This window comes from Halorhabdus tiamatea SARL4B, assembly GCF_000470655.1.
GTDB classification, from domain to species: Archaea; Halobacteriota; Halobacteria; order Halobacteriales; family Haloarculaceae; genus Halorhabdus; species Halorhabdus tiamatea.
Map to the genome: position 1 here is coordinate 2,135,368 of NC_021921.1, position 57,671 is coordinate 2,193,038.

Consider the following 57,671-nt stretch of genomic DNA (forward strand, 5'->3'; position numbering starts at 1 on the left):
CCTACGCCGGCGGCGGGACGGACGCGACGTTCTACATCTTCCGGATCCAGGGTGGCCACGACGGCGGCCGGATCGACCTGTCCGAGATCGTCGACTATCTCACCGCGGAACACGGTGTCGACGAGAGCCTCTGGCTCTCGGGTGTCGAACTCGGCAACGAGTACTGGGAGGGCAGTTCCGGCGAGACCACCTACAACACCTTCGACGTCACGATCAACGGGACGACCTACGAAAGCGGTAGCGGGACGGACACGCCGACGCCAACTCCGACCGAGACGCCGACGGAAACCGAGACGCCGACGGAAACCGAGACGCCGACGGAAACCGAGACGCCGACCGAGACAGAGACACCCACTGACACTGAGACCGAGACGCCGACAGAGACCGAGACGGAGACGGGCACGCCGTCGGGTGACGCCCTCGTCGTGAACGACTACGACGGTGATCCGGCGTGGTCATCGAATCAGAACGACCTCGGTCAGTGGTGTGGGGCCGGGTCCTTCGAGAACGAGGGCGGCGACGTGCAGGACGGCGCACTCGTTATGGAGTATGACAACGCCGGCTGGTTCGTCGAACAGATCGGCCAGGACGTCTCGGGGTATTCGGACCTCGTCTTCGTCGTGAGCGGGGCCAACGGCGGCGAAGAAGACGAGGTTCTGCTGGATTTCGGTGGCGCTCGCGGGCTCCTTTCGGCATTCACCGACGACGCCATCGGGACCTCGGCGTCGACGGTCACCGTCGACATGGATTCGGCAGGGATTGACCCGTCTTCCGGGGGGCTGTCGGTCCGACTGAACTTCTGGCAAGGCGGTGCCAGCACGCTCGAAATCGACGAGATACGCTTCGAATAGCATTGCTCACGAACGGTCCAGGTCGCCCTTTCGTGGCAAGGGGGGTCGACCGGGCTAAACACACGGCTGACAACAGATGACGATACACAATCACGACACCGACGCATCGACGTCCGACTCCGTCGCGACCGACGATTCTGTCGGCTCGATGGGGCGGCGAGACTATCTCCAGACCGTCGCGGCAGCGGCCGCAGCCGTCGGAATTGGGACTTCCGCAACGGGAAGTGGGGCCGCCGAGACGGCTGACACTTCCTTGAGTATCGACGAACGCATCGAAGAACACCGGACCGGCGATCTGGCGGTCGTCGTCGAGAACCCCGACGGTTCGACGGTCTCGGACGCCAAGGTCTCGATCGCCCAGCAGGAACACGCGTTCAGCTTCGGCACCGCCGTCAACGCCGACAGGCTCGTCAACGGGACCGACCCCGGCGACAACTACCGCGAGTACGTCCCGGCGCTGTTCAACACGGCGGTGCTCGGCAACCACCACAAGTGGCGGTTCTGGGAGAACAACCAACAGGTCGCCGACGAGGCGACCACCTGGCTGCTCGATCAGGGGTTGGACATGCGCGGGCACGTCTGCCTCTGGGGTCGGGAGGACGTCGCGGCGATCCCGGACGACATCCAGACTGCGATCGAGGAGCGCGACGCCGAGACGATCCGCGAGCGCTCGATGGCTCACATCGAGGAGATCATCACTCACTACGGCGAGGACATCACCGACTGGGACGTCGTCAACGAGGCGATGCACGTCTACCAGCTCCAGCTCGGCGTCTACGGTGACCGGATCGACACCGAGGAGCCCTGGAACGGTGAGGTCGTGCCCTGGACCTCCCCACTCCTGGCGGATTGGTACGAGCAGGCCGCGTCGGTCATCGAGGAGAACGACCTCGACGTCGGCATCGCGGTCAACGACTTCAACCAGTTCCCCTACGCCTACACAGACAACCGTTACGAGTCGGAGATCGAGCACATCAACACCGACGGAGCAGAGCTGGACACCCTCGGCCTCCAGGCACATATCGCCGCCCGGCAGGGCGAGTTCAACTCCAACGACGACCCGGACGGCCGGATCGACGCCGATCAGGTCGTCTCGGAGATCAACACGTGGGCCGACCACGGCGCACGCGTGAAGATCACGGAGTTCGACACCTACAACGGCGACGACTGGAACGGAGACGAGGAGCGCGCCGACGTGACGGAGAACTACCTCAAAGGTGCGTTCAGCCATCCGGGCGTCGACGCGTTCATCATGTGGGGCTTCTGGGATGGCGACCACTGGGAGGACGAGGCGCCGCTGTTCTACGAGGACTGGTCACAGAAACCTGCATACGACGTCTGGACCGGCCTGGTCTACGACGAGTGGTGGACCGACGACAGCGGGACGACCGATGGCAGTGGGACCTACGCCACGACGGCGTTCCTGGGCGACCACGAGATCACGGTCAGCACCGACAGCGCGGAGACGACTGAGACAGTGTCGGTCTCGGACGCCTCTGGGACGACGACGGTGACAGTCACCGTCGAGGGTGACGCCAGCGCTGCGGACGACACCCAGCCACCGTCGGTGCCGGCGAACCTGACCGCCACGGACGCGACGCCCTCCTCGATCACCGTCTCCTGGGACGGCGTCACCGACAACGGCACGTCCGGGCTGGACCAGTACGTCGTCTCCGTGGACGGCTCGCCGGACCAGACGGTCGGTGTCGGGATGACGACGGCGACGATCGAGGGGCTGTCGGCCGATAGCGCCTACGAGATCGCCGTCTCGGCGGTCGACGGTGCGGGCAACGAGTCCGAGGCCGCGACGGTATCGGCGACGACCGCGGCGAGTGATGATGGTACCGTCGGTGGTGATGGTGACGGTGGCGATGGCACCGACGACGAGGAGACGCCTGCCGGGGCGCTGGTCGTCGACGACTACGACGGCGATCCGGGCTGGTCGTCGAACCGGAACGACCTCGGCCAGTGGTGTGGCGCGGGCTCCTTCGAGAACGGGGGCGGTGAGGTCGAAGACGGCGCACTCGTCCTCGAATACGACAACGCGGGGTGGTTCGTCGAACAGATCGGCCAGGACGTCAGCGAGTACTCGGATCTGGTGATGGTCCTGGGCGGTGACGACGCGCACGCGGACGAGTTCCTGCTGGATATCGGGGGCGTTCGCGGACTCCTCTCGAGATTCACCGACGACACCATCGGGAGTTCGGCCTCGGCCGTCACCGTCGACATGGAATCGGCAGGCATCGACCCGTCGACCGGGGGACTCTCGGTTCGACTGAACTTCTGGCAGGGCGGCAGTGGCACGCTCGAAATCGAGGAGATCCGCTTCCAGTAGCGGATCGCCCTCGAAACGCAAACACCAACTCACGATGACGCACGACGATACACACGACAACGACGCATCGACGCACGAATCAGACGCCGTCGAAGACGGAAACGAGGTGAACGAACGCACGACTGGTCAAGCAGAGCCCGTCGCTTCGATGGGCCGGCGGGACTATCTCCGGGGCGTCGCAGCGGCGGCCGCGGCGGCCGGACTCGGCACGGCTGCCACGGGCAGTGGGGCCGCCGAGACCGCGGACACCTCCCTCGACGTCGACGAGCGCATCGCGGAACACCGCACGGGCGACCTCGAAGTCGTCGTCGAGAACCCCGATGGCTCGACAGTCTCCGGGGCCGACGTCTCGGTCGCTCAGCAGTCCCACGACTTCAACTGGGGGACGGCAGTCCACGCCGACACCCTGATCAACCAGAGCAGTGCCGGCGATAACTACCGGGAGTACATCCCGGAGCTGTTCAACACGGCCGTGATGGAGAACCAGCACAAGTGGGCGCTGTGGGAGGACAACCAGCAACTCGCCGACGACGCCACGAACTGGATCCTGGACCAGGGGCTGAACATGCGCGGCCACGTCTGCGTCTACGGGGTCGACTACGCGGTTCCGTCGGACGTCCAGACGGCGATCGACAACGGGGACACCCAGACCATCCGCGAGCGGTCGATGGCCCACATCGACGAGATAATGAACCATTACGGGAGCGACATCCACGAGTGGGAGGTCGTCAACGAGGTCCAGCACTCGACGACGATCTTCGATCCGTTCACTTCGAATCCGACCACTTCCGACATCGTAGCCGACTGGTACCAGCAGGCCCAGGACGTCCGCCCTGACGGCGTCTCGCTCGCGATCAACGACTACAACGCCCTCGCGGGCAACTACGGCGGCGAGATCAGCACCTATCAGTCCCACGCCCAGCACCTCCTCGACAACGGCATCGACCTCGGGACGATCGGGCTCCAGTGTCACTTCGGCCAGAACGAGACGCTCTCGACGAGCCAGATCCTCCAGACGCTGAACGACTACGGCCAGCTCACGGATTCGATCAAGATCACCGAGTACGACCAGTCTGGCTCGGGGTGGTCTGAGGCCGAGAAGGCCGACTGGTTCGAACGCTTCCTCCGCGTGACCTTCAGTCACCCGGGCGTCGAGTCCTTCCTCGTCTGGGGCTTCTGGGACGGTCGCCACTGGGAGGACGACGCGCCGTTCTTCTACGAAGACTGGTCCACCAAGCCGAGCTACGACGTCTGGACCGGCCTGGTCTACGACGAGTGGTGGACCGACGACAGCGGGACGACCGATGGCAGTGGAACCTACAGTACCGTGGCGTTCCTCGGCGAGCACGAGATCTCGGTCAGTACCGACAGCGACTCGGTAACGACTACGACCTCCGTGACCGATTCCGACGGCACGACGACAGTCACGGTTACCGTCGAGGGCGACGGCGGCGAGACCGGCGACACCCAGTCACCATCGACACCGACGAACCTGACCGCGACCGACGCGACGCCCTCCTCGATCACCGTCTCCTGGGACGGCGTCACCGACAACGGCACGTCGGGACTCGATCACTATCGCGTCTTCCTCGACGGCAGCGAGGACCAGCAGGTGGGTGCCGGGATGACGACCGCGACGACCGACGGTCTCGACGCGGCGACGACCTACGGGATCGGGGTTTCAGCCGTCGATGGCGCGGGCAACGAGTCCGCGACGGCGACCGTCGAAGCGACGACAGGCGAGGCTGACGACGGCGAGGGAGACGACGCGGACGACCTGATCGCCGAGATGAATCCGAGTACGACCAGTCCCGGTGTCGGCGAGCGGGTCACGTTCAGCGTGACGGACACGACCGACGCGGACAACTGGATCTCCTCGCTGTCGTGGGACTTCGGCGACGGCGCGACCGCGAGTGGTTGGTGGGCCGAACACACCTACGATTCCGCCGGGACGTACACCGTCTCGCTGACCGCGACCAACAACGACGACGAGTCCACCACTCACGAGGTCGAACTCGTCGTTGGCGACGGTCAGGGCGACGACCAGGACGGAGATGGCGGCGACGATGGCGATGGAGGGGACGGAAGCGACGACGGAGAAGGCGACGACGGCGATGGCACGACCGGCGATCTCGTCGCGGAGATCGACCCGAGTACGACAGAGGCCAGCGTCGGCGAGACGGTCCAGTTCTGGCTGAACGATACGAGTGGTGGTGGCAACTGGATCACGGGCATCGACTGGGACCTCGGCAACGGCGACACGGCGAGTGGCTGGTACGCCGAGACGACTTACGCGTCGGCCGGCACCTACACCGTCTCGCTGACCGCGACCAACAACGCCGACGAATCGACTACCGACGAGGTGACCATCACGGTCTCCTGATCGGACCGTTCCACTGTCCGCCGTCGGTCGGCCGGGAACACGCAGAGGGACGTCACGACCGGCCCACTGGCGGCGGAGGTGTGACACTGTCGATGCGAAGGCGAGGCGACCCAAAGGGGCAATCACACGGATTGACCGGCGGACACATGATCGACAACACGACACGAACGACGGGACCGGCGGACACCCAGCGAACGATCTCGGGGGGTACGTCAGGACGCCAAGCGCTGGGTCACCTCGCTGTCGTGGGACTTCGACGACGGTACGACCGTGCATGGCTGGTGGGTATAACACATCCACGAGTCGGCTGGCACAGACGCAATCGCGCTGACAGCGACCGACAACCAGGGGGGAGAGTACCACACACGACTAGCGGTTACAGTCTCCTGAGCAGTCGCCCGATCCTCGCCGGATCGACGGCAGTCGGCGCAAGCGGCTCGGTCGGCAGCGACGGACCGACGCAGACCGAACAGTCCGGCCCATGATCGGCGACGGACGGACACACCACACAATGACACCAGACAGACCGACACCGCGAACCGAGACGGACGAATCGACGACTGAACGAGACGAAGTCACGCACGAGGACGCCGAGACGTATCGCGCGCCAGGGACGTCCAGACGGTCGTTTCTGCAGACGACCGCGGCTGCGGGACTGGCCGGCCTGGGCGTCGGGAGCGGTGTCGTCGGCTCAGCGGCTGCAGCCGGTATTCCAACGCCGTGGCTCGAGGTCAATGGCAACCTCCTGCGGGACCCGGAGGGTAACAAGGTGATCCTGCGGGGTGTGAACGTGATCGACCCCGCGCGGGCGGCCGAGGAGTGGCGCAAGAACATCGAGCCGCTGATCGAGTTGGCGACCGATCCGGGCGAGGGCTGGCACGCCCACGTCGTCCGGCTCCCGATGCAGCCCCAGGACATCGGGGGGCATGGCCCCGGGACGGCGGCCCCGACGCCCGGGTTCAGCCAGAGCGACTTACAGACCTACCTCGAGGCGTACGTCGATCCGGCGGTTGCGGCCGCCGCGGACGTCGGCGCGTACATCATGCTGGACTATCATCGCCACTATCCGGAGGGGCCAGACTGGGACTCGCCGGAACTCGACGAGGAAATCCGGCTGTTCTGGAACGAAGTTGCGCCCCGCTACAGCGACCGTTCGCACGTCATCTACGAACTCTACAACGAACCCAATACGCCCTATCCAGGGGCCGGCGATCCGACCGACGACGTCGGGATCACGGACCCCCGCGCCGAGGAGAACTATCTCTACTGGCGCGAGACGGCCCAGCCGTGGGTCGATCTCATCCGCGAGCACGCTTTACGGAACCTGATCGTCATCGGGTCGCCGCGCTGGAGTCAGTTCACCTACTGGGCGGGCAAACACGAGTTCGAGGGCGACAACCTCGCCTACGCGGGGCACGTCTACGCCCACGAGAACCTCCGGCCGCTGTCGACGTACTTCGGCGACCCCTCCGAGGAAGTCCCGGTGTTCATGAGCGAATTTGGGTACGGCACCGAGGGCTCGCCCTACCTCGTCGGGACCAACGAGGTCGAGGGCCAGCAGTTTCTCGAGCTCTTCGACGCCCACGACATCCACTGGCAGGCCTGGTGTTTCGACCACACGTGGTCGCCCGGCATGTTGAATCGCGACTACGAGGTCGACAGCCCACACGGCCGGCTGTTCAAGGAGCGACTTCGCGAGAAGCGCAACGACGACCTGCCAGCGAGCGCCGGCGGCGGTGACGAGACACCGCCTTCGACCCCGTCGAACCTCGCCGTGACCGAAACCAGCACCAACAGCGTCGCGCTGGCGTGGGACGCCACCACTGATTCCGGCGGATCCGGCCTCGAAAACTACGCCGTTTACGTCGACAGCGCGCTCGACCATCGGGTCAGCGCCGGACCGACCACGACAGCGGTCGGTGGCCTGCTGCCGGAGACGACCTACGAGTTCGCCGTGAGCGCAATCGACGGTGCTGGCAACGAGTCTACTCCGGCGACGGTGACGGTCGCGACGACCGACGGCGACGACGAGCAAGCGCCCACGATGCCGGAGAACCTCTCGGTGACTGGCTCGACTTCGGAATCCATCTCCGTGTCCTGGGACGCCGCGACCGACGAGGGTGGGTCCGGGCTGGATCACTACCTCGTCTACTTCGACGGGAGTCAGGACCAGCAGGTCGCGGCCGGCACGACCGAGGCCACCGTCAGCGGTCTCGACGCGGCGACGACCTACGAGATTGCGGTTTCGGCCGTCGACGCGGCGGGCAACGAGTCCGCCACGGCGACTGTACAGGCCACGACCGCGACGACCGAGGACGGCGGGGAAGACCCGCCCGAAGACGCCTTGGTCGACGACTACGACGGTGACCCGGCGTGGTCGAACCACCGGAACGATCTGGGCAACTGGTGTGGGGCCGGCTCCTTCGAGAACGGGGGCGGCGAGGTCAAGGACGGCGCACTCGTTCTCGAATACGACAACGCGGGATGGTTCGTCGAGCAGATCCTGGAAGACATTTCCGCGTACTCGGAGATCGTCTTCTCGATCGCCGGTGCGAGCGGCGGCGAGGGTGAACACTTCGTCGTCAGTGTCGGCGGCGCTCGAGGGCCCTTCAGCGACCTCGCGAGTAGCTCGATCGGAACGAGTCCCAGCGAGGTCGCCATCGACCTAGATTCAGCCGGCGTCGACGCCGAAAACCCCGGTGAACTCCGCCTGAACTTCTGGCAGGCTGGCTCCGGAAGTGGGACGCTCCGGATCGAGGACATCAGACTGGAGTGACCACGATGGCACGCCAAACAGGCGATAGCGACGTGGCCAGGAACTCGAATCTGACGCGCCGGCGGGTGCTGCAGGCGGGGGCCAGCGGACTCCTCGCCGCGACCGTCGGGACAGGGGCACTTACCGCGACGGCTGGCGCAGTCACCACCGCGCAGATTTCTCCGACTGACGGGTTCGCGGATGTCGGGACATGGCTCGAAGACGAAGATACGGACGTCTATCGGATTCAGGAGCCGACACGCTCGGCCGTCGAAGAGGCGTTCCACGCCTCTGGGCCGCGCGTCGTGATCTTCGAGACAAGCGGGACGATCGACCTCGGCGGTGAGGCACTCGCGATCACCGAAGACAAGTGCTGGGTCGCAGGTCAGACGGCACCGTCACCGGGGATCACGTTCGTCAAGGGGATGGTCCAGGTCGACGCCGACGACTGCGTCGTCCAGCACATCCGATTCCGGCACGGCCCCGGTTCGGACGGGGAGATCCAGAGCAACGACTCGCTCAACACGGCCGACGGGACGGAGAACAACGTCATCGATCACGTCACGGCCTCCTGGGGCACCGACGAGTGTCTCTCGGTCGGCTACGACACCACCGACACGACGGTCACGAACTGCCTGGTCTACGAGGGACTGTACGATCCCTACGGCGACGGCTCGGATCACAACTACGCGACGCTGGTCGGCGACGGTGCCGAGAACGTCACGCTGGCGGGCAACGTCTGGGCGAAGTGTCGCGGTCGAGTCCCGCGATTGAAGAGCGAGACCCGGAGCGTCGTCGCGAACAACGTGATGTACTTCTTCAACGAGGCGACCAACATGGACGGCGACACGGCGGCCGCCATCGTCGGGAACGTCTACATTCCCCAGGACGTCGAGGACACGCCGATCGAGGACGGCAACGCCTCTCTCTCGGACAACGTCACGGAGCCGAGTTCGACGCCGCTAACGGGTGGGACGGAGGCGTTGTCGGGTCGGCCGCTCTGGCCCGCTGAGTTCGACGCCTTGGACGCGAGTGCGGTCGAGTCACACAATCTCTCGAACGCCGGGGCGCGACCGGCCGACCGGACCGACAACGACGACCGAATCGTCTCCGAGATCCGGGATCGCGCCGGCGATGACTCCCTCGACTCGCCGTACGACTACTGGATCCCGCATCCAGATGCCGTCGGGGGATACCCTGACCTGCCTGTCAACACCCACTCGCTTTCGGTTCCTGACGCCGGCCTGCGTGAGTGGCTCGCCGAATGGGCCGCCGTCGTCGAGGACGGCAGCGGCGACCCCGATACCGGCGGGGGCGAAAGTGACAGGAATGACGACAGTTCGGGAAGCGGCGATGGTAGCCGCGATGCTACCAGTAGCGACGACAGCAGCGAGCGAGACGACGACACGAGTAGCGATGATCTGATCGCCGAACTCGATCCGGGGACGACGGATGCTGCAGTGGGTGAGTGGGTCCCGTTCGCGATCGTCGACACCACCGACAGCGATCACTGGATCACGGGACTGTCCTGGTCTTTCGGCGACGGGACGACGGCGACTGGGTGGTGGAACGCCCACACGTACGAGTCGGCGGGGACCTACACCGTCGCGCTGACCGCGACGAACGACGCTGGCGAGTCGACCACCCACGAGGTGATAGTCACGGTTTCGTGATGGACTGAAACGGCCACATCAACGGCTTCCGGCCGATACAGTGGCCGTCTTCCCTGCCGGAACGGCTCGTTCCCGGGTACCGGGGGGTGCTGGCCTGCTTGACTGCATCGGGGGATGACTGCACGCGAAGACATGACAACAGATGACAGACGACACGACTGAACCGACTCACGCATCGACGACTGATCACACTGACGAGACGGCTGGGAACCGGAAGGATCCCGGCCTCACGCCGTCACGCCGGACGTTCCTCGGAGCGATGGCGAGTGCTGGGACGATCGGTGCCGGGCTTTCGGTGAGCGTCGGGACCGGCGCCGCCGGCGTGCCAACACCACGCCTGCACACCGAAGGGCGATGGATCCGGGATCCGGCGGGCAACGACGTGACGCTCCGGGGCATGGCACCTGCTGACCCCGGCTTCTACCGGCAGTACCATCCAAAGAGCTTCGAGGAAGTCCTCGAGTCGGCGACTGACACGGATCGGGGCTGGTATCCCAACACGGTCCGGCTACCCTGTACGCAGGACTCGATCGACGCGCTGGGGCTGGAAACGTACGTCACCGAGGTCCTCCGACCGGCGGTCGACCTGCTGGCCGCGCGTGACGTCTACGCGCTGGTTGATTTCCACCTCATCAGGCCCTACACACAGGACGCGACCGAGACCTACAACGAGGAAAACGACGAGGAACTCGCGCCGATCAACGACGTAATGACGACCTTCTGGGACCGGGTCGCCCCGGAGTTCGCCGAGGACGAACACGTCCTCTACGAGCTGTTCAACGAGCCGACCCAGCCGGCGATGTACGGCGACGACGCCGGAGCGTTCCAGGCCTGGCGGGACGCGGCCCAGCCCTGGGTCGACCTCGTCCGCGAACACGCACCGGAGACGCCCATCATCATCGGCTCGCCGCGGTGGACGTCGGTGACCCACATGGCCCCGGAGTATCCTTTCGAGGGGGAGAACCTGATCTACGCTGCCCACATCTACCCGGACAACGGCGCACCCGCTGACTTCGACCAGTGGTATGGTGAACCCGCCGCGGATGTCCCGGTCGTCGTCACGGAGTTCGGCTGGGATCCGGCCGGCGGGAGCGTCGATCAGGGCACTACGTCGGGGTGGGGCGAGCCGTTCCGCGAGTGGGTCGAGGGCTACGAGAACGTGGGGTGGATCTCGTGGTGTTTCGACGACTCCTGGGAGCCGGCCTTCTTCGAATCGCCGGATTCGGGCGCGAACGAGCCCTGGACGCTCAAGGACGACGCCGATCAGATGGGCGGATACATCAAGACCTGGCTCGAGGCAACCAAAGATCGGGGCATCCCTGAAAGTACGATCGACGACGCCATCGCGCCGCCGGTTCCTTCTGGGTTCGAGGTAACTCGCTTGACCGAGATCGGCGTCGAGATCGCCTGGAACGCCGTCACCGACGAGGGCGAGGCCGGCCTTTCGCACTACAACGTCTACGTCGACGGCGAGCGCCGCGGGCAGGTGATCGACGGGACGGCGACGACGGTCGACGGTCTTCAGGCGAGTTCGACCTACGAGATCGGGGTTTCTGCCGTCGACGAGGCCGGAAACGAGTCCAATCAGACGACGACGGTCGCCGAGACGGTCGCCACCGACGCCGGGCAGTCGGCGTTCGTCGAGCACGAGCTGCCCGGTCGGATCCAGGCCGAGGACTTCGACGAGGGTGGCCAGGGGATCGCCTATCACGACACGGGATCCGCCAACGAGGCCGGGGCCGACTACCGCGAGACGAGCGTCGACGTCGGGACGGCCGTCGAGTCGGGGTACAACGTCGGCTACACCGAGACCGGCGAGTGGCTGGAGTACACTGTTACCGTCGAGTCCGGCAGCAGCTACGAGGCCACCGTTCGGGTTGCCAACGGCGCTGAGTCGGGTGGCGACCTCCGGATCGAGGTCGACCGCGCCGAGGTGGCGACACAGAACGTCTGGCCGACCGGCGGCTGGGGCAACTTCGAGGAGATCCGTGTCGGCGAGGTCGACCTCCCGGCGGGCGAACACGTCGTCCGGATCGTCGTCGAGACCAGCGGCTGGAACTTCGACTGGATCGAGTTCACTGGCGGCGACGGTGGCGGCGGGGACGTGACCCCGCCGACTGCTCCCTCGAACCTCTCGGTGACCACGACGACGCCGTCATCCGCCGAGATCGCGTGGGATGCCGCGACCGACGAGGGCGGGAGCGGACTCGACCATTACGCAATTTCCGTCGACGGCAGTCTCGATCAGCAGGTTCCGGTCGGGACCACGTCGGCGACGATCGCCGATCTCGCGGCCGAGACGAGCTACGAGATCGGCGTCTCGGCCGTCGACGCGGCCGGCAACGAGTCGGCGACGGTGACTGTCGAAGCGACGACCGAGGGCGGCGACGACACGACGCCGCCGACCGTCCCGGGGGATCTCTCGGTCGAGAGCACGAGCGAGTCCTCGATCGGTGTCGCCTGGAGCGCCGCTTCGGACGCCGGCACGGGCGTCGACACCTACGCCGTCTACGTCGACGGGAGTCTCGATCACGAGGTCGCAGCGGACCTCACGTCGGCGACGACCGACGGTCTGTCGGCGGCGACGACCTACGAGGTCGGCGTCAGCGCGATCGACGCGGCCGGCAACGAGTCGGCGACCGCGACCGTCGAAGCCCCGTCCGCGAAAGCCGATGACAGCGAAGGGGATGAGGACGACGAATCGACGGCAGACGCCCTCGTCGTCAACGACTACGACGGCGACCCGGCATGGGCTGATCACCGCAACGACCTCGGCCAGTGGTGTGGGGCCGGGTCCTTCGAGAACGACAGCGGCGACGTCGAGGACGGGGCCTTGGTCTTCGAATACGACAACGCCGGGTGGTTCGTCGAGCAGGTCGCCCAGGACGTCAGCGACTACTCGACGGTCGTGTTGCGGGTCCGTGGTGAAAGCGGCGGCGAGGAGAGCGACCTCCGCTTCGACATGGGCGGCGCGCGTGACCTCCTCGCGAATCTGACCGACGACTCGATCGGGACGGACTTCACCGACGTCGCGATCGACATGGCGTCGGCCGGGATCGACCCGTCGACCGGCGGCCTCTCGATCGGCCTGAACTTCTGGCAAGGGGGTGCGAGCACGCTCGAAATCGACGAGATCCGACTCGAATAGGCATCGAATCGCTCGATCACACGCCACCGGAAACCTCGGTATTGGCTGGGGTGAGGACGGCCGCGCTGTCCGGTGACCCGACCAACCAACGACACGATATCCATGACACATCACGACGCGAACTCACGGGGAATGGGACGGACGAACACTGACCGGGACGACGGATTGTTCCGTCGGGATCTGCTCGCGGCGATGGGGCTGGGCGCGGGATCGGTCGCACTCGGGACGGACGTCGGCACGCCGAGTGTGATCTCCCGCGCAGCCGGGCAGACGAGTCTGGAGCTTGACTACGCCCACGCGCTCCAGCAGTCACTGTACTTCTACGACGCCAATCGCTGCGGCGCGACGACGATGGGCGAGCGTCTCCAGTGGCGCGGGGAGTGCCACCATTCGGACACTGAGATCTCGCTCGATGCGGCGACCGAGGACGGCGGAACTAACCTCTCTGCGAGTTTCATCGATGAGTACAGCGACGTACTCGGTCCCGACGGCACCGGGACGGTCGACGTCAGCGGCGGCTTTCACGACGCCGGCGACCACATGAAGTTCGGGCTTCCCCAGAGCTTCAGCGCCTCGACGCTTTCCTGGGCGCTCTACGAGTTCGAGGACGCCTTCCGGGACGTCGGGGTCTACGATCACATGGTCGACATCTTGCGACACTTCGCCGATTACTTCCTGCAGTCGACGTTCAGAAGCCAAGACGGTGACGTCGTCGCCTTCTGCTATCACGTCGGCGAGGGGAGCATCGATCACAACTACTGGGGGCCGCCGGAACTCCAGTCCTCCGAGGAGTATCCCCGGCCTGCCTACTTCGCCACCGCGGAGGATCCGGCCAGCGACCAGTGTGCCGGGGCGGCCGCGGCGCTTGCGATCACGTCGCTCGTCCTGGAGTCCGAGGACGCCGAGTACGCTGTGGAGTGTCTCGACACCGCCCAAGCCCTCTATGACTTCGCCGTCGAGAACCGCGGACTGGGGTACGACGGCGGCTTCTACGACTCGAGTTACGACGAGGACGAACTCTCCTGGGCGGCGGTCTGGTTGCACATCGCGACCGACGACGACGCGTATCTGGACGACATCCTCGCCACCGACGATTCGGGCAACTACGCCGGGTATCTCGGACAGATCATCGACTCGACCGACGACGACTGGCAGAACATCTGGGTCCACTCCTGGGATACCGTCTGGAGCGGCGTCTTCCTCAAACTCGCGCCGATCACCGACGACCCCGAACACTGGCAGATCGCCCGCTGGAACCTGGAGTACCTCTCGGGCGGGGCAGTCGAACATGGGGACGACAACGACACGAACTACGCCTCGACCTCCGACGCCGGTTTCACCGTGCTCAACACGTGGGGATCGGCCCGGTACAACGCCGCCGCGCAGTTCCAGGCGATGGTCTACCGGAAGTACCGCGACACCGAGAAGGCAGTCGCGCTCACTGACTGGGCAGCAACCCAGATGAATTACATCATGGGTGCGAATCCGTTCGGGTACTCGCTGATCGTCGGGTTTACCGACGACCACGCCGAGCATCCCCACCACCGGGCGGCCCACGGCTCGAAGACAAACAGCATGGAGGAACCCGAAGAACACCGCCATACGCTGTGGGGTGCCCTGGTCGGCGGTCCCGACGAGGACGACACCCACGTCGACGAGACCTCCGACTACGTCTACAACGAGGTCGCGATCGACTTCAACGCAGGACTGGTCGGCGCGCTGGCCGGGTTCAACACGTTCTATTCGGATACCGGCGACCCGGTCGCGGCGTTCCCGCCGGACGAGGAACCGATCGACGCCTACTACGCCGAGGGGGAGGTCCTCCAGGAGAACGCCGACCGGACACAGGTTCGGGTCACGATCCACAACGAGTCGATCCACCCGCCCCATCGCGAGGACGGCCTCAGCGCACGCTACTTCATCGATATTAGCGAGTTGCGTGAGGCCGGCCAGTCGATCGACGCCGTCTCGGTCGAGGTCCAGTACGACCAGCAAGCAACCGAGGGCGACGGGTCGACGGACGTCTCGGGGCCGATCGCCTGGGACGAGGACGCCGGCATCTACTACATCGAACTCGACTGGTCGGGCAACCAGATCTATGGCGCACGGGAGATTCAGATCTCGATGATCGCCGAGCAGGATGACAACTGGGAGAGCAACTGGGATCCATCGAACGACCCGAGCTTCCAGGACATCGGCGAGGAGGCGACCGTCACCGAGGCGATCCCCGTCTACCTCGACGGCGAACTGGTTTACGGCCAGCTTCCGGGTGAGTCCGAGTCCGAGCCCGACGACACGACCGCTCCGACGGCTCCCTCGAACCTCTTTGTGGTCGAGACGACAGCGTCCTCGGCCGAGATCGAGTGGGAGGCCGCCAGCGACGAGGGCGGTAGCGGCCTCGATCACTACACCATCTCCGTTGCGGGCGACTTCGATCAGCAGGTCGAGGCCGAAACGACGGGTACGACCGTCGAGGAACTGGACGCCGAGACGACCTACGAGATCGGCGTCTCGGCGGTCGACGCTGCCGGCAACGAGTCCGATACGGTAACCGTCGAGGCGACGACCGACGAGGCCGACGACGGCGAGGACGACAGCGATGACGAGGAATCACCGACGGATGCCCTCGTCGTCAACGACTACGATGGCGACCCGGCGTGGTCGAGCAATCGCAATGACCTCGGCCAGTGGTGTGGGGCCGGCTCCTTCGAGAACGGGAGCGGCGATGTCGAAGACGGTGCCCTGGTCCTCGAATACGACAACGGCGGCTGGTATCAAGAGCAGATCAACCAGGCGGTCGACGACTATTCGAGCGTCGTGCTCGAAGTCAGCGGTGCCAACGGCGGCGAAGAGAGCGAGATCCGCTTCGCGATGGATGGCGTCTCGGACTTGCTTGCGAACCTGACTGACGATTCGATCGGGGCGAGTGCCGGCGAGGTACGGATCGACATGGAGTCGGCGGGTATCGATCCGGCCGCTCAGGGGCTTGCAGTCCGGCTAAACTTCTGGCAAGGAGGCAACAGTACGCTCGAAATCAAGGAAGTCCGACTCGAGTGAGTGGTCCGCCGCTCGCTCTGATCTCCGAACACGTGTCGTCTCGGTGACGATCGCCGGCGAAGGTTTTTCCGGTTCCCTCACTCTTTTAGACAATACACTGGTACTATCAATTGGTATGGTCAAACGAAGGGCTGTATTGAAGGGGAGTATCGCATTCGGGAGTCTGGGTCTGGCGACGTCGGTCCTGGGTCAGGATCACTCGCCGCTGGTCGTCCACGCGTTCGACGGGGGAACCTATCCGGGCTCCAACGACCTCGGCAACTGGGCCGACGCGGGGAGTTTCGCCAACGGGAGCGGATCGGGCGAGATCGAAAACGGTGCCCTCCGCCTGGAGTACGACAACGCCGGCTGGTTCGGGAGCAACGTTTCCCAGTCGATCGGCGACTATCAGTATCTCACCCTTCGAATTCGGGGGGACGAGGGTGGCGAGCAATCGGATTTCACACTCAAGATCGGTGGCGTCTCGGATCTCCTGGGCAACCTGACTGACGATTCTATCGGGACCGAGTATTCGACTGTCTCGATCGACCTCGAATCAGTCGGTGCTGATCTCGAAAACCCACAGGCAGTCAGATTCAACTTCTGGCAAGGGTCCTCGGGGGCCGTCGAGATCGATCGGATCGCGGTGACGACAGACCCCGACGACGACGGTTCGGAGACGCCAACGGAGACGCCCGAAGACACGCCGACCGAGACGGAACCCGACGACGGGGAGTCGACCTGGGACGTCCCGTTCCTGGACCGGCCCCCGGAGCCTGATACGCTCCCCGCCGATATCACCGGCAGCACGACGGTCGCCGAACTGTACGAACACTTCGACGACCCCTACTACGTCCCGCGTGACTTCACGGACTATCTGCCCGGCGAGACGTCCTCGACCGGCCAGGCCTGGACGGACGCCGAGAAGGCCGAGGAGTTCGGCTACGACGAGACGGCCGTCCAGAACAACATCAGCGACGGGTCGCTGACCCTCGACCAGCTCGGCACGCAGGCGTTGCCCTACGTCCAGCAACTCGCCGACAACGACTTCCCCGCCCATGCGACCGTGAAACTTCTCCCGCGGCTCGCGCTGTTGCCGGATGAGACCGAAGACCCCGGCACGCACGACGACCCCGACAACATCTGGGACGAGACCGCAGGCCCGACCCAAGCGACGAACGGTCCCGACCAGTTCATCCAGGACCGTTGGCCGACGGACGCCCGAACGTACCAGCCTGACGAGGTCCGCGTGCGTGACCGCGTCCACGACCAGCCGGAGTACGACGACAGCCGCGAGTGGGGGAGTTCGGCTGACCTGCCAGAGGACGTCCTCAACAACCCGGACAACCCCATCCACGAGATGGTGGCCGACAAGGTCGATCCGCGGACCGGCGAGTCGCTTGGCGGCGACGGCTTCACTGCCAACGCGCCGATGGAGGCGTCCGTCGAGATCCACGAGAACGGCGGCGGCTACTGGAACCAGTACCTCGTTCTGAAGAACACCAGCGAGGTGCCGTACTTCCAGGACGGCATGGTCATCACGTGGCTCGGCCCGTCGGGTGACGCCGCGAACCTCGCGGACGGCCACTGGAACAATCCTCACCGACCGAGCCAGTCGCTGGGCCATCCTCAGCGCGACGTCATCGAGGTCATCCATCCCGACTACGAAGGCATGTCGGCCTACGCCGTCCGGTGTGCGAACCACGACGAGCCCTACCACATGCGGACGATCTACCCGAACCAGCAGGTCGCCATGGAGATCGGGACCCCCGCGAACGCGGACCGCTGGTCCTCGTCTTCGGAGCGCCAGGACGCAGTCGAGACGATGCTCGACTCGCTACACGTCGAACTCGAGACCAACCTCAGCCGGAACGACCGCCTCATCGACGCCATCGACCTGACGTATCGCGTCCCGAACTGATCGTAGACGGGTTAGCCCGCGCCCAGCACACGGATCCCACTTTTCGCACAATTTTCCTCCGCTGCCCAAGGTATGGCGGCATATTTAATATAGCCAATAATGGTTTATACGTGTGGCGCGAGTCGGATTCTTCTCCGTGGTAACTGTCTGTTTGACGGTAGAGATGGGCGAATTCTCAGGTTTCGCCCGAATCGATCGAGTCGAAGCGCCCTTCGGCGATGGCAGCGGCGACTGTCGTGTCCTCCACGTCCTCGATCGCGTGGGGGTATTTCCGGGTGAAGTACCCAAGAATATTCGTGACGTCGCGTTCGAGCAGCTCGCGGGCGTTTTCGTGCTCTGTCGGGACAGCCTGGGGCCAATCGAAGACCGTGACTCCGTCCTTGCCGACGAAAATATTGTACTCGCTCATGTCGGCGTGGACGTACCCCGCTTCGTAGGCATTCTGGACTTCTTCGAGAATCAGGTCCAGGACTGGACGGACCTGCTGGTCTTCGAGCTTCGTCCGGGAGAGTTCGACGCCGTCCATGCGCTCCATCACGATCGCGTGACGGTTGTGATCGACCGGTCTCGGCACGCTTACCCCTGGGTAGAGGTCTTCGAGCGCGGTATACTCGCGTTCGGCGGCCTTCCGGGCGGTGTACAGCCAGGAGACGTGCTCGCGATCGGCGGTGTACTCGCGCTCACGCATCACTTCCCGGAAGTTCGTATACCCCTCACGGTGGTACTTCAGCGCCAGGGGTTTGTACGATTGGACCTCGTAGACGTCACTTTCCTTGCCCACGCCGAGGCTCGAACCAACTCCCTGGATGGACTCACGTTCGGCGAAGGTGTGCAGTGCCAGTGCGTCGTAGCCCTCGAACGTCAGGGTAAACCCCTGGTACTGGATCGTCTTCCGCTCGATCAACCCCCGGTCCTCACACCGGTCGAGCCGGTAATCGACGTTCTCGCTAGTCAGCCGGGAGAACTCCGGGATCTTCTCGCGGGCGACCCACTCCGAGAACCGCATCCCCTGCTCGATCCCCGAGAGAAGATGAAAGTCCTCCGGCTCGAGCTCGGCCATCACCCCTGCGACGTTCGAGACCATCACCACTCGGTAGGGGTTTGACCGGCAAAAGCCCGACGTGTCGGCTCGTTCACCCAGATATAAACCTGATATCGCTATACGAAGTCCGGCTGACGCGGTGTCCCGAGTCTCCAGTTTGGTTTCTACAAACTAGTTCTTGATTGATATTTAATCCCCGAGTGAGTAATGCGCGGTGTCAATAGGGGACTGAACTGACCATATATCAAGAAATAGAGAAAATAAACAGGTCAACCAGGGTATTAGAGATTGCAGCTGTCGCTCATCTGTAGCAGTGAATACTTTGTGAGTGGAGTTCGTAGCTGACTCCAAGATGGTAAGCAGAGAGAGCGTGGATGAGGTCTTTCTGCCTGACAAAGATGATTGTCTAGAGTATCTCCGTGAACAGCGATGGCCAGAAGAGGTAATGTGTCCGCACTGCGAGAGTGCGGACACGATCAAGAAGGGGACGACGAGAAAGGGTGCTCAACGCTATCGCTGTCACAACTGTGATAGTATTTTCAACGATCTTACCGAGACCATATTTGCCGAGCACAAGCTTTCACTCCCGGAGATGTTCCATATCATTCGAGGGATGGAAGAGGACAAAACATCACAGATAACTCAGGAACTTGACCGAACATACAAGACGGTCTTGGACTTCGTCCATGAAGTCCAAGACGCTCTTGACGACGATCCAGAGTTTGATCTCACTGGTGTTTGCGAAGCTGACGAGGTCTACGTCGTGGCTGGTGAGAAAGGTACCAAGCAGGCGAGTCCGCGCTCGCGCGGACTCAAAAAAAGGGACGCGGAACGTTCGAGTCAGACAAACCGCCAGTCGTGACACTCGTCCGTCGCTCCGACGGACGAGTTCGGTTCCTCGTTCGTGAAGATCTCGAAGATGTAGACGAGGACATCGTCGAATACGGCGATGAAGACGATCCGGCGATCCTCTGCACCGATCAGTACAGCATCTACGACGGTATCGACGAGTACGACGAGATTGATGGCCATCTCGCCATCAATCACGACGAACACTACGTCGTCGGTGATGCTCACACGAACAGCTGTGAGAACCGCCATAGCTTCCTTCGCAACTGGTTGCGAAGGTTCCGAGGCGTCTCAAAACACCACTTACAGGGCTATTTGAACTTCTTCAGTCTCACACTCAACACAGATCGCTGGTTCGAGAAAATCCTAAGTACTGACTTCTACAGATGAGCGTTCTTTGATACTCCCGAACAAAATATATGAATCGCCGCCAGTTCCTTACCACGATCGGGAGCGGAACAGGCATATCTCTCGCTGGATGTATTTCTTTTGCGAATACACCCACAAACCCATCCGGGGACGGGTCGTTTCAACGACGTTCTGTGTCCATCATTTCCCGCGATGAAATACCCGATGATGTCTCCGCATCACTTTCCGTTGATGCCATCTCAGATGTAGCGGCTCCCGATAAGATGGTCAAATTTCAATTCACGCTCACTAATCGATACGACAATGTTCGATCTTTTGATGTGGGTAGCATTCCCGTCCCGAATCTTCTAATTGGAAAGAGTGACCCACCTCACTACGTGCTTCTACAACCATCACACTGGACGGCAGACGACCGACGCGCTAACTGTTGGGAGAGCAACGCACCCGATAAAGACCCCTACCGAGTAGTGCCTGAGGAGAGACAAGTAGACCTGGAACCAAGCGAATCCCACTCTGGTGACGCCGCACTGTGGGGAAGCGTAGAGGATGATGTGTGTTGGCCGACAGGAAAATACAGATTTAGAAATGACGTAAGTCTTGATGGTACCATATTCACGTGGGGATTCCGGTTTGAAGTGGCCAAGCAGTGATTCCATCCAGCTACCGGTAGTTCACCGACTTTCTGTTGAAGTAGCATCAACGGAAAAGTGGATTGCGCGTCTGTGTTGGCCGCAGATGAATATTTTGAGCTCATTGCATCTGTGCTGATTCCGCTAGACTAATCGGCTAAGCCCTCGCTGAGTCCACCGCTTGAGTGGCGACGCTATTCAGTAGCGCAGAATCCACGCAATTTCCCACACTTCTCCGATAATCACGCCCGCAAGCATTTGAGATCGACTCTCCATCGCCGAGAAAAACACAAATCAACTTATTTTGGTGGTGTTTAGTTATGCGTGAAAAGTGAGGCAGGAAAATTTTCGGATGGTCTTTGGCCGAAATCACCCATCTCAGCAGCAAGCAGTAGTGAGTGGATCGAATTAGATTTTGTGGAGCGCGAACAGACACCGCCCCAGCTGATGGAGTTGAGTACTGGATTGTATTTGGCCGGACTATAACTATTTTTTGATGACTGGCTCGCCAGCACCGTAGACTCTAGTTTCACCATTCAACCACGTCGTTCACCCCCTGATTTCGCTTGTAGATTTCTCAAACTGCCAATCCGGGGGTGTTGTCACTGTCGAAGCGCCTATGTCCGGCAGGGCCGAGGGTCGAAACATGCAAATCGGGGCTCACACCTCCATCGCCGGCGGCGTTTCCAACGCCGTCGAGGAACAGGTCGAGTACGACGGCAACTGCGGTCAGATCTTCTCACACTCACCGCAGGTCTGGCAGGAACCGTCGATCGAGGACAGCGAGGCCGAGGCGTTTCGCGACCGATCGGTCGAGGCCGACGTCGGGCCGTGGGTGATCCATGCCTCGTATCTGGTCAACCTCTGTACGCCCAAGGACGACCTCCGGGAGAAGTCGATCGCGAGTCTCCAAGAGGAGGTCGACGCCGCGGCGACACTCGACATCGAGTACGTCAACGTCCACCTCGGGGCCCACACGGGCGCGGGCGTCGAACAGGGGCTGGCGAATGCCGCCAGCGCGCTCGACGAACTTGACGTTCCCGAGGACGTGACCGTCCTCATCGAGTCGGACGCCGGCAGCGGGACGAAGCTCGGTGACGACTTCGAGCACCTCGCGACAGTCCTGGACGCGAGCGAGCAGGACCTCGGTGTCTGTCTCGACACCGCCCACCTCTTCGCTGCGGGGTACGACCTTTCGACGCCCGACGCGGTCGCGGAGACCGTCGCCGAATTCGACGGGAAGGTGGGCCTGGACCACCTGGAATGTCTCCACCTCAACGACTCGAAACACGCCTGCGGGACGAACAAGGACGAACACGCCCACCTCGGCGAGGGCGAGATCGGCGAGGCCGGCATCGCGGCCGTCGTCACTCACGACGCCTTGCGGGAGTTGCCGTTCGTTCTGGAGACGCCGACCGAGGACGGCCGGGGCTTCGCCTGGAACGTCGAGCGAGCGCGGGAACTCTGTGAGGCCTGAAGACGGCGTCATCGCACTGCGGATCGACCACCTTTTGGACGCCCGTCGGCTATCGCGGGTATGCGCCGGTTCGACGCCGAGTACCTCACGCACACTCGCCGCGGCATGTGGATGGACTCTCATGGAGCGCTTTCCCCTCTCGATCTGTCGACTCGCGAACGGGTGCTCGACGTCGGCAGCGGCACGGGGGCGCTCACCAGGGTTCTCCGGGCGGAAGCTGCGGGGGACGTCGTCGCTGTCGATGCGGATCCGAAGCTCCTCGACCACGTGGAGGGGCCGACGGTCGTCGGTGACGCGTTCCGACTCCCCTTTCCCGAGGACACCTTCGATCTGGTGATCTGTCAGGCACTCCTGATCAATCTGCCTGAACCCGTCGACGCCCTTCGGGAGTTCGCCCGTGTCTCCCGGGACGGCGTCGCGGTGATCGAACCGGACAACGGGAGCGTGACGGTCGACTCGACCGTCGGCGGTGAATCGGCACTCGCTGGTCAAGCCCGCGAGCACTACCTCGCCGGCGTCGACACCGACGTCACGCTCGGGTCGGACGCGGAGTCGATCCTTGCCGACGCCGGCCTGGATTCGATCGAGGTCACACGATACGATCACGACCGCACCATCTCGCCCCCGTACGACGAGGCCGACGTCGAATCCGCCCGTCGAAAGGCCAGCGGTGACGGGCTCGCAACCGATCGTGAGACGATGCTCGACGGCGGGTTGACAGCCGATGGATACGACTCTCTCAGACAGCGCTGGCGGCAAATGGGACGGGACGTGATCGAACAGATGGCCGAGCGGACCTACGAGCGGACCGAAACCGTCCCGTTCTACGTCGCGGTGGGACAGGTCTGAGGGCGGACCACAGCTGTCGCCCACTCAGACGACGTCGCCACGCACGCTGACGCCGTCCTGGCGTTCCCGGTAGGTCTCGACGGCGTCTGCAGCCTCCCGTGCGACGCTCTCTTCGGCTCCGAGCATCTCGAGTGCGCCCGAAAGCGGCGGGAAGACATACTCACCATCCCGGAGTTTGGTGAACGCGTCACCGGACCGTTCGCCGTCGATCCACAGGCAGACCCCTCGGGGATCGAGGATGTTTTCGTAGGACTCCCGAGCGAGTGCACCCTCGAGTCGCTGGGTGACGTTGTCCTCGAAGGAGGCGTTACAGACCTCGAGGTGGATCGGTTCGTCCTCGCCGAAGAGGTGGGCCCCGAGACACTTCTCCGGGGCGACGTGGCCACTCGGGTTCGCCCGCACTGCGTCGGGGTGCTCGCGCGCCCACTCGGTGCGGACCGTCTCGCCGATCCCCTCGACGCCGAAACGGTCGTTCAGTTCGGCCGCACGTTCGTCGGCCCGGCCGAACAGCAGGTCCTTCGTGAGATAGACATCGAGGCGCTCGACCGGATCGACGCCGAGCGCGAGATCCCCGTAGACCCAGACTTCCCGGACGGGGACGGGCATCGTCTCGTCCTCGATCGTCTCAAGCAAGGTTTCGAGACGATCGACGGCCGCCTCGCGGTCGAGTTCCGTCATCAGCGGGGCTACCGCTCGCGGCGCGAAAACGGTTGCCCCGCGCAGGCTTTTTGCCGACAGTCCACGATTGTGAACCATGCACACGGAGAGTTACGGGACGGGAGCTGACCTCGTGTTCGTCCTCGGGTGGGGGAACAAGCCCGAACACGAGACCGTCCGCTGGCTGATCGACCGCCTCGTCGAGGCTGGGTATCGCGTCCACGCAATCGAGATCCCGACGACGATCACTGACTTCGACGCCGAGTACCGCCAGCCGGTCGCCGAGTACGTCGCGACGCTGTCGTCGTATCGCCTCCTCACCCACAGCACGGGTGGGCTCATCGGCGCGTTCCTCACTGGGCCGGACACCCGCGTCTACCTCAGTCCATGGTGGGGGATCCACGAGGACCAGGACGGACTCCTCGCGAGGTTGTTCGCCCGTCTCCCGATCGCCCGTCCGCTCTTCCCGACGGGAATCGACGCCGAGGCCATCGGGACGCTCGCTTCTGGGGACCAACTGGCCGACGGTCCCGACGCCATCGCACCGACGTTTCTCCGGGAAGTCAGACGTGCTCAGGCGTCGTTACCGCCGTTCCGATCGGATAGCGTCGTCTTCTTCTCTCCCGACGATCGGGTCGTCAGCCCGGCGGCGATACAGGAACGCGCGCCGGCGGACAATCGGGTCCCATACGACGGCGGGCACGAACTGTTCTCCTCACCGGGACGCGAAGAGTACCTCCCGCTCGTGCTGGTGGCGATCGAGTCCGGGGCCGGCGCGTTAGAGCCGTAACGGTCAACCGTGCCCCTCCGCTACCCGGGAGCGAATGGATTGCGATAGGTGCGGTGAGGATGCGGTCATGCACGCGGCCTACTCCGGGGCCCATCTCTGTGCGACGCACTTTCGCCGCTCGGTCGAGAAACGGATGCGTCGGCGGATCCGCGAGGACGGCCTCGTCCCCCGTGACGCGACGCCCGAGGACCCGGTGACGTGGCTGATCGGCCTCTCGGGCGGGAAGGATAGCGTCGTGCTCACCCAACTCCTGGCCGAAACCTTCGCCGAGGACCCACGGATCGAACTCGTCGCCCTTTCTATCCACGAAGGAATCGAGGGGTACCGCGACGAGAGCCTCGACGCCGCCGAGGCGCTCACCGACGACCTCGCCCTCCGCCACGAGACTGTCAGCTACAGCGAGGAGTTCGGCGTCCGGATGGACGATGTCGTCGAGGACGACCCAGAGAACATGGCGGCCTGTGCCTATTGTGGCGTGTTCCGCCGGGACCTTCTCTCGCGGTACGCCGACGAGTACGACGCCGACCTGCTGTTGACCGGCCACAACCTCGACGACGAGGCCGAGACGGCACTCATGAACTTCTTCGAGGGCGACGTCGACCAGATGGCCAAGCACTTCGACGCCAGTCTCGGACCCATGCCCGAGCGATCGCTGACTGACAAGCACGTGCCGCGTGCCAAGCCGCTGCGGGACGTTCCGGAGAAGGAGGTCGCGCTATACGCCCGCCTGGCCGACCTGCCGGCACACATCACCGAGTGTCCCCATGCCGAGGAGGCCTACCGCGGCGAGATCCAGGAGTTGCTCTATTCGATGGAGGAAGCCCATCCAGGGACGCGCCACTCGATCATGGCCGGCTACGAGCAGTTGGCGCGATATGCGGCCGAACGCGTCGACACTGATGACGGTGCGTACGACGCGTGTGACACCTGCGGTGCGCCGACGTCGGGCGATCGATGTCGGAAGTGCCAGTTGCTGAGTGCTCTTGCGGCCTGAGAGAGACGGAGAAACGGTTGGACTCAGTCCGTCCGGATGACGTCGAGTCCGTTGTTCTTCTCGACTTCGCTGCGGCCGCCGTCAGTCTCGCCGAAGTTGCGCTGTCCGGTTCCGATCTCGGTGTCCACGTTCGCGCTCGCGTCGAAGGCCTCCTCGCCTATGTCTTCGCCGTCGATCGCCGCGCGGGACTTGTTGGCCTGCTTCTGGGTCGTCGGACCGAGAACCTGTGCGGACTGGACGCCGGTCATGATCGCCATGACCCGCACCTTCCCCTTGTAGTCGTCCTCGATGCGCGCGCCCCAGATGACGTTGGCGTTGGCCTCCAGACGGTCGGTGATGTTGCTCGCGATGCCCTCTGCCTCGTCGAGGGTGAGATCCGGTCCCCCGGTGATGTGGACCAGTCCGCCGCTCGCGCCGCGGTAGTCGACGTCGAGCAGCGGATGGTTCATCGCGTCGCTGACCACCTCTTGGGTCTTGTTCTTGTCCTGGGTCTCGCCGACGAGCATCACTGCCACGCCACCCTGGTTCATGATCGCGGACATGTCCGCGTAGTCCAGGTTGATCAGGCTGGGCTGGGTGATCGTCTCGCTGATCCCCTTGACCGTCTCGGCGATGATCTGATCCATCACCGAGAAGGCCTTGCCGATCGGGAGGTTCGGGACGTAATCCAGCAGGCGGTTGTTGTCGAGGACGATGATCGAGTCGGCCTCGTTGCGGAGGTTTTCGAGCCCCTCCTCGGCCTTGACCGTCCGTGCGCGCTCGACGTTGAACGGCGTCGAGACCATGCCGACGACGATTGCGCCCTGCTCCTTGGCGATCTTCGAGACGACGGGGGCCGCGCCGGTCCCGGTCCCGCCGCCCATGCCCGCCGTCACGAACACGAGATCGGCGTCGCCCAGTACTTCCTTGATCGTGCCCTGGGCCATCTCGGTGGCGCGCTCGCCCATCGAGGGGTCGCCGCCCGCCCCGAGCCCATTAGTCAGGGACTTGCCGACGAGGATCTTCGTGTCGGCTTCGATCATCTTGAGGTGTTGTTTGTCGGTGTTCAGCGCGATCGTGTCCGCGCCGTCGACGCCGATGTTGTAGAGGCGATTGACCGTGTTGTTACCCGCACCGCCACAGCCGACGATCACGATCCGCGGGTCGCCGAACTCGTCACTCTCTGCGTCCATCTCGCGCTGTTCTTCCTCCTCGTGTTTCAGGGCGGAGTTGACTATATCCTGCATAGTCTACACCTTCGCCCACGTCCGGCGCTTGCGCTTCTCGGACGGACGTTCTTTTGCCGTGTCCTGCTCGGCGAGCATATCTCGGACGGCCGCCCGGATCGCCTCGCTCCGGTTGGGGTACTCCCCCGTTTCGACCATCCGCTCGACCTCCTCGATCTGTTGCTTCGGAATCCGTAGTGTCACACGCTCCATGTTTTTATCGTTCCCCTTTGGGTAAGACGGGGATGCGGCACGTGTGCCTGTCTTACACGATCGAACCGCCAGACGGCGGCCGGTGGCGAGCGAACCGCCACGGTGTAAGACGACCCGTCTTACGCATACCGTACCACAGACTGAATCATTATAAAAGTTTCCCCGAGTGTAAGACACTCGGGCGTGAACGCGCGTAAACGCCGTAGAGACGGCGTTTACGCGGGCTTACTGATCGAGGACGTCAGCCGCTGCCGTCCGTCTGCCACAGCTGGGGCAGAACGACCAGTCCGAGCGGAGTTCGTCGCCGCACTCACAGAAGACACGTCGAGCGGTCTTCTCGCCGCAGTTAGGGCAGTAGACGTGGTCGTCGGCCACTGTCTCGCCACATTGTGAGCACGTTCGCTCGGTGGAACGTTCGGTGACGGCGTCCGTCGGCTCTGTCTCGTCCGACGCTGTCTTGGATGGCGTCGAGGTGGTTGCGACGGCGTCTTCCAGCGAGATGTTCACGTTGACGTCCTGTGGCTGGGGTCGCCTGCGCTCGCCCAGTCGCTCGGCGAGTACTGCGTCGACACGTTCCACGATGAGGTCGTCGAGGCTCTCCTCGGCGCTCGTCGGTTCCGGCGTTGATTCGGACGGTTCTCCGTCCGCATCTTCGAGGTACGTCCGGAGTGCCTCGCGCATGACCTCGCTCTTGGATGCGTCGAACGCTTCCAGTTGCGCGACGAGGTCGTCGTCAGCGCGGAACGTGATCTTGCTCATACGGCCTGTCATACCCGTTGTCAGCCATCCTACTTTAATCTTCGTGAATGTCTGACGCGCGTCATCCCCGTCTGGGCGGGGCTGTCGGGTCTGGGTTTCGTTCCGAATGGCAACCGTTAAGTCCGACACCCGACCAAGATGTAGGTGCGCCCGCCCTTAGCTCAGACTGGTAGAGCAGTCGACTGTAGATCGACTTGTCCCCCGTTCAAATCGGGGAGGGCGGACTCGTTCTGACGCCGACTACGAACGAAGTGAGCCAGCGGCGTCTATCGAGTTTCCCACGACCCGATTTGAGCCTGGAAGTCGCAGCCCCGGAACGGCGCGTAGCGCCGCAGGCCCGGAACGTCTCTCATCTGTTCAAATCGGGGAGGGCGGACTGCGAGACTCGAACCTCGTGAGAGTCTCGACTAGCGAGCGGCCCAGCCGCGAGCAGACTTCTTCCGAGCGGAGAGAAGCCTCGGTTTTGTGGAGCGGCGAACATCGTGAGCCCCGAGTGACTTCTCGCGACACTCACGGGCGTCGCGTGTGTATTCACCGGCTGTAGGCGTCGAAGGGGTTTTCGTGGACGATCGTCTCGATAGCGGCGTCGTCGACGCTGGACGCGCGGAGTTTCGGCAGGAATGACTCGACGATGTAGGTATAGGGGTCGATGTCGCCGCCGTCCGGCTCACTCGGGTCGTAGTAGCCCCGGTCCTGGCTCAACAGAACGCGATCGGTGTACCCGCGCTCGGTCATGTGTGCGACGAGGTCGATGTAGGTCTGGTCGTCCTGGTCGTCACCGCCGATCCAGTCGTACTCGACGAACGCACCGCGCTCTGCCGCGCGCTCGTGGGAGTCGCGGTCCGCCTCGGCCTGGGCGTGGATCCAGATGAACCGCGACGGGTCGTACCCTTCGGCTTTGATGATATCGAGTTGCTGGTCGACGACATCGCCGTGCAGCGTGTGGCTGCCGATTACCGCACCCGTCTCGGCGCCGGCCCGCGCCGCGGCCCGGAGGATCTTTTCCTCGTCCGGCGAGAGCCCCTCGGGATCGTCGTCGTCAGTGCTCACCTTGATCCAGGCTGCCCGAACGCCGGTGTCGTCGATCCCCTCGGTCAACTCCGCGAGCATCCAGTCGGTGAGATCCTCGACGCTCATGTCCCGGGCCCACTGGGGGATGTTCGGTTCCTGGTAGATCCCGGTCGGGACGACGATCGGGAAGTCCGTCGCTTCAGAGACCGCGAGGTCGATGTCGACGCGTCGTCCGACACCCTCCGGCGTACACTCGACGAGTGCGTCGATCCCGGCGTCTATCGCGCGTTCGATCTCCGGGCCGATCCGATCGATCACTGCCTCGGCTTGGGCGTCCTTCCAGTTTTCGTCCGCCATCGGACCGAGGTCGACGAAGACGTGTTCGTGTGCCAATAGCAGGTCGATCTCGTCCCGCTCGAACGTCCCCTGCGTGGTGATGAGGTGTGACACGATAGCTCTCTCGGCGGTAGTCGGGAAGTACGTTTTCATCACTGGGATCGAACTGGTCCATGAAGGGGGTCAATTCAGCGCGTTTCTGTCGCCATCGAGTTTTGCGGCCGTGGCTGTCCGCTTTGACTTCCCTCGGAGACGATCGACAGACGTGGATACGATCTATCCGGATAAACGATCGCATCGTTTTTTGGTGGCGGGTTGTGGATTCAAAGTGTGGTTCCAATGGGTGTCTTCAGCAGGGACCGATCGGGGTCGGCGGCGGGAGGGTCACGACCCTACATCTGTCTGTCCTGTGAAACGCGGTTTTCCGTCCAGTACCACGCGTGCCCGGAGTGTGGGAGTTACGACGTCCGTCACGTGAAGTGGGTCGAGGCCTGAAGCGGTCGGGCCGGCCAGTCGTCGAGCGTGGGTGTGGTAGCACCGCGGCCAGGACGAACCCTCGAAGAGCACGTCGGAGAACATGACGATGGCCCAGATGGCCCTGCGGTGGATCCTGGGTCACGACGCTGTTTCCACGGTGATTCCTGAAGCGACCTCGCCCGAGCACATCCGGGACAACGTTGAAGCCGCGGAGATGGACCCGCTGTCTCATGAGGCCCACGGCGCAGTGCGGGACATTTACGAGGAGTTCGTCTCCGAGATGTCCACCACCGCTGGTGAGGGGTGGGCAGACTCTGTCGGCAGCTCCGGTCTCGCTGTGGCGTCGTCTGTCCAGCGCGTAAACCGAATTTAGGGATAAATAATCGTGTGGTAGTTGTCCTCATGACCTGTGTGTCCATGCTTGTCCGTTTCATTCGCCGGCGAATGTCGATCACAACACACAGTGCGAAGTGGTAACGCTCATGCCGCTCCGAACAGAAGGCCATGCCGATGCAGGTAGACCGCCGGACGGTGGGTATCATCGTCGTCGGGGTGCTCGGCGTTCTCGGACTCGTTCTCTCGGCGGCGACGCTGACTGACCCGGTCGGGGAGGACGTTGACGGTGAATGGGCCGATCCCGGAATCGGCGAGGATCCGGCGGGCGAAATCTTCAGCGGCTCACTCGATCTGCCGATTCCACCGCTGTATCTCGACGTGCTCTGGACAGTTTTGGCTGTCGGCTCGCTCGTCTTGTTGCTCGGCAGTCTCGCACTCCTCGATACGGACGAGTTGGTCCGCATTTTGCTACTGCTGGCCGTTTCGGCGATCTTTTTCGTCGGCCAGGTCTGGCTGCTGGACGGGGCTGGAGGGGGCCGTCTCTTCGATTTCGCGGGAAATCTGTCGGTGGGCAACGAGACAGTGCCCTCGCTTTCGACCGGCGAGTCGGCGTCGCCGGGCGGTGGCGGGGTTTCGCCGTATCTGCTCGGGGCTGGGGCTCTCGTGGTCGTGGTCACCGCTGGCCTCCTCTACGCGCGGTCAGGTGACGAAGCGGCGATCGACACTCCTGGGGAGGGTCCAGACGGGAACGCAGGCGAGGCCCGACTCAGCGCGATCGGCCAAGCGGCCGGTCGGGCGGCCGACGCCCTCGACACGACGGATGTCGGGGCGAGCAACGCCGTCTACGAGGCCTGGGTCGAGATGACGGAGCCACTCGACGTGACGGATCCGGACACGACGACTGCCGGCGAGTTCGCCGACGTCGCGATCGCGGCCGGGATGGCTCCCGGAGACGTCGAGGAACTCACACAGATCTTCGAGGACGTTCGGTACGGCGACGCACCCGTTTCTCCGGAGCGTGCCGAACGCGCCCGGGCGGCGCTGCGACATATCGAGGCGACCTACGCGGGTGAGGACCGATGACGTCGGACGAGTCTTCCACATCCGAGCTGCGTCTTCCACACGTCGGACGCCTCCGCGGCGCGATCGCCTTGCTTGCGGTCCTCGGGGGCATCGCGATCATCGTCCGACCGTCCCTCGCGTCGGACGTGGCCCTGGAATACGGGATCGTGCCGGTACTCGGCGTGGCCGTCCTGGCGGTGGCGCTCCGCTACTGGATCGGTCTCGCGTTGACGTCGATCGAGTCAGCAACGTTGCCCACAGTCGAGGGTCGCGCGTCGATTTCCGTCCCGGGTGGGGCGTTCGACCGGACGATCGCCGACCGGCGCGTCTCCTCGATCACCCGACTCCGGGCCAGAGAGGCGGTCCTCGACCGACTCCGGTCGGTGGCCGAGCAACTGTCCGGGCGCGATCGTACCGGCCCGGAGGGGACGTCGGCCGGTAGCGACGACGCCGTCGACGCGCTATTCGAGGACGGTGCGGGGCTACGCGAGCGATTGAGAGATGCCAGGACAGGCGAGACGGCGTTTCAGCGCCAGGTGAGGGCCGCCGTCGCCGCTCTCGCCGACCGCCACGATGGCGAGCGGCCGTCGATCGAACTCGACGTGACCGCGGACGAACCAGTGCCCACGCCGACCCAGCCAGGGCTGCGGGCGACCAATCGGTGGCGACTCCTCAAACCGATGGGGCTTACGGCCGTCGGGATCGGCGCGGTGTTCGGCTCGGCGACGCTCTTGCTCGTGGGCGCGCTCGTCGGCGGCGTCGCCGTCGTTGCTGCGGCTGGTTCCGCCCCGTCGACCTCGATTCGGATTACCCGACAAGTCGAATCCACCCAGCCGACGCCCGGCGAGGCCGTGCGGGTGACCATCGAGGTCGAGAACGTGGGCAATCGCTTCGTCCCCGACCTCCGGGTCGTCGATCGGGTTCCCGAGGGCCTCTCGGTCACGGCTGGCTCGCCCCGGTACGGAACCGCGCTTCGGCCGGGCGCGACAGCGACCTACGACTATCGGGTCACGTCCGTCCGGGGCCGTCACGAGTTCGGCGACGCGGCCCTTTCGGTCCGGAATTTTTCCGGGACTCTCGAACGCGTCGAAGACGTTTCCGTCGCGGGTGACGCGGCGGTGACGTACGACGTGAGGCGAGCTATGGAGCGCGCTGTGCCAGTACGCGACCAGACGTCCCGGAGCGTCGGGCGCGTGGTCACCGACGTCGGCGGCAGCGGCGTCGAGTTTCACTCGGTCAGACAGTACCGGACCGGCGACCCGCTCAACCGGATCGACTGGAGCCGAGCGGCTCGCGGCGAGGGCCTGGCGACCCTGCAGTTCCGTGAGGAGCGCTCGGCGACGGTCGTGGTTCTCGTCGATGCGCGCCGGGAGGCCTACGTCGCCCCCGAGACGGACGCCCCCTCGGCCGTCGACCGGAGCGTCCTCGCGGCGGCGGAGATCACCTCGGCGCTGCTCGACAGCGACGATCAGGTGGGCCTGGCCGCGCTCTCGCCTCGACAGTGCTGGGTGTCGCCAGGCTCCGGTCACGCTCATCTGACCCGGCTGCAGGCGGCGCTCGCGAACGCGGACGCGTTCGACCCGCGACCGCCCGAGCAGGCGTTCAAGCCCGCGATCCGGCTCCCGTCGATCCGCAAGCGACTCCCGGGCGTTGCCCAGCTGATCGTCCTCTCGCCGGTCTGTGACGACGAGCTCCTCACGGTCGTCCGCCAGCTCCAGGCCAGCGGCCATTCGGCGACGGTCGTCAGCCCGGACGCCACGGGCGGCGTGACGCCGGGGCGGACGCTGGCCCGGATCGAACGCGACCGCCGCCTCTCGAAACTCCGGGAGGCCGGGGTCCGCGTCGTCGACTGGGACCCGGCGGATCCGCTCGCGCTGGCGCTCTCGGCGGCCGCCCGGAGGTGGTCGTGATGGCGGATCGGGAGACGCCACCGCGGCGGACGGTCGCGCCGGCTGTCGCTGCCGCGGTGTTCGTCGTCGTGGCGACGAGTCCGGTCCCGATCGCGGGGCTGGTGGCGATCATCGGCGTCGGCGCGGTGATCGTTGGACTCACCCGGGGATCGCGTGGCGTCCTGCTGGTCGGTGTCACGGTTCAGTTCGGTAGCGTGCTCGTGGCTGCACTGGGTGCGCTCCGGCTCGAACTCGTCCTCGCCGCGTCCCTCGCAGTCTTGCTCGCCTGGGACCTCGGCGAACAGGCAATCTCCGTCGCCGAGCAATTGGCTGTGGCCGGTCGTGGCACCCGACCGCTGGTCGTCCACGCGGCCGGGGCGACGCTCGTCGGGACACTGTTGTTCGCCAGCGTTTACGGACTGTACCGGCTGGCCGGCAACGGCCAACCCGTGCCCGCACTCGCGTTGCTTCTGGGTGGGGGCGTCCTCGTCATCGCGGGGATGCGCCTCTGAGGTGCCGACTGGCCCACCCCCTATCCATCGACGTGAACGGCGATCCACCACACGCGGCTCCGACCGCCGACCTTCTTGGAGGTCACGTCTGCGGTCTCCTGGAGCTCGTGGAGTTTGTTGAGCGCGGTCCGGCGTGAACATCCGAGCGCGTCGGCGACGTCGCCGGCAGTCAGCGGTTCGGCGTAATCTGTTCGTTCGGCGAAGACGCCTGCCACGTCTTCGACAGTGTACTCGATCTCACGTCCCGGTTCGGCCATGGACGTTGGTTCGGAACGATCCTATATATTCCTCACGTGGGTATTCTTCGAGTCGACGTCGACCGCCGTGGTGACGTCGCCGTCGTCTCTTCCGAGTGATCCAGGCCGTTGTCGGGGGGACAACACTCACATTGGTCCATCGACTACCCATCGGCAGTGCAACTCGATCGACGGACGGTCGGGGTGGTGGTCGTCGGCGTACTGGGGGCGCTCGCGCTTACGTTCGCCGCCGGAACGCTGGCGAACCCTGCCGCACAGGGGAGCGGGAGTCTCGTCTCCGAAGACGGGGACTCGAGTGCGGTGTTCCAGGCCGACGACGCACTCGAACCGGACCCACAGCCGCTCCCGGAACTCGGCCCCGTGTTACAGACGGCCCTGCTGGGTCTGCTCGGACTGACGTTCGTGGTTGCCCTGTACGTCCTCTCTATCCGCGATCTGCTCAGTGTCGTGCTCGCCGTCCTCACGGCCGGTATCGGGTTCTGGCTTCTCATGGAGCTGATCATCGCGCTGACGGGTCCCGGGAGTGACGTCGGCTTCGGCCAGGACGCCGGGGCTGGCCCCCCTGGCGGGGCCGACGGCATCGCCCCCGAGGTCGGCGTGTCGACGCCACCGTCAGCCTTTCTTCTGGGGATTATCGCCGTCGTTGCGGTGCTCGCCCTGGTCGTGCTGTTCGGGCTCTCCACCGACGAGGGGCCGTCCGAACCGGACGCCGACGTCGCGGACGACGCCACGCCGGAGACGCTCACGCCCATCGGAGCCGCGGCCGGTCGCGCGGCCGCGGAAATCCAAGACGAGACGACCTCGACGTCGAACGCGGTCTATCGCGCCTGGGTAGACATGACCGACGCGCTCGACGTTCCCAATCGGGCGGCGACGACGCCAGGGGAGTTCGCCGACGTCGCGATCGAGGCCGGGATGGCACCGCGGGACGTCGAGGAACTCACGCGGCTGTTCGAGGATGTCCGGTACGGCGACGCGCCCGTCTCGGCGGCGCGAGAGCGCCAGGCGACCGACGCCCTGCGGCGGATCGAATCGACCTACGCCGGTGATGAGTCGTGAGCCGGACGACCGACCGCTCCCGACGCCCCGACGACGAGGTCGACGAGGCCTCCGCGGTCGGCCTGCGACGGTTCCTGAGTGTCCTCGGGGTGTTCGTGGTCGCCGCCGGATTCGTCGTGTTGCTCTCGCCCGACGTCGGGCGGTCGCTCTCGGTCCAGTACCTGGTCGTGATGGGCGTCGGCGTCCTGTTGATCGTCTTCGCCGCCCGCCGGTGGTTCAAGCGCTTGCTCTCGTCGGTCGATACTGTCCGAACCCCGCCCGTCGAGCGCCGGACGACGGTGTCGGTGCCGGGCGCGGACTTCGACGCGTTGCTGGCTGCGGACGCACAGAACGCCATTGGCCGACTCCAGGTCAGGACGACGGCACAGGACCGCATCCGGACGGCGGCCGAGACGGTCCTCGAAGGGGACGGCGGGGCTGTCGACGAGCAACTCGCGGCCGGGTCCTGGAGCGACGATCCCGACGCAGTCGCGCTGTTCGCCGACGAACCGACCAGCGTCCGCGATCGGGTGTCGTCGTTCGTCAGCGGGACGTCGATCCTCCAGCGACGGGTCCGCAGCGCGATCGCGGCCCTGGGACGTCTCGCTGACGAGGACGTCTCGTGGGACGAGTCCACGGCCGACACCGAAGGGACCGAACCGGCCGATCCGGGCACCCACGCGACCGATCGCTGGAACGGACTCACCGCGATCGCGCTGACCACCGTCGGCCTCGGTGTTCTCACGAGTCAGGCCAGCCTGGTTCTGGTGGGGGCCGCCCTTTCGGGACTCGGTGCGTACGCGGTCGCCGGGTCCTCGCCGTCGACGGCCGTGCGGATCTCACGGGAACTCCAGCCGGCCGATCCGCGCCCCGGCGAGTCCGTCGACGTCACCGTCGAAGTCGAAAACGTCGGCGAGCAACTCCTCTCAGACCTCCGGGTCGTCGACGGCGTGCCGGCCGATCTCACCATCGAGGCGGACAGTCCGCGCCACGGGACCGCACTCCGGCCGGGCGCGACGATGGAATATACCTACACCGTGGCTGGTATCCGGGGGAGTCACACTTTCGAGGACGCCTTCGTCGTCTCGCGGAACCTGCCGGGGACGCTCGAAGCAGTCGAGACAGTCGGTGTCGAGGGCGATCAGACGGTCACCTACGACGTCTCGACGGTGCTGGATCTGTCGGTCCCGCTTCGCAAACAGGCCTCGATGGATGTCGGGCGCGTGTTGACCGACACCGCCGGGAGTGGCCTGGAGTTCCATTCGATCAGGGAGTACCGCAGCAGCGATCCGCTGACGCGCATCGACTGGAGCCGGGCGGCCCGCGGTGAGGACCTGGCGACCTTGCAGTTTCGCGAGGAGCGCTCGGCGACGGTCGTCGTGGTGATCGACGCCCGCAAGGAAGCGTACGTCGCCAGCGACGACGACTCCCCCTCGGCCGTCGACCGGAGCGTCCTCGCGGCGGCTCAACTCGCATCGGCGCTGTCGGCTGCCGACGACCGGGTTGGGCTGGCCGCGCTCTCGCCCCGGCAATGCTGGCTGGCCCCCGGGGCCGGACACACCCACCTCGCACGCCTCCAGGACGTCCTCGCGACCGACGACGCCTTCGCACCGTCACCGCCGACGCTCCCGTACTACCGGCGCATCAACCTGCCAGCCCTCCGGAAACGACTCTCGACCGACAGCCAGCTGATCGTGTTCTCGCCGCTGGTCGACGACGAGGTCCTCGCGGTCGTCCGGAAACTCCACGCGGCCGGCCATCCGGCCACGGTCATCAGCCCCGACGCGACGGCTACCGGCACGCCCGGCCGGACGCTCGCCCGACTCGAACGGGACAACCGGCTCTCGAAGCTCCGGCGTGCCGACGTCCGTGTGGTCGACTGGGACGCCGACGAATCGCTCGCACTCGCACTCACGACGGCCGGCCGGCGGTGGTCCTGATGGACGAGGACGTCCGCCCGCCGCGATTCGCCGTCCTCCTGACCGGCGGTGCGGTCACCGTCGCGACGCTCGCGCTTTCGCTCGTGCCGGAAGCCGGCGTGCTCGCACTCGTCGGCGGCGTGCTCGCAGTCGCCGGGACTGCGCGCGGATCGCGACGCGTGCTTGGCCTCGGGACCCTCCTGGAACTGGCTGGCGGCGTTCTCGCCGGGGCGGCTTCGCTCCCGGCTGGGCTGGTGCTCGTCGGAATTGTGGGGGCCGTACTCGGGTGGGATATCGGCGAGCAGTCGATCAACGCCGCCCAGCAACTCGGCTCTGACGCCGTGGTGGTTCGATCGGTCGTCGTCCACGCGGCGGCTTCGACGCTCGTCGGTGCCGTCTCGATCGGCCTCGTCTATACGACCTATCTCGTTGCGACCGGTGGCCAGCCTCTCGCCGTCCTGGCGGCGTTTCTCGTCGGCGGCGGACTGGTCTTGCTGGCGATGCGGGCCTGAGTCAGACCGTCGGGACGGGAACCTCCTCGAGGATCCGGTCGATCACCGAGGACTTCGCCACCTCGTCGACCCTGGCGTCGGGCGTGAGGACGAGCCGATGGGCGAGTGCTGGGCGTGCGACGCGTTTGACGTCGTCGGGCGTGACGTACTCACGCCCCGAGAGTGTCGCCCGCGCCCGCGCGACCTCGAACAGTCGCTGGCTCCCCCGCGGCGAGACGCCGACCTCGACGTGACGGTGTTCGCGCGTCGCCCGCGTGATCGCGGCCATGTATTCGAGGACGTCCTCCTCGACGCGGACTGTCTCGGGAACGCCCCGGAGGGCCGTCACCGACTCGGCGTCGAGGACTGTCTCGACCGCTGGACTCTGGTCGTCGCGGCCGGCCCGTCGTCGGAGGAGTTCGACCTCGCCGTCGAGGTCGGGATAGCCCATCGTCGCCTTGATCGCGAAGCGGTCGACCTGGGCTTCGGGCAACTCGAACGTCCCCTCCATCTCGATGGGGTTCTGGGTCGCGATCACGAAAAACGGGGTCGGCAGCTGGTAGGTTTCGCCGCCGGCGGTGACCTGTCCCTCCTCCATCGCTTCGAGCAACGCCGACTGCGTCTTCGGCGGTGCGCGGTTGATCTCGTCGGCCAGCACGACGTTCGCGAAGATGGGGCCTTCGCTGAACTCGAAGGTCCGGTCGCGCTCGTTGTAGACGTGGGTGCCGGTGACGTCGGTCGGCAGCAGGTCCGGCGTGAACTGGATGCGCGAGAACGAGAGCCCGAGCGCTTTCGCCAGACTCCGGGCGGTCAGCGTCTTGCCCGTCCCGGGGACGTCCTCGAGCAGGACGTGCCCACGACCGAGGACCCCGAGCAAAACCGTTTCGAGGAACTCCTGGTCGGTGATGATCGCCGATTCGAGTTCGTCCAGCAGCCGGGTACACGTATCGCTCGCCTCGGAGACGTCCATGGACCGATGGTCGCTCCACGCACCCTTAGTTTTCGTGGTAGGGCCTGTCGGGGTCGTCGTCGGCGGACTGCCGTGGTGCGTCCAGATCGAAACGGATAAACACGGAACCGGACTACCGGAGCATGAGCCGAGGTAGCCTAGCCTGGCCAAGGCGCCTGCCTCGAGAGCAGGTGTCCTCACGGACTCGGGAGTTCAAATCTCCCCCTCGGCGCTTCTCGCGAACTCACTTGCAAGCGACTGCTTTGCATGTCGCGATCACTTGGTCGGAAGAACGACTGATAGAGATTTGAACGTTCCAGCGGGAGGTGAGCGAACGGGAGTGAGAGACGTTCAATTGAGGTGGCGCGGAGTTTCCTTCCGCCCACGGCTTCTTTCAGGGGACAGTACGCGGCGTTCTACGCCGCGGTTTCGAGGCGATAGCCTTCTTTCGTCGCATACGCGGAAGAAACCGTAACTGAAGCGATGAGTAAAGTGGGGATGAGCGCGCACTCTTCTGTCAAATATAGAAACATATAAGTGTAAATCTACATGTGTTGAATACGTGGCAGACGAATACGTGCGTCGGACGGCAATCACACGTCTCGAAGTCACGGACGAGCAACGCGACCTCCTCGAAGAGACGATCTCCGAGTGGAAGCGTGGTTGCCAGATCGCCACCGACATGGCGTGGGGCAAGTGTAACACAAAAAGCGACGTACAGCCCCTCGCCTACGACGACGTGCGCGAACACACTGACCTCGGGAGTCAGCATGCGATTCTCGCCACCCACCAAGCCGCCCAAGCCATCACCGGCTGTATCGAACGCCGGTTGAACGGCAAGAAGGTAAGCAAGCCATCCTTCACCGCTCCGACGGTAAAGTTCGACGCCCGAACGATGACCCTGTTTGACGACGATTCGGTGTCGCTCTCCACAACAGAGAGTCGTGTCCGGTGTAAACTTGCTCTCCCCGAATCAGATGATGGCTACCAACGGCAGTACCTCGACTCGGACATATGGACCGTCACGGAAAGCACGCTCACTGCCCGTGACGGCGACTACTTCCTGCATATCGGCTTCCGCCGACACAAGACCGATACCGAACGGAACACCGCCGAGGACGGAACGGTCCTCGGGGTTGACCTCGGCATCGAGAACCTCGCCGTCACAAGTACTGCCTCCTTTTTTAGCGGGCGGGAGTTAACCCACAATCTCCACGAGTTCGAAAAGGTACGTGCCGGCCTCCAACAAACCGGCACCCGGAGCGCTCACCGAACACTTGAACAATCGAGTAATCGGGAACTTCGATACGTGCGTGACGTACTCCACCGGGCGTCAAACGCCATTGTAGATGAAGCACTCCGCCACGGATGCGATATAATCGCGTTCGAGGACCTAGCCCACATCCGCGACCGCACCGGAGCGTCGTGGGGGCACAGATGGGCGTTCCGAACGTTGTACGAACAGGTGGAGTACAAAGCCGAAGCAGAAGGCATCGCGGTAACACAGGTTGATCCGGCATACACTTCCAAGCGGTGTGCCGAGTGTGGCTTCACGGCTGACGAGAATCGCCCGACCCGTAGCGACTTTCGGTGTCAGAAGTGCGATTTGGAGGCGAACGCAGATTACAATGCGGCGAAGAACATCGGATTACGACATGTCCGTCAAGGCCAACAGTCGTCTCGGCGGACGGGCGACAGTCAACTCGCCCTAAAGTCTGGAACAGTGACGCCGAACGGCGGATTTACCGCCTACCCTGATGGGTTCGAGGCTGAGTTCACGGACAAGCCCCAGTGCAGGCCCACGGCCTGCACGTCGTCAGACCACGTCTGACGGAACCCTCCACCAGCGAAGTAGGGTGGGGTAGTTGACATCGCTCCCTCGGCGTTTTTCTCGCCACAACCTGCCGAGCGATGCGAGTCGCCGCTCACGTCAACAAGAACAGCAGGAGGCTGATCGCGACGACGGCGAGGGTGAAGATGCCGGCCAGCGGCGCGCCGAGCGAGACGACGGCGTTGGCGGTACTCGCGAGCGTTTCGGTCCGATCGGTGCCAAAGACCGTGACCTCGGCCTGTTCGCTTGCCATCCCGGCCTCGACGGGTTCGAGGTCGGCGAGTGCGTCCTCGACCAGGCCGTCGATCACGTCGATGAGTTCCGCGCCCGGAATCTGATCGCCGACCTGGTTTTCGGCCTCGACCGTATTGACGACGTGGGTGTCAGAGGTCATCACCTCAAGGAGGTCGACCTGGTCGATCGCGGCGACGATCTCCTCGCGGAGTCCGGGTTCCATGTTGTTGCCGTCGATCAGTACATACGCGGTCGTCTCACCCTCGACTTCCACGACGGCCACCCGGACGCCAAGCGGGCCGATCCCGTCTTCGGGTTCCCAGGGTGTCTCCTCGTGGGCCGTCCCGAGGCGAAGCGTTCCCTGATCGGCTGCCGCGAGCGCCTCGCCGAGGCGGTCCGCACCGTGGATCAGGTCGAAGGAGCGCTCGCCGCCGGGGACGACGTGTCCCAGGTTCTCGCCGTCGAGGCCGTTGTTGCAGTTGTGGGCGTCGACGAGCATCACTTCCGAGAGGTGGCCGTTGCGCGCCTCGGCGGCGGCCGAGAGGCCGACAGCGTACTCGACGTCGTCTGCGTACCCGGGCGAGAACGTCACGGTCGCGAGCGCGTGATCGCCGAAAGCCTGGCCCGTCAGCGTCGCTTCGCCCTCCGCGATGCGTTCGCCCGCCGTCGCCGTCTCGGAATACTCGATGCGTTCGTGGGCTTGCTCGGCGGCGTCGAGGACGGTCTCGACCTCCCGTTCGGTCACGAGATTGAAGTCATGCCCGGCAGTGGCGTGTGGGGGAAAGCCCAGGCCGTCGGCCTCTTGGGCGATCCGCTTTGGGAGGTTGCCGCCACCGATCTCACCCATCGGGCCAGGGTGGATCATCGGCAGGACGAACCGGGCTTTCTCCTCGCCGGCGGGCCGTCGAAACGAAAGGACCGTCACCGGGACGAGCGCCTCCTCGCCGATCTCCTCGAAGAACTCCTCGAGTTCGTTCGAGCCTTCGGCGATGTGGCCGATGAAGCCCTCGAGGAAGTCCAGGGCGCTGACGCCGAGGCTCCGCCGCCAGGGCCAGTCGATGACGACGAGAAACAGCCAGACTGCGATCGCATAGAGCAGACAGAGCAGCGCTAGCACGAGGAAATCGTTCGGTAACACGACCAGGAGTTCCGGCGGGGCCTGCTCGGGCCGCGAGAGGTACGACCTGGCGAGAGGGCCACCGATCTCCAGGTAGCGCATGGTTCCACTGTAGACGAATAACAGGACGGCGGCGGCGACCGTCTGGATGCTCGCCGGAATCGCGGCGACAGCCAGTCGGTGGCGCGAGACGGCCATCACGACCAGGAGCCGGACGGCGAAGATGGCTGCAAGCGCGAACAGGAGGGCGTCGAAGACGAATATCTGCCCGAGAGACGTGAGCGCGGCGACGAGACTTGCGCTGGTCATGATCGCGATGACGAGCAACTCACAGCCGAGTGCGAGCAGCGAGGCCCGACTCGGCGTCAACTGGCCGCCGATCAGCCGATCGACCGGCGGCGTCAGGACGCCGGCGGCAAGCGTCGGCAAGCCGATGTAGAAGATCCCCTGCCAGGCGTCCTCGAGAATGTACCGCGAGTCGAAGGCCGCGACGCCCACCAGCGCCGCGATCAGCAGCGCAAACCCGATACTGGAGTACCACCGCGGGGCACGGAAGATATATCGAGAGAGGCCGGCGAGATTGCCCTGCGTCGTCGTCATTGCAACTGAAGGTTCGCCCGACAGGGGTTAAAAGTACCTGACTGTGACTCAGCCGCTGTGAAACTCGGAGTCTACGTGACGCTACGGTAGCTGCGCCGGTACAGCGCGAGTACGTCGCCGACGTCGACGCCGCCGTCGCCGTCGAAGTCGTAGGCGTCGGCGTGTTCCTGGACCATCTCGCTGTTGAAGTTAGTCAACAGCGATCGGACGTCGCTGATATCGGCGTCGCCGTCCCCGTCGACGTCTTCGTACAGGCCGTCGCCGTCCAGATCCTGGGACGACCCCTCGCCGCCGGGCAGTGCATCGGCCGGCGTCCCCTCGCTATCGCTGGTTTCGTCGTCATCTTGCTCACCCTCGCTTTCGCCGGACGTGACCGTCTCGGTGCCGTCATCGGTTTCGACCGCCGTCTCTCCGGGGTCCTCTCCGACTGGAAGGTCGTCGGCTCGCACCCCCCGGGCGAAGTCGATCACTGCGAGGCCGCCGATGTCGACTGTCTGGGCCGCTGCGCCCAGCCAGATCTCGGTCCACCACTCGCCGGGGGCGGCCGATACGCCGAACTCGATCGGGAAGTAGTATCGCTGCCACTCGGTATCCAGTGGCGGCTGGGCCCGGGTAACGTAGTTGTCTGACTCGTTGCTAGACGCCGTCGACTTGTAGGTCACCGAGGCTTCCTCATCGGGCGTGCGCATGTACGCGACACCGAGGAGGACGTGCCCGCTCTCCAGTTCACGCTCGCCGACGGACTTGAGGGTGATCTCCCACGGGTTCTCCGGTGTGTCGGTCACCTCGAAGCGGGCCGCCTCCGAGAACGGCACCTCGTCGCTGACGGCCAGTGACGACCGCTCGAGTCGGTCGGCGTTGCCGCCGTCGATCTCGTAGGTATCCCAGACTGTCGCCTCCTCGTTGCCATTGACGAACTGGCCCGCGCTGGCGAGGTTGTATCCCTCGAGATCACTGACGAGCGTCGAGTAGTACGGGTCGTCGGTGTCCGACCACGTCTCGTATCTGTCATCTGTCCCATCGCCACCGCCATCACCAGTCCCGTCGTCACTGCCACTGCAGTAGCCCCCTTCGCCGGGGATGGGCATCTCGATCGACGGCGTTCCGTCACAGCCGATGATGGGCCACCCGTCCTCCCACCGGATCGGATCGACGAACAGTTGCCGTGCCGGCGGCCAGCCGCTGTCGACGAACGCCGGTCCCTCGGTGTCGTAGGCGTGATAGACGAACCAGTAGGTGCCGTCGTCATCGACCGTTACGTCTCCGTGGCCCGGCCCGACGAAGCGATCGTTGTCACCGAGGTGAGTCGGCCCCGCGTTCCACTCGTCACGCTCGAGCATCGGGGTGCCGTTCCGGTCGTGGTACGGGCCGAGGAAGTACTCCGACCGCCCGACCTCCACTTCATACGTGCTGTCGAAGCCATCACAGCAATCGCCGGTGGAGCCAAACACGTACCAGTAGTCCCCTCGCTTGAAGATGGCCGGCCCCTCGTAGGCGCTTCCGGCGATTTGGTCGAAGGTCCCTGCCCGGTAGTCCCGTAGATCGTCGGTGAGTTCCACCACGTTGATGCCTGCAAAGTTGGCCCAGAAGAGGTACGGTGTCTCGTTGTGGAAGACGAAGTACGGGTCGATCGTGTTGCCAGGATAGGGGTGATCCGGGTTGGAGAGGATCTCGCCATGGTCCGTGAATGGGCCATCGGGCGTGTCTGCCGTGGCCACCCCGATTCCGGGTACTTGACTGTCGTCGTCTCCGCGCGGCCAGAGGGCGTAGAACAGCACCCACTGGCCGTCGTGGTAGTGGACGTCGGGTGCCCAGATCGATCCATACAGCCAGCCTGGTCGGGAGTCGAACGCCTCGCCCTCGTACGTCCAGTTGACGAGGTCCGGCGAGGAGAGGATCGGTACTAACTCCTCGTCGGCGTCGTCAATATAGCTCATGTTCGAGGCGTAGGCCCACCACGTCCCATCGTCCGCACGGTGGATCGTGGGGTCCGCGAAGTCAGGTCCGTACAGCGGATTCGAGTAATGAGTTCCGTCGCTGTCAGCTATCACTGACCTCGCGCTGAGTACACTCGTGGTGCCGACCGCCCCAGCCCCGATCGATTTGAGTACGTGACGTCGATTCAGCGTGTGCGTGTCATCCCCCGCCGTCATACACCGGCAGACACCGCCTACCTACAAATGGTTTTTCATTATTGAAATTCGAATTATTCCGATAGGATCTATGACTGAGAGTACGGCGTGGACGCGGTTCGGACGCAGAACCCACCACCCGTTTTGGTGCTCGTCGATTACGGTCGCTGCGACAACGGGCCACTCACTCACAGATGGACAGAAAGTTCTCGAAGACTGCCTCGCCCTCCTCGGTGTGGGCGACTTCCGGATGCCACTGGACGCCGTAGAGATCCCGGTCGGTGTCGCTCATCGCCTCGACGTCACAGACGTCGGAGGTCGCGGTTCGCTCGAAGCCGGTCGGGACTTGCGTGACCTCGTCGGCGTGGCTGGCCCAGACCCGCGTTTCGGGTGCGAGCGAGCCGACCAAGGGGTCTGCGTCGTCGAGGATCTCGACGGTCACGTCCGCGTAGCCGCCGTAATCGCCTTCCCCGACTGCCCCGTCGAGTTCGACCGCCATGAGCTGCATCCCGAGACAGATGCCCAGGACCGGAATGTCGCGATCGAGGTACTCGGGGCTGTTCCCGATCCGGTCCATCGAGGGGCCGCCCGAGAGCACGAGGCCGTCGGCATCGATCTCTTCAGGTGGCGTCGTGTTGTCGATCAGCGACGACTCCACGCCGATGTCCCGTAACGCCCGTTGCTCGAGGTGGGTGAACTGGCCGTGGTTGTCGATCACGTCGATGCGAGTCATACCTGGCGCTAACGGGGAAGTGAATTTATATCCCCGGAAACAGGTCGACAGTGACGGCCCGCTACTCGCCGAACGTGACCGGCATCGCTCGCTGGACCTGGAGCGTCACCGCAGACGATTCTTCCTCGACGGTGATCGTCCCGCCGTAGCCACGGACGATCCATCGGACGAGCCACAGGTTCAGCCCTTCGCTGTGTTTGAGCGGAGTCTCCGTTCCGTCTTCGAGCGTTTCGATCGCTGCCGGCGTGAGTTGTCCGCCGACGATCCGGATCGACACACGGCCAGCGTCGGTCTGCTCGACACTGATCGAAACTGTCGGTTCCTCGTCCTGCGGGCGGACAGCTTCGAGGACGTGTTCGATCGCAGTCTCGAGCATCCAGTCGGCCTGGGCCCACGCCGCCTCGGGAAGGTCTGTCTCGACGGCGAGACTGGGGTCGGGTTGTGCCGTCTCGGCCACACTTTTGACACACGCGACGACGTCTGTTGGATGGCAACGGCGCTTGTCACGAATTACGGCGAGTTCGACCAGCCGGGCCTGTTCTGAGAGCGCGGCCACGTCTCCGACGGTGGCCCGGATCGAACGTGCCGGCTCGAAAGTGTCGTCTGGGTCGTTCTCCAGACGGTCGAGTTGTCCGAGGATGACCGTCATGTCGTTGCGGAGGTTGTGCCGGAGGACACGCGAGAGCACTTCGGTGCTTCGGGTGAGCGTCGTCGTCGAGCGGTCGAATTCCCGAATCGTTCCGGCTACTGCCCCGCCCGTCCCACCGAGGGCAATCGAACTCATCAGGAGCGTCGTTTCAGACGTCCCCGGGTCTGGGACTCGTGTGAGGACGAGGACCAGCAGGCTCCCGAGCGTGACGATCCCGATTCCGAGGCCAGCGTGGATCGCGACCCGCCAGACCTGCTCGCCCGTCAGCCCGACGTGATCGAGCCAGTAGCCTGACATCGCCAGCGCCGCCGCCGCAAGGACGCCGAGTCCCCCCACGATCGCGGCCGGGGGGTCGATAGTCCGCCCTGCCAGTAGTGGGACGAACAGCCCACACAGGAGGAGTCCCGTCCCGGTGACGTAATTTGCGCCGAGTGCCCGTTTCGTGACCACCATTCTCTCGCAGTTTTGGCGTTCTCCCAGTGGCTACTTATGGTTGACCGGGAGATTATCATACGTGATAACTCGGGCGAGAGTGGTCAGACAGACACTCGAATCGACCCCGTTAGCCGCCGTCGTCGCGCCGGTCGGCTGCCGACTCGAAGCCCAGTTCCGCCTGCTCCCGACTCCGCCGGGCTTCCCGGGCGGCGATCGCCTCGGGGTCGGGCGACGCTGGGTCCGCGACGCTCGCCCAGGAGTCGTGGACCTTCGCGTGACACCACCGACAGAGGTGAACTGCCTCGGGGTCAAGTGGTTCGAGACGCGAAGCGTCTCGTCATCACGGAAGACTTTGTCTTCCGTACGACCCCGAGGCTTCCCGTGGATTAGTCGGACACGCCTCGGATACCATCGGGATGATGCCCTCTCGCGGTATCCGAGGTCACGGTCGGGGCGTCCACGGCCCCCGATGCCTGCCGTCGTCGCCCGAAAATCGGAGATTTTCGGGATCACGAGAGACTCCGTCTCTCGTTCGACACCTTCCTGACTTGGGGAAGGCTGTTGAGAGCAGGCACATTCCAGTCTTGATGCTTCTTGATACCTTTCACAGCGATGTTGACGCTTGCACCACGGTCGGCGTGGTCTTGATGCTGGCACGACCGGCACTTGAACCGTTTTTTGCGGCGGTTCGCCCGTTCTGTATGTCCACACAGCGGACACTGCTGACTCGTGTATTCAGGCTCAATCCACGCCGTTGGCACGCCCTCGAAGGCGGCCTTGTACGACGTGTAGTATTGAAGCGCACGGAACGGCAGGTGGTGCAAGCGTCGGTTCATCCGCGTTCCGTAGTCGATACTCTCGCGCATCTCTTTGAGGTCTTCAAAGACGATGCACGGGTTCTCGAACTGACGGCTCCACTCCACGATGTGACGACTCACCTTGTGGAGTCGGTCACGGACGAACCGTTCTTCCCGTCCTTCAAGCGTATCATGCATACTCGGTTTCTCGGCGTTCTGCACGCGCTTTCGCATCGTGAAGTAGCGGTGACGCTCGAACTTGATTTCGGCGAAGTCGATGACCAATGTGTCCTCGACGCCATCCTCGGAGAGCGCGGTCAACGCTACGTTGTCCTCGTTCACGTCCACGCCGACAACCGTCCGTGAGTCTTGTTTGTCTCGAACGGTCTGCTCGGTGTTGGTGACGTTGACGTGCAACTCGGCGTTATCGTTGTGGAATAGGGCTTCTGCCGTCCCAATCTTCCACTCGTCGCTCGTGAGAGCGGTCTTGAGAATGTCGAGGTGGGCGTCGTCACCTTCGAGTACGCCCTTGACGTGATTGTAGGGCTTCGCGCTGATGCGGAACGTCACGTCGCCGTCGTCGGTGAGCGACAGGTTGTATCCTTCCTCGTAGTTCGCTCGGAGCGGGTACGCGCCGTCCTTGGTGTGGCTCGGTTGGTCGAAGTCGTCGTACTCGTAGTAATTCTCCATCGCGCCGAGTGCTTTGGCGACGACGCGCTGTGTCGTGTTCTTCACGAGGTCGGCGTCGTCGGCCACGCGGTCGGGAATCGTGTCCCAGTCCACCCCCTGCTTGGCGAGGCGGATGGTTTCGTTGTACGCCGACCGTGCTTCGAGTGTAGCGTCGTACAGCAGGCTCTCGTTGTCACTCTGGATGTTCAGTTGGAAATCCAGCGTCTTCACGAGAGCCTGTGAGTCGGTCATTCTTCGGATTCGTTGAGCCAGTCTTTGACGAGTCCACGCACGACTTCGGATTTGGTTTTCTCAGCGTCGATACACTGCTTCGAGAACTCCTTGTATAACTCGTCCTCGAAGTCAACGGTGAGTCGTTTAGTCATCTCACACGTATTGCTTATTCACTGAAATGCTTAAGTCTTGTCCACGTACTGTCTGTATGGGCGAGAAACGGTCAAACCACACAGTATACAACGTCAACTACCACTTTGTGTGGTGTCCGAAGTACCGACACCCGATACTGGGTGTGATAGAAGATTCACTGGAATCGAGTTTTCGAGAGGTGTGCGACGACTACAACTACGAGATTCTGTCGTTGCACATCTCACCCGACCACGTACACCTGTTTCTGTCAGCACATCCCAAATACGCCCCGAGCGAGATTGTACGGACAGTCAAGAGCATTACAGCACGAGAGATGTGGCAACAGCACGAACCTCTGTTACAGGAATACCTGTGGGGCGGTGGGTTCTGGGAGGAATCGTACTACGTCGGGACGGCTGGTGACGTTTCGACCGATACGATTGAACAGTACATCGAGCGAACGGAACACGTTTAACGGGGCTTACGGCCTTCACCCTCGGGGTCAAGTGGTTCGAGACGCCGGAGGCGTCTCGTCATCACGGAAATCTTTGATTTCCGTACGACCCCGAGGCACTCGCCCTGCCCCGCCTGTAGATCGTGATCTCGTGGGCCAGCGGGTCAGGTGTCCCCGAACTGTCGGCCGGTCGTCTTCGGTCCGCGGCCCGACCGTCTCTCTCGGCGTAAGAGAGGTGGTGCTCTTCGAGCAGGGGGCGTTCGTCGCTGTGAGCCGACCGGCGTTCTTCGAGACCACAGCGGGCACACTCGCGGTCACGGTTTCGCGCCCGCATGTGCGGACAGTCTTTCCAGTCCCACGGTCCCGTCAATCCGGTCTCCTGGGCGTCGCCGACGACGGGACACCGGAAGTCACAGCCGCTCAACTCGTCGGCGAATTCGGGGTCGGCGTCGCCGCGTTCGACGGCGAAGCGACACCGTCCGTCGTCGGTGCAGTGATCGCAACGCTCGACGTACGCGTAGGGGTCTGCGACGCCGACAGTCGTCCCTGCGTCCGTCTTCTTCATATACCCCTCTACGCGTCGAAGTTAAAAACCGATACGCCATCCGGGAGGGGCCGTCGACGGACAACCCCTAACGTTATTCTCCCGCCTTTCGACCGTCGAATATGCGCGTCGTGCACGAGCCAGCGGACGGCGGCGAGAATCGGACGCTGGCGACGGACGTCGAGATGGCCGAGGGAGTGCTGGCGAAAGTCCGCGGACTCCGGTTTCGCCGATCGCTTCCCGACGACTACGCGCTCGTGTTTCCGTTCGGGCACGCGGGCCGGCGAGACATCGACATGCTGTTCGTCCGCACGGCGATCGACGTGCTCTGGATCAGTGACGATCGCGTCCAGCAGGTAAAGACACTCCGGCCCTGGATCGGCTTCGGCCTGGCACGCGCCGACTGCGTCATCGAGTTACCGCCCGGCGCGGCCGATGGCGTCGAGACTGGGGATCGGGTCGTCGTCGAATCCGACGAGACGTGAGACGTGGGTAGCCGAGGGACTCGACCGGGACCAGTATCTTCATGAACGTCGAGCACATTTCGAGAGATACAATGTCGGACTACCCGACGAGTGAGGATAGAGGAAGTCGCCGCGAGGCGGCTGGGCGCGAAATTCGCCCAGCGTAGCGAGGACCGAATTTTGCCAGGACTGTTCGGCGAGCATCCCGCGACCGAGCCACTCGAATCGCTCTCGGACGTCGGACTGCTCGATACGACGCTTCGAGACGGTGAACAGGCACCCGGGGTATCGCTGTCGCCCGCGGAGAAAGCACACATCGCCCGCGAACTCGACGCCGCCGGTATCGACGTCATCGAAGCCGGCAGCGCCGTCACCGGGCCGGGCGAACGCGAGACGATCCGGCGCGTGACTGACCTCGATCTCGACGCGACGGTCACGAGTTTCGCCCGCAACGTCGAGAGTGACGTCGACCTCGCCTTAGAGACCGGCGTCGACGGCGTCCACCTCGTCGTCCCGGCCAGTGACCGTCACATCGAGGACAAGATCGGGACGACCCGCGAGGATGTCATCGCTGATACCGCAGCCCTTGTGGAGTACGCCACCGATCACGACCTCTGGGTCGAGGTGATCGGCGAGGACGGCTCCCGGGCCGACCTGGATTTCCTCGAGGAACTCATGGCCGAGGCCCTCGACGCCGGCGCGGATCGGGTCTGCTATGCCGACACCGTCGGTCACGCGACGCCCGACCGGACGCTAGACGCCGTCTCGCGACTCGCCGACCTCGGGCCGACGAGCACCCACACCCACGACGACCTCGGGCTGGCGGTCACCAACGCCCTGGTCTCGCTGGCGGCCGGTGCCGACCTCGTCCACGGGACGATCAACGGCATCGGCGAGCGGGCGGGCAACGTCGCCTTGGAGGAGGTCGCCATCGCCTTAGATCACGGCTACGGCGTCGAGACGATGGATCTCACGCGGGTCCACGACCTCGCCCAGCTCATCGCCAACAAGACCGGCATCCCGCTGGCCCCGAACAAGGCCGTCGTCGGCGAGAACGCCTTCACCCACGAGAGCGGTATCCACACTGACGGCACGCTCAAGGACGACGCGATGTACGAACCCTACCCGCCGGAGAAGGTGGGCCGGGAGCGCCGTCTCGCGCTCGGCAAACACGCCGGTCGGGCCGGGGTGAACGCGGCGCTCGCTGAACACGACATCGACGTCTCCGACGACGAACTCGACGCCGTCTTCGAGCGCGTGAAGGACCTCGGCGAGCGCGACAAACGCGTCACCGACGCCGACCTGCTCGCCATCGCCGAGGACGTCCAGGACCGCGAACGCGAACGGCGGATCGAACTCGTCGACCTGAACACGGTCGCCGGCAGCGGCACCCCGACCGCCAGCATCCGCCTGCTGGTCGACGGCGTCGAGCGTACCGAGGCCTCGGTCGGCGACGGCCCCGTCGACGCCGCGATGAACGCCGTCGAGGCCGCCCTCGGCCACGACGTCGACTGGAGTCTCGACTCCTATCACGTCGACGCGATCACCGGTCAGACCGACGCCGTCGTCACCGTCGAAGTCGAGATGTCCCGCGGCGACCGCTCTGTGACGGTCGCCCGCAGCGACGCCGACATCACCCGGGCCTCCGTCGAGGCCATGGTCGAGGCCATCGACCGCCTGGTCGAGACGGAGTCCGGACCGCTCGTTGCTGACGACTAAGAGACCACCTTTTTACTTCGGTGGGTGTCCTCGGCTCGCGAAGCGAGCCTGCGGGCACCCACCTCGCAAAAAGCTGGACCAAAAACACCTGCTGGCTTCGCCAGCAGGGAAACGGCGGCCGTCGGCCGCCGTATGCCCGCTTTACTGCCATAGTGCTGGTTCCCTCCGTTTGCGGGACGCCGTTGTAGACCACCACGTTCATCCGCCGGAATGGCCTAGCCGGGCAGTGATGTCCTGGTGGCTCCTGTTCGTGGCTGGGCTGTTCGAGGTCGCGTGGGCGATCGGGCTCGAATACTCCGATGGCCTGTCGAAACCACTGCCGACGCTCGGGACAGCTGTCGCGCTCGTGATCAGCATGGTTCTGCTGGCCCAGGCCGTCAAGGAACTCCCCGTGGGGACGGCCTACGCAGTCTGGACCGGGATCGGGGCCGTCGGGACGGCGTCGCTGGGGATCGTCCTCTTCGACGAACCGGCGACGCTCGCGCGGATCTTCTTCATCGGGACGATTGTCGTCGGCATCGTCGGCCTGCATCTCGTCTCCGGCAGCGCCTGACTTTTGCCGGGGTCTCTCAATCACTTGCGGGCGGCTCTCCGTCGAGAATCTGCGGCACATCCGCGAGCCCGTCGATCTCGTATTCGGGTGTGACCGACAGGTTCTCGCCAGCGCGGTGGGGTCGACGGACGAACGCCGCGTCGATGCCCGCGGCATGGGCCGCTTCGACGTCGGTCTCGCTGTCGCCGACGTAGAGTGCGTCTGCCGTTCCGAGATCCGAGAGAGCCTGCTGGATGTAGTACGGCGCGGGTTTCTTGCGTCGGAGACTCTCGACGGTGGGTTCCCGACCGTAGACGGTCTCGAAGTGCCGGGCAAGATCAAACGCGTCGAGCCCGAAATCGACGGTCGCCTGCTGGTTGGAGCTCACGATTCCGGCGGGTCGATCCAGCGCGTCCAGTGCCGTGACGTCGTCGTAGACGCCCTTCTCGCCGCGGCGGATGGCCGCTTGCTGGCGTCGAGCCATCAGGTCGTCTCGGGTCCGCCAGAACTCCGGGGGATCGAGGCCGTAGTGATCACAGACAGCGTGAAGCTTCGGAACCGTGACGCCGATGCTCATCGCTTCGACGTGTTCGTCAGCGGGATCGGCGACGCCGACGGCTTCGAACGCATCGCGGGCGGCCCGCCGGTGGAGGTCCATCTCCGTCAACTCCATCAGCACGCCGTCGTTGTCGAAGACGATGGCCTCGTACATGGATGAGAGATGAGTCGTCGGCATCGAAACCGTTGCGATTTCCGGCCGTGAACGGGGCACGCACTTATGGTTCGACTTCCAGTCGGAGCGCATCCGCCTCACCAGCCACGACCGTCACCACGTCTGCGGGTGGTCCCGCTGGATCGAAGGACAGCTGCATCAGCGTCGCTACCGGCGTCATCGCATCACCGCAAGGCTCATCGGCTGGGGATGTCCGGTTGATCCCGACCGACACCGATACCACGTCGTCGGTCATCTGGGGCTCGCCGTTCAGGCGGAGTTCGTAACACGTCTGGCGCGCGACCGCACGGACGTACAGGAGCCGTTCACCGCCTTCGAAGTCCGTCTCTTCGACGAACGTCTCGGCGGTGGTGTCGCCGAAGTAATGCAGTGCCACATCCTGACTGCCGAGCAACACCCCACCGGGTTCGTATCGCCAGTCGTTCAGGTCGACGGTCACCGACTGGTCGCTTACGTTATATCCCGTCAGGACTGGCGTGTCGGATCCGCCGTCGGGTTCGGTGGGACTATCGCCCTTGCCGTCTCCAGTGGTTGTCCGGTCTGGAATCCCGTCTTCCCCGAGACAACCACTCACCGGTCCCGAAAGGGCGAACCCTGCGCCAGCGAGGAACTGCCGCCGATTCATGGATACGTGGGTGTAGGCGGGAGGGTTTCATACCTGTTCTGGAGGTTCAGTTGACTTTTTTATCGCCACAACCGGGCGTTTGCTTTCCAGTTGGACGCTCTTTCGTCAGTGCTTCCGGGTGCGGTCAGTAGAATTCGGCAGACCTCGCCATGTCGATCGAAATCCGGCAAACGACCACGAGAAACCGGTGAGTGTGTCGATCTGACCATCTTTATATCTCCGTCATAGCAAGGCACTCGTTCTGCGGGCCACTTCCCCTGGTCGATGACCGGAGAGACCACGAAACTGGGATTCATTTGTGTCCAGAATGCGGGCCGCAGCCAGATGTCGACGGCTTTCGCCGAGCGCGAGCGGGAGCGCCGCGGGCTCGAAGACGAGGTAGAGATCGTCACCGGCGGGACCCATCCGGCCGATTCGGTCCACGACGAAGTGGTCGAGACGATGGCCGAGATCGGTATGGATCTCGCGGATCGTCAGCCCCGCGAAATTTCGACCCCAGCGTTGAACGAGTGTGACGTCGTCGCGACGATGGGCTGTTCGACGCTCGAACTCGAGGCCGACGTCGAGGTTCGTGACTGGGCGTTGCCGGATCCCGACGGACAAGACCAAGAGCGCGTCCGTGAGATCCGCGAGCAGGTCGAGGCACGCGTTTCGGCACTCTTCGACGAGTGGTTCGGCCCGGCCGAGTGATCCTCCCTGGCCGTCTCACTCGAACTGCTGGATCACGTCGATGACGTCCTTCCCGCAAGCGGTCGGTTGGTACGTCACGTAGTTGCCGTCACGATCTGTGCTCACCAGCCCTGCGTCCTTGAGCACTTTGAGGTGATAGGAGAGTTTCGAGTACTCGATGTCGAAAATCTCGACCAGATCACAGACACACAGGTCGGACTCGCCGAGCAATCGCATCACCGTCACGCGACGCTCGTCTGACAGTGCCTCGAAGATATCCACGGCGGTCTCGAGGTCACTCCCCTCGACGATCGATTCCAGGTCGGCCATCGTCTCTCGGTCGACCCGGTAGTCCTTCGATTGTGACGACATTCGTGTACGTAGTTTCACGGGATCCAGACACAAATCAGTATCTGCGCCGGCTTCACAGACCGCAGACCTCTCGATTCGTTCCGGCTGACATCTACACCGACTCGAAGACGTCGACCAGCCGATCGACGTCCGGAATGTCTCCTTCGGTCTTGACTTCACCGTCGACGGCGACGGCGGGCGTATGCATCACACCGCGGTCGATGATTTCCATCTGGCCCTCGACTTTCTCGACGGTCGCCTCGACGCCGTCGAGGGTTTCGAGTGCTTGGTTGACGCGCTGTTCTGTCTCTTTGCACCTGGGGCAACCAGGGCCGATGACTTCGATTTTCATGGGTTGTGTTGGTTCGTGTGGTGGTTCGATAGCGATACCTCAGACGAGTAGCAGGCCCCAGATGAGGCCCGCGATGGTGGCCGCCACGGCGACGAGACTGACGTACAGGGCCGTCCGCTTCGTGCCGATCGTTTTCCAGATCACGAGCATGTTCGGCAACGACAGCGACGGCCCGGCGAGCAACAGTGCAAGCGCCGGCCCGTCGGCCATCAATCCCTGCGAGTACCCGAACAGCGACCCGACGATCGGGACTTCGAGCAGCGTCGGCATGTACAGGATTGCGCCGATGACCGACCCGAGACCAGCCGACAACACGGTCGTCTCACCGAAGACGCCCTGGGTGAGCAGTCCGGGGGCGACCTGGTGGGCGAGGAACGTCTCGCCCCCCTTCGTGATCGTCTCCAGGGGACCCATCCCCTGGGCGATGGCGGTGATCGCGCCGACGATGCCGATGACGAACGTCCCGACGATCAACAGCGGGAAGATCGTCCGCGTGAAGAACCACGTCTCCTGGAGCCACTCCTCGATCTCGCTGCGATCGAATTTGGCCCACAGCAGATAGCCCAGCACGGCGAACAGCGGCGCGAGCAGCGGTGCCTTGACCGCCCAGGTCAGCAACCCTGTGGCGGCGATCAGCAGGATCGCGACCTGTGTCCCGAAGAAGCCGCCCGTCACCCACAGGGGGCGCTCGCGCTCGGTGACGACCGTTCCCCCATCGGTGGCGACTGACTGTCCCTCTGGACTGTCGCTGTCGTCGCTCCCGAAGACCAACGCCATCGTCAGCCCGATCGCACCAGCCATCGCCACCGCGAAGAAGGCGCGTGCGCCCCCGAGCGGGAGGCTGAGCGCACTCGCGGTGAACACGACCGCGAGGACGTTGATCGCCGGCCCGGAGAACAGAAAGGCCGTCGCGGGACCGATCCCCGCGCCCTTCTTGTAGAGGCCGGCGAACATCGGCAAGATCGTACAGCTACACACCGCCAGCGCGATGCCCGAGACCGACGCGATCGAGTACGCCTGGATCTTCGGGGCGTCCGCGCTCAGGTACTTCCGAACGAAGTGATCCGAGAGGATCGCCGAGATCCCCCCGGCGACGAAGAAGGCGGGCACCAGGCACGTGACGACGTGCAACGTCAGGTACGACAGTGTCTCGTCGATCCCTGCCCGGAGTATTTCGACGAGCAGTGTCACCAGTGCCACTGTCTGACCACCATTTCAAACTAATCTAAAACGTGCGGTGGCATATAGCTAGCGGTTTCAAAAACGATTGAAACAGAACTGGTCGAATTTGATCAGTCGGCTGATGGGAACTGGACGGATTCCGCGTGATCGTGCGTTTTCAGAAGTCCATATCTTCGGTGTCGTCGGAGTCCTCTGCCGAGTCGAACGTCGGGTCCGTAAAGGAGTTCAGGTCGCCCTCGACGTCGGGGTCCTCGTCAGGTTCGAACGCTTCGGGGGGACGGCCCGCCTCGTCGATGACCTCGTCACTGATGACGACCGGGCAGTCATCCCGGAGGGCAATCGCGACCCCATCGCTGGGACGAGCGTCGAAGACCGCGTTCTTTCGTGATCCATCGACGTACTGTTCGGCGTCGATTTTCGCGTAGAACGTCCCGTCCGAGAGGTCGTCGATCCGGACGCGGTCGATGGCTGCACCGAACTCTGAGATCATCTCGATCAACAGGTCGTGGGTGAGCGGTCGCTCGAACGGTTCGTTTTCGATGGCGAGTTGCATCGACTGGGCCTGATCGCCGCTGACGAAGATGGGCACGAGTTGCTCGCGAGCACGCAGCAGGACCACCGGTGCCCCTGCACCTTCCTCCCCGACGCCGACGCCCACACCCTCGACGGTCGCTTCGTGTTCCATACCGTGCGGTTGGGCGTGCGTGGTAAAAAGTACTCCCCCGACAGTATCAGGCGGGGGCCAGCTGTCGACTCAGGTGTCGTGGTGCCCGGACGGATGAGCGTCGTCGGTCCCACGTCCCTCCAGTTTTCCCCGCTCGAATGCGGCCCGGAGATCACTACGTCGATGTCCAGATCAGCGACGAACATGGTGGGTGCTTGTCCCTTCCGACGTGGCCACACTCGTTTTCGACGACGTCGGTGGCTCTGCTGTCAGTTTCGAGGACTGTATCGAACGACGCTTGCCCGAAATGGTCCGACAGTTTCGCGTCGAACCCGCTGTGATCGGGATGCAGACGCACATTGTTCGAGGGAAGCTCCCGAGAGCCCTGAACGGTTCTCCGTGCTGTCTTCGCACAACACTCTCCAGCGCTCGTCTCGTCGCTCGTGGTCACCGCTCACAGAATCCCACAGCCCTCTGGACGGCATCTGGCCGACCGATGAACGTCAGGTGATCTCCCACCTGAATCTCCTGTTCGGGATGGGGGAGATGGTTGTTCCCGCCACGACTGATGAGAGCGAGGTGTGCGCCATCCGGGAGGTCGTCCCCGAATTGAGCGACTGTCTCGCCGGTACGACTGGTATTCGTGACTTCGACTTCCTGGACGTCACCGCTCTGGTCGAACTCGGACATCCAGCGGGCGATCGCCGGTCGCTCGATACGGTTGTCCATCGCCCATGCGACCGAGCGCCAACTCGGGACGGTGTCGACGTCGAGATCCTCGAACGCGTCGGCGTTCGTCGGTTCGTTCACCCGCGCGATGACTGTCTCGACGCCGAACTTGTTTTTGGCCAGCTGGCTGACCAACAGGTTGACGTCGTCGTCGGGCGTCGCGACTGCGAGAACCTTTGCGCTCGCGACCCCGGCATCTTGCAGGGTGTTCCGCTCGGACGCGTCCCCCTCTCGAACAGTATAGCCCTCAGACCGGAGCCGTTCGGCGACGTCCGGGTCTTTCTCGACGATGACGACTTCTTCGTCGCGGTCTTCGAGTCGCGTCGCCAGTTCCCGTCCGATCCGGCCGCCGCCCACGATAAGTACACGTTTCGGTATCACGTCGAGTGCCTGGGCGATATGTCGAGCGCCACCCCCTTCAAACACGACGGTCAGCAGGATGACCAGAAACACCATGCCGACGAGGGTCGTCGCCGCCTGTGGGTCCTGGGGTTGGAGTTGTAGGGCAAACAGCGTCGCGACCGACGCCGGGATGATCCCGCGCGGTCCCATCGCACTCATAAACGCTCGTTCCCGGACGGAGACAGTGTCCCCGATCGTACAGGCCATGACAGCCAGCGGACGCACGACGGCCGCGATGAGGACTGCAGCGGCCACGCCCGCCAGACCAAGGGTCTGTAGATCACCTACTGATAGTAGCGAGGCGAGCGTGATGAAGACGAAGGAGTTGACCAGCAGCGTCACGTCGCCTTTGAACTGTTCGATCGTGTCCCGATAGGGTATCTTGAAATTGCCGAGGACGAACCCGGCGGTGGCGACCGCCGCGACCCCTGCCTCCTGGAAGCGTGCTTCCGCGACGCCGTAGGCGATCAGCGCGG

At 64.2% G+C, this 57,671-nt stretch carries 45 protein-coding genes, 2 tRNA genes and 5 pseudogenes (2 of these 52 only partly in view); 29 read left to right on the forward strand and 23 right to left on the reverse strand.

Annotated elements, in window-relative coordinates; genetic code table 11:
* From HTIA_RS10510 to HTIA_RS10545, 8 genes are all read left to right on the forward strand, one after another.
* On the forward strand, positions 1-851 hold the 3' portion of the coding sequence (locus HTIA_RS10510; RefSeq protein ID WP_008523915.1) for a GH12 family glycosyl hydrolase domain-containing protein. 670 nt of this gene lie to the left of the window's left edge; 851 of the gene's 1,521 nt are visible here — the last part of the coding sequence; its start codon lies off the left edge, out of view; its stop codon occupies positions 849-851.
* 76 nt (positions 852-927) lie between these two features.
* On the forward strand, positions 928-3,186 hold the full coding sequence (locus HTIA_RS10515) for an endo-1,4-beta-xylanase (RefSeq protein ID WP_008523914.1): 2,259 nt from the start codon (positions 928-930) through the stop codon (positions 3,184-3,186).
* Positions 3,187-3,220: 34 nt separating this feature from the next.
* Entirely contained in the window at positions 3,221-5,569 is a 2,349-nt protein-coding gene (locus HTIA_RS10520; RefSeq protein ID WP_008523913.1) for an endo-1,4-beta-xylanase, read from the forward strand.
* A 511-nt stretch (positions 5,570-6,080) separates the two neighbouring features.
* A complete protein-coding gene (locus tag HTIA_RS10525) occupies positions 6,081-8,345 on the forward strand; it encodes a fibronectin type III domain-containing protein (RefSeq protein WP_021029770.1) in 2,265 nt (754 codons plus the stop codon).
* A gap of 5 nt (positions 8,346-8,350) precedes the next feature.
* Positions 8,351-9,997, forward strand: coding sequence for a PKD domain-containing protein (locus tag HTIA_RS10530; RefSeq protein WP_020936337.1), 1,647 nt, complete (start codon positions 8,351-8,353; stop codon positions 9,995-9,997).
* A gap of 142 nt (positions 9,998-10,139) precedes the next feature.
* Positions 10,140-13,145, forward strand: a complete 3,006-nt coding sequence (locus HTIA_RS10535; protein ID WP_008523910.1) for a fibronectin type III domain-containing protein — start codon at positions 10,140-10,142, stop codon at positions 13,143-13,145.
* Positions 13,146-13,247: 102 nt separating this feature from the next.
* Complete coding sequence (locus HTIA_RS10540; RefSeq protein WP_020936338.1) at positions 13,248-16,202, forward strand: glycoside hydrolase family 9 protein; 2,955 nt, start codon at positions 13,248-13,250, stop codon at positions 16,200-16,202.
* Positions 16,203-16,317: 115 nt separating this feature from the next.
* The gene (locus tag HTIA_RS10545) at positions 16,318-18,102 is read left to right on the forward strand and encodes a hypothetical protein (protein ID WP_021029769.1); all 1,785 of its coding nucleotides are present in this window, start codon (positions 16,318-16,320) and stop codon (positions 18,100-18,102) included.
* 175 nt (positions 18,103-18,277) lie between these two features.
* Here HTIA_RS10545 and HTIA_RS10550 read toward each other — a convergent pair whose 3' ends face one another.
* Positions 18,278-19,186 carry a serine/threonine-protein kinase RIO2 gene (locus HTIA_RS10550; RefSeq protein WP_008523907.1) on the reverse strand — a complete coding sequence of 303 codons (909 nt, stop codon included), beginning with the start codon at positions 19,184-19,186 and terminating at the stop codon, positions 18,278-18,280.
* A gap of 310 nt (positions 19,187-19,496) precedes the next feature.
* Here HTIA_RS10550 and HTIA_RS15910 point away from each other — a divergent pair.
* The 4 genes and pseudogenes from HTIA_RS15910 to HTIA_RS10570 all read left to right on the forward strand — a co-directional run bounded on the left by HTIA_RS15910 (position 19,497) and on the right by HTIA_RS10570 (position 23,317).
* Positions 19,497-20,383 (forward strand): IS1595-like element ISHti5 family transposase gene (locus tag HTIA_RS15910; RefSeq protein WP_076612197.1). Its coding sequence is split into 2 segments (ribosomal slippage): positions 19,497-19,959 and positions 19,959-20,383, totalling 888 coding nucleotides; the frame shifts between segments, so codons are not numbered across the junction.
* A 983-nt stretch (positions 20,384-21,366) separates the two neighbouring features.
* Positions 21,367-21,474: pseudogene (locus HTIA_RS16400) on the forward strand (IS6 family transposase); the annotation flags it as partial.
* Between the two features lie 163 nt (positions 21,475-21,637).
* Complete coding sequence (locus tag HTIA_RS10565) at positions 21,638-22,468, forward strand: deoxyribonuclease IV (RefSeq protein WP_008525953.1); 831 nt, start codon at positions 21,638-21,640, stop codon at positions 22,466-22,468.
* A 60-nt stretch (positions 22,469-22,528) separates the two neighbouring features.
* Positions 22,529-23,317: a class I SAM-dependent methyltransferase gene (locus HTIA_RS10570; RefSeq protein ID WP_008525952.1), complete on the forward strand. Its 789-nt coding sequence runs from the start codon at positions 22,529-22,531 to the stop codon at positions 23,315-23,317.
* Positions 23,318-23,341: 24 nt separating this feature from the next.
* On the opposite strand, the gene HTIA_RS10575 is transcribed toward HTIA_RS10570, so the two are convergent.
* On the reverse strand, positions 23,342-23,995 hold the full coding sequence (locus tag HTIA_RS10575; RefSeq protein ID WP_008525951.1) for a DUF7095 family protein: 654 nt from the start codon (positions 23,993-23,995) through the stop codon (positions 23,342-23,344).
* 76 nt (positions 23,996-24,071) lie between these two features.
* On the opposite strand from HTIA_RS10575, the gene HTIA_RS10580 reads away from it, so the two are divergent.
* Complete coding sequence (locus HTIA_RS10580) at positions 24,072-24,764, forward strand: alpha/beta fold hydrolase (RefSeq protein WP_008525950.1); 693 nt, start codon at positions 24,072-24,074, stop codon at positions 24,762-24,764.
* Positions 24,765-24,798: 34 nt separating this feature from the next.
* The gene (gene ncsA, locus HTIA_RS10585) at positions 24,799-25,758 is read left to right on the forward strand and encodes a tRNA 2-thiolation protein NcsA (RefSeq protein WP_008525949.1); all 960 of its coding nucleotides are present in this window, start codon (positions 24,799-24,801) and stop codon (positions 25,756-25,758) included.
* A gap of 23 nt (positions 25,759-25,781) precedes the next feature.
* Here ncsA and ftsZ read toward each other — a convergent pair whose 3' ends face one another.
* From ftsZ to HTIA_RS10600, 3 genes are all read right to left on the reverse strand, one after another.
* Positions 25,782-26,984 carry a cell division protein FtsZ gene (ftsZ, locus tag HTIA_RS10590; RefSeq protein ID WP_008525948.1) on the reverse strand — a complete coding sequence of 401 codons (1,203 nt, stop codon included), beginning with the start codon at positions 26,982-26,984 and terminating at the stop codon, positions 25,782-25,784.
* 3 nt (positions 26,985-26,987) lie between these two features.
* Positions 26,988-27,176 carry a ribbon-helix-helix domain-containing protein gene (locus HTIA_RS10595; protein ID WP_008525947.1) on the reverse strand — a complete coding sequence of 63 codons (189 nt, stop codon included), beginning with the start codon at positions 27,174-27,176 and terminating at the stop codon, positions 26,988-26,990.
* Positions 27,177-27,401: 225 nt separating this feature from the next.
* On the reverse strand, positions 27,402-27,935 hold the full coding sequence (locus tag HTIA_RS10600; RefSeq protein WP_008525946.1) for a double zinc ribbon domain-containing protein: 534 nt from the start codon (positions 27,933-27,935) through the stop codon (positions 27,402-27,404).
* Between the two features lie 150 nt (positions 27,936-28,085).
* Here HTIA_RS10600 and HTIA_RS10605 point away from each other — a divergent pair.
* Positions 28,086-28,159, forward strand: a tRNA-Tyr gene (locus HTIA_RS10605).
* Positions 28,160-28,466: 307 nt separating this feature from the next.
* Here HTIA_RS10605 and HTIA_RS10610 read toward each other — a convergent pair.
* Positions 28,467-29,396 carry a phosphotriesterase family protein gene (locus HTIA_RS10610; RefSeq protein WP_049816610.1) on the reverse strand — a complete coding sequence of 310 codons (930 nt, stop codon included), beginning with the start codon at positions 29,394-29,396 and terminating at the stop codon, positions 28,467-28,469.
* Between the two features lie 457 nt (positions 29,397-29,853).
* On the opposite strand from HTIA_RS10610, the pseudogene HTIA_RS10615 reads away from it, so the two are divergent.
* The 4 genes and pseudogenes from HTIA_RS10615 to HTIA_RS10630 all read left to right on the forward strand — a co-directional run.
* Positions 29,854-30,059 (forward strand): annotated as a pseudogene (locus HTIA_RS10615) (aldo/keto reductase); the annotation flags it as partial.
* Positions 30,060-30,269: 210 nt separating this feature from the next.
* The gene (locus HTIA_RS10620) at positions 30,270-31,178 is read left to right on the forward strand and encodes a DUF4129 domain-containing protein (protein WP_148290952.1); all 909 of its coding nucleotides are present in this window, start codon (positions 30,270-30,272) and stop codon (positions 31,176-31,178) included.
* Positions 31,175-33,067, forward strand: coding sequence for a DUF58 domain-containing protein (locus HTIA_RS15915; RefSeq protein ID WP_008525941.1), 1,893 nt, complete (start codon positions 31,175-31,177; stop codon positions 33,065-33,067). The genes HTIA_RS10620 and HTIA_RS15915 overlap by 4 nt, the downstream gene beginning before the upstream one ends.
* A complete protein-coding gene (locus HTIA_RS10630; protein ID WP_008525939.1) occupies positions 33,067-33,558 on the forward strand; it encodes a DUF7519 family protein in 492 nt (163 codons plus the stop codon). The genes HTIA_RS15915 and HTIA_RS10630 overlap by 1 nt, the downstream gene beginning before the upstream one ends.
* 20 nt (positions 33,559-33,578) lie before the next feature.
* Here HTIA_RS10630 and HTIA_RS10635 read toward each other — a convergent pair whose 3' ends face one another.
* On the reverse strand, positions 33,579-33,815 hold the full coding sequence (locus tag HTIA_RS10635; RefSeq protein ID WP_008525937.1) for a helix-turn-helix domain-containing protein: 237 nt from the start codon (positions 33,813-33,815) through the stop codon (positions 33,579-33,581).
* Positions 33,816-33,971: 156 nt separating this feature from the next.
* Between HTIA_RS10635 and HTIA_RS10640 the strand changes: the two genes are divergently transcribed.
* From HTIA_RS10640 to HTIA_RS10650, 3 genes are read left to right on the forward strand one after another with little or no spacing between them, the layout of a single operon-like run.
* A complete protein-coding gene (locus tag HTIA_RS10640; protein ID WP_008525935.1) occupies positions 33,972-34,874 on the forward strand; it encodes a DUF4129 domain-containing protein in 903 nt (300 codons plus the stop codon).
* Positions 34,871-36,793 (forward strand): DUF58 domain-containing protein, encoded by a 1,923-nt coding sequence (locus tag HTIA_RS10645; protein ID WP_008525932.1) that lies wholly within the window; start codon positions 34,871-34,873, stop codon positions 36,791-36,793. Before HTIA_RS10640 ends, HTIA_RS10645 begins: the two co-directional genes overlap by 4 nt.
* Positions 36,793-37,284, forward strand: a complete 492-nt coding sequence (locus tag HTIA_RS10650) for a DUF7519 family protein (RefSeq protein ID WP_008525931.1) — start codon at positions 36,793-36,795, stop codon at positions 37,282-37,284. Before HTIA_RS10645 ends, HTIA_RS10650 begins: the two co-directional genes overlap by 1 nt.
* 1 nt (position 37,285) lies before the next feature.
* Here HTIA_RS10650 and HTIA_RS10655 read toward each other — a convergent pair whose 3' ends face one another.
* On the reverse strand, positions 37,286-38,233 hold the full coding sequence (locus HTIA_RS10655; RefSeq protein WP_008525930.1) for an AAA family ATPase: 948 nt from the start codon (positions 38,231-38,233) through the stop codon (positions 37,286-37,288).
* 126 nt (positions 38,234-38,359) lie between these two features.
* Between HTIA_RS10655 and HTIA_RS10660 the strand changes: the two genes are divergently transcribed.
* A tRNA-Ser gene (locus HTIA_RS10660) sits at positions 38,360-38,444 on the forward strand.
* A gap of 330 nt (positions 38,445-38,774) precedes the next feature.
* Positions 38,775-40,043, forward strand: a complete 1,269-nt coding sequence (locus HTIA_RS10665) for an RNA-guided endonuclease InsQ/TnpB family protein (protein ID WP_021029576.1) — start codon at positions 38,775-38,777, stop codon at positions 40,041-40,043.
* A 94-nt stretch (positions 40,044-40,137) separates the two neighbouring features.
* Here HTIA_RS10665 and HTIA_RS10670 read toward each other — a convergent pair whose 3' ends face one another.
* The 7 genes and pseudogenes from HTIA_RS10670 to HTIA_RS15920 form a co-directional block, all read right to left on the reverse strand.
* Positions 40,138-41,994 (reverse strand): DUF2070 family protein, encoded by a 1,857-nt coding sequence (locus HTIA_RS10670; RefSeq protein WP_008525928.1) that lies wholly within the window; start codon positions 41,992-41,994, stop codon positions 40,138-40,140.
* A gap of 71 nt (positions 41,995-42,065) precedes the next feature.
* Positions 42,066-44,147, reverse strand: coding sequence for a family 43 glycosylhydrolase (locus HTIA_RS10675; protein ID WP_008525927.1), 2,082 nt, complete (start codon positions 44,145-44,147; stop codon positions 42,066-42,068).
* Between the two features lie 163 nt (positions 44,148-44,310).
* The gene (locus HTIA_RS10680; RefSeq protein WP_008525926.1) at positions 44,311-44,859 is read right to left on the reverse strand and encodes a GMP synthase subunit A; all 549 of its coding nucleotides are present in this window, start codon (positions 44,857-44,859) and stop codon (positions 44,311-44,313) included.
* 61 nt (positions 44,860-44,920) lie between these two features.
* Positions 44,921-45,961 (reverse strand): ATP-binding protein, encoded by a 1,041-nt coding sequence (locus tag HTIA_RS10685; protein WP_008525925.1) that lies wholly within the window; start codon positions 45,959-45,961, stop codon positions 44,921-44,923.
* A 109-nt stretch (positions 45,962-46,070) separates the two neighbouring features.
* A pseudogene (locus HTIA_RS17525) lies at positions 46,071-46,241 on the reverse strand (DUF7097 family protein); the annotation flags it as partial.
* An 88-nt stretch (positions 46,242-46,329) separates the two neighbouring features.
* A pseudogene (locus HTIA_RS10690) lies at positions 46,330-47,661 on the reverse strand (RNA-guided endonuclease InsQ/TnpB family protein).
* Positions 47,658-47,795, reverse strand: a complete 138-nt coding sequence (locus tag HTIA_RS15920) for a plasmid partition protein ParG (RefSeq protein WP_008525922.1) — start codon at positions 47,793-47,795, stop codon at positions 47,658-47,660. Before HTIA_RS15920 ends, HTIA_RS10690 begins: the two are co-directional and overlap by 4 nt.
* A gap of 56 nt (positions 47,796-47,851) precedes the next feature.
* Between HTIA_RS15920 and tnpA the strand changes: the two genes are divergently transcribed.
* Positions 47,852-48,250 (forward strand): IS200/IS605-like element ISHti1 family transposase, encoded by a 399-nt coding sequence (gene tnpA, locus HTIA_RS10695; RefSeq protein WP_008525921.1) that lies wholly within the window; start codon positions 47,852-47,854, stop codon positions 48,248-48,250.
* 115 nt (positions 48,251-48,365) lie between these two features.
* Here tnpA and HTIA_RS10700 read toward each other — a convergent pair.
* A pseudogene (locus tag HTIA_RS10700) lies at positions 48,366-48,794 on the reverse strand (DUF7097 family protein); the annotation flags it as partial.
* Positions 48,795-48,895: 101 nt separating this feature from the next.
* Between HTIA_RS10700 and HTIA_RS10705 the strand changes: the two are divergent.
* From HTIA_RS10705 to sugE, 3 genes are all read left to right on the forward strand, one after another.
* Positions 48,896-49,258 carry a DUF192 domain-containing protein gene (locus tag HTIA_RS10705; protein WP_008525917.1) on the forward strand — a complete coding sequence of 121 codons (363 nt, stop codon included), beginning with the start codon at positions 48,896-48,898 and terminating at the stop codon, positions 49,256-49,258.
* A gap of 159 nt (positions 49,259-49,417) precedes the next feature.
* Positions 49,418-50,956 carry a (R)-citramalate synthase gene (locus HTIA_RS10710; protein ID WP_008525916.1) on the forward strand — a complete coding sequence of 513 codons (1,539 nt, stop codon included), beginning with the start codon at positions 49,418-49,420 and terminating at the stop codon, positions 50,954-50,956.
* A 229-nt stretch (positions 50,957-51,185) separates the two neighbouring features.
* On the forward strand, positions 51,186-51,509 hold the full coding sequence (sugE, locus tag HTIA_RS10715; protein WP_008525915.1) for a quaternary ammonium compound efflux SMR transporter SugE: 324 nt from the start codon (positions 51,186-51,188) through the stop codon (positions 51,507-51,509).
* Positions 51,510-51,525: 16 nt separating this feature from the next.
* Here sugE and HTIA_RS10720 read toward each other — a convergent pair whose 3' ends face one another.
* Both HTIA_RS10720 and HTIA_RS15480 read right to left on the reverse strand, forming a co-directional pair.
* Positions 51,526-52,200: an HAD family hydrolase gene (locus HTIA_RS10720; RefSeq protein ID WP_008525914.1), complete on the reverse strand. Its 675-nt coding sequence runs from the start codon at positions 52,198-52,200 to the stop codon at positions 51,526-51,528.
* Positions 52,201-52,264: 64 nt separating this feature from the next.
* Positions 52,265-52,846 carry a hypothetical protein gene (locus HTIA_RS15480; RefSeq protein WP_008525913.1) on the reverse strand — a complete coding sequence of 194 codons (582 nt, stop codon included), beginning with the start codon at positions 52,844-52,846 and terminating at the stop codon, positions 52,265-52,267.
* 264 nt (positions 52,847-53,110) lie between these two features.
* Between HTIA_RS15480 and HTIA_RS10730 the strand changes: the two genes are divergently transcribed.
* Entirely contained in the window at positions 53,111-53,536 is a 426-nt protein-coding gene (locus tag HTIA_RS10730; RefSeq protein WP_008525912.1) for an arsenate-mycothiol transferase ArsC, read from the forward strand.
* A 15-nt stretch (positions 53,537-53,551) separates the two neighbouring features.
* Here the strand turns inward: HTIA_RS10730 and HTIA_RS10735 are convergent, their stop codons facing one another.
* The 5 genes from HTIA_RS10735 to HTIA_RS10760 form a co-directional block, all read right to left on the reverse strand.
* Complete coding sequence (locus HTIA_RS10735; protein ID WP_008525911.1) at positions 53,552-53,887, reverse strand: ArsR/SmtB family transcription factor; 336 nt, start codon at positions 53,885-53,887, stop codon at positions 53,552-53,554.
* A 91-nt stretch (positions 53,888-53,978) separates the two neighbouring features.
* A complete protein-coding gene (locus tag HTIA_RS10740; protein WP_008525909.1) occupies positions 53,979-54,218 on the reverse strand; it encodes a thioredoxin family protein in 240 nt (79 codons plus the stop codon).
* A 39-nt stretch (positions 54,219-54,257) separates the two neighbouring features.
* Positions 54,258-55,418, reverse strand: a complete 1,161-nt coding sequence (locus HTIA_RS10745; RefSeq protein ID WP_008525908.1) for a permease — start codon at positions 55,416-55,418, stop codon at positions 54,258-54,260.
* A gap of 139 nt (positions 55,419-55,557) precedes the next feature.
* A complete protein-coding gene (locus HTIA_RS10750; RefSeq protein ID WP_008525907.1) occupies positions 55,558-56,085 on the reverse strand; it encodes a bifunctional nuclease family protein in 528 nt (175 codons plus the stop codon).
* Between the two features lie 426 nt (positions 56,086-56,511).
* Positions 56,512-57,671: the 3' portion of a cation:proton antiporter gene (locus tag HTIA_RS10760; protein ID WP_008525905.1), read on the reverse strand. 700 nt of this gene lie beyond the right edge of the window; the window shows 1,160 of its 1,860 coding nt (coding positions 701-1,860); its start codon lies beyond the right edge, outside the window; its stop codon occupies positions 56,512-56,514.

What these genes read in the sequence shown, in the direction of transcription:
- HTIA_RS10570 (WP_008525952.1), top strand. Translation starts at nt 22,529, where the DNA reads ATGCGCCGGTTCGACGCCGAGTACCTCACGCACACTCGCCGCGGCATG.
- HTIA_RS10545 (WP_021029769.1), top strand. Translation starts at nt 16,318, where the DNA reads ATGGTCAAACGAAGGGCTGTATTGAAGGGGAGTATCGCATTCGGGAGT.
- HTIA_RS15480 (WP_008525913.1), bottom strand. Translation starts at nt 52,846, where the DNA reads ATGAATCGGCGGCAGTTCCTCGCTGGCGCAGGGTTCGCCCTTTCGGGA.
- HTIA_RS15920 (WP_008525922.1), bottom strand. Translation starts at nt 47,795, where the DNA reads ATGACTAAACGACTCACCGTTGACTTCGAGGACGAGTTATACAAGGAG.
- HTIA_RS10675 (WP_008525927.1), bottom strand. Translation starts at nt 44,147, where the DNA reads ATGACGGCGGGGGATGACACGCACACGCTGAATCGACGTCACGTACTC.
- HTIA_RS10595 (WP_008525947.1), bottom strand. Translation starts at nt 27,176, where the DNA reads ATGGAGCGTGTGACACTACGGATTCCGAAGCAACAGATCGAGGAGGTC.
- HTIA_RS10680 (WP_008525926.1), bottom strand. Translation starts at nt 44,859, where the DNA reads ATGACTCGCATCGACGTGATCGACAACCACGGCCAGTTCACCCACCTC.
- HTIA_RS10525 (WP_021029770.1), top strand. Translation starts at nt 6,081, where the DNA reads ATGACACCAGACAGACCGACACCGCGAACCGAGACGGACGAATCGACG.
- HTIA_RS10635 (WP_008525937.1), bottom strand. Translation starts at nt 33,815, where the DNA reads ATGGCCGAACCGGGACGTGAGATCGAGTACACTGTCGAAGACGTGGCA.
- HTIA_RS10655 (WP_008525930.1), bottom strand. Translation starts at nt 38,233, where the DNA reads ATGGACGTCTCCGAGGCGAGCGATACGTGTACCCGGCTGCTGGACGAA.
- HTIA_RS10650 (WP_008525931.1), top strand. Translation starts at nt 36,793, where the DNA reads ATGGACGAGGACGTCCGCCCGCCGCGATTCGCCGTCCTCCTGACCGGC.
- HTIA_RS10630 (WP_008525939.1), top strand. Translation starts at nt 33,067, where the DNA reads ATGGCGGATCGGGAGACGCCACCGCGGCGGACGGTCGCGCCGGCTGTC.
- ncsA (WP_008525949.1), top strand. Translation starts at nt 24,799, where the DNA reads ATGGATTGCGATAGGTGCGGTGAGGATGCGGTCATGCACGCGGCCTAC.
- HTIA_RS10720 (WP_008525914.1), bottom strand. Translation starts at nt 52,200, where the DNA reads ATGTACGAGGCCATCGTCTTCGACAACGACGGCGTGCTGATGGAGTTG.
- HTIA_RS10740 (WP_008525909.1), bottom strand. Translation starts at nt 54,218, where the DNA reads ATGAAAATCGAAGTCATCGGCCCTGGTTGCCCCAGGTGCAAAGAGACA.
- HTIA_RS10515 (WP_008523914.1), top strand. Translation starts at nt 928, where the DNA reads ATGACGATACACAATCACGACACCGACGCATCGACGTCCGACTCCGTC.
- HTIA_RS10735 (WP_008525911.1), bottom strand. Translation starts at nt 53,887, where the DNA reads ATGTCGTCACAATCGAAGGACTACCGGGTCGACCGAGAGACGATGGCC.
- HTIA_RS10620 (WP_148290952.1), top strand. Translation starts at nt 30,270, where the DNA reads ATGCAGGTAGACCGCCGGACGGTGGGTATCATCGTCGTCGGGGTGCTC.
- HTIA_RS10530 (WP_020936337.1), top strand. Translation starts at nt 8,351, where the DNA reads ATGGCACGCCAAACAGGCGATAGCGACGTGGCCAGGAACTCGAATCTG.
- HTIA_RS10540 (WP_020936338.1), top strand. Translation starts at nt 13,248, where the DNA reads ATGACACATCACGACGCGAACTCACGGGGAATGGGACGGACGAACACT.
- HTIA_RS10580 (WP_008525950.1), top strand. Translation starts at nt 24,072, where the DNA reads ATGCACACGGAGAGTTACGGGACGGGAGCTGACCTCGTGTTCGTCCTC.
- HTIA_RS10575 (WP_008525951.1), bottom strand. Translation starts at nt 23,995, where the DNA reads ATGACGGAACTCGACCGCGAGGCGGCCGTCGATCGTCTCGAAACCTTG.
- HTIA_RS10535 (WP_008523910.1), top strand. Translation starts at nt 10,140, where the DNA reads ATGACAGACGACACGACTGAACCGACTCACGCATCGACGACTGATCAC.
- HTIA_RS15915 (WP_008525941.1), top strand. Translation starts at nt 31,175, where the DNA reads ATGACGTCGGACGAGTCTTCCACATCCGAGCTGCGTCTTCCACACGTC.
- HTIA_RS10685 (WP_008525925.1), bottom strand. Translation starts at nt 45,961, where the DNA reads ATGGTGGTCACGAAACGGGCACTCGGCGCAAATTACGTCACCGGGACG.
- HTIA_RS10550 (WP_008523907.1), bottom strand. Translation starts at nt 19,186, where the DNA reads ATGGTCTCGAACGTCGCAGGGGTGATGGCCGAGCTCGAGCCGGAGGAC.
- ftsZ (WP_008525948.1), bottom strand. Translation starts at nt 26,984, where the DNA reads ATGCAGGATATAGTCAACTCCGCCCTGAAACACGAGGAGGAAGAACAG.
- HTIA_RS10750 (WP_008525907.1), bottom strand. Translation starts at nt 56,085, where the DNA reads ATGGAACACGAAGCGACCGTCGAGGGTGTGGGCGTCGGCGTCGGGGAG.
- HTIA_RS10670 (WP_008525928.1), bottom strand. Translation starts at nt 41,994, where the DNA reads ATGACGACGACGCAGGGCAATCTCGCCGGCCTCTCTCGATATATCTTC.
- HTIA_RS10565 (WP_008525953.1), top strand. Translation starts at nt 21,638, where the DNA reads ATGCAAATCGGGGCTCACACCTCCATCGCCGGCGGCGTTTCCAACGCC.
- HTIA_RS10730 (WP_008525912.1), top strand. Translation starts at nt 53,111, where the DNA reads ATGACCGGAGAGACCACGAAACTGGGATTCATTTGTGTCCAGAATGCG.
- sugE (WP_008525915.1), top strand. Translation starts at nt 51,186, where the DNA reads ATGTCCTGGTGGCTCCTGTTCGTGGCTGGGCTGTTCGAGGTCGCGTGG.
- HTIA_RS10600 (WP_008525946.1), bottom strand. Translation starts at nt 27,935, where the DNA reads ATGAGCAAGATCACGTTCCGCGCTGACGACGACCTCGTCGCGCAACTG.
- HTIA_RS10520 (WP_008523913.1), top strand. Translation starts at nt 3,221, where the DNA reads ATGACGCACGACGATACACACGACAACGACGCATCGACGCACGAATCA.
- tnpA (WP_008525921.1), top strand. Translation starts at nt 47,852, where the DNA reads ATGGGCGAGAAACGGTCAAACCACACAGTATACAACGTCAACTACCAC.
- HTIA_RS10705 (WP_008525917.1), top strand. Translation starts at nt 48,896, where the DNA reads ATGCGCGTCGTGCACGAGCCAGCGGACGGCGGCGAGAATCGGACGCTG.